The organism is Gordonia alkanivorans (genome assembly GCF_004011905.1).
In the GTDB taxonomy this organism is placed as follows: domain Bacteria; phylum Actinomycetota; class Actinomycetes; order Mycobacteriales; family Mycobacteriaceae; genus Gordonia; species Gordonia alkanivorans.
Map to the genome: position 1 here is coordinate 1,552,513 of NZ_CP027114.1, position 56,002 is coordinate 1,608,514.

54 protein-coding genes and 2 pseudogenes (2 of these 56 running past the window's edge) are annotated in these 56,002 nt (G+C 67.5%); 28 read left to right on the top strand and 28 right to left on the bottom strand.

Annotated elements, in window-relative coordinates; translation table 11 throughout:
* Positions 1-1,269, top strand: partial view of a PEP-utilizing enzyme gene (locus C5O27_RS07080; RefSeq protein ID WP_127962291.1) — the 3' portion only. 465 nt of this gene lie to the left of the window's left edge; the window shows 1,269 of its 1,734 coding nt (coding positions 466-1,734); its start codon lies off the left edge, out of view; the stop codon is at positions 1,267-1,269.
* Between the two features lie 94 nt (positions 1,270-1,363).
* Here the strand turns inward: C5O27_RS07080 and C5O27_RS07085 are convergent, their stop codons facing one another.
* Positions 1,364-2,767, bottom strand: a complete 1,404-nt coding sequence (locus C5O27_RS07085) for an amino acid permease (RefSeq protein ID WP_127962292.1) — start codon at positions 2,765-2,767, stop codon at positions 1,364-1,366.
* Positions 2,768-2,967: 200 nt separating this feature from the next.
* On the opposite strand from C5O27_RS07085, the gene msrB reads away from it, so the two are divergent.
* The 3 genes from msrB (at position 2,968) to C5O27_RS23200 (ending at position 4,421) form a co-directional block, all read left to right on the top strand.
* Positions 2,968-3,441 (top strand): peptide-methionine (R)-S-oxide reductase MsrB, encoded by a 474-nt coding sequence (gene msrB, locus C5O27_RS07090; RefSeq protein WP_127962293.1) that lies wholly within the window; start codon positions 2,968-2,970, stop codon positions 3,439-3,441.
* Entirely contained in the window at positions 3,438-3,986 is a 549-nt protein-coding gene (msrA, locus tag C5O27_RS07095) for a peptide-methionine (S)-S-oxide reductase MsrA (protein WP_127962294.1), read from the top strand. The genes msrB and msrA overlap by 4 nt, the downstream gene beginning before the upstream one ends.
* A gap of 147 nt (positions 3,987-4,133) precedes the next feature.
* Positions 4,134-4,421, top strand: coding sequence for a hypothetical protein (locus tag C5O27_RS23200; RefSeq protein WP_425269599.1), 288 nt, complete (start codon positions 4,134-4,136; stop codon positions 4,419-4,421).
* Here C5O27_RS23200 and C5O27_RS07105 read toward each other — a convergent pair.
* Positions 4,418-5,050, bottom strand: a complete 633-nt coding sequence (locus C5O27_RS07105) for a flavin reductase family protein (RefSeq protein ID WP_127962295.1) — start codon at positions 5,048-5,050, stop codon at positions 4,418-4,420. The two genes, C5O27_RS23200 and C5O27_RS07105, sit on opposite strands and share 4 nt — an antisense overlap.
* A 67-nt stretch (positions 5,051-5,117) precedes the next feature.
* On the opposite strand from C5O27_RS07105, the gene C5O27_RS07110 reads away from it, so the two are divergent.
* Both C5O27_RS07110 and C5O27_RS07115 read left to right on the top strand, forming a co-directional pair.
* Entirely contained in the window at positions 5,118-5,849 is a 732-nt protein-coding gene (locus tag C5O27_RS07110; protein WP_127962296.1) for a tyrosine-protein phosphatase, read from the top strand.
* Between the two features lie 182 nt (positions 5,850-6,031).
* On the top strand, positions 6,032-6,343 hold the full coding sequence (locus C5O27_RS07115) for a DUF2470 domain-containing protein (RefSeq protein WP_127962297.1): 312 nt from the start codon (positions 6,032-6,034) through the stop codon (positions 6,341-6,343).
* A gap of 25 nt (positions 6,344-6,368) precedes the next feature.
* Here C5O27_RS07115 and C5O27_RS07120 read toward each other — a convergent pair whose 3' ends face one another.
* The 7 genes and pseudogenes from C5O27_RS07120 to C5O27_RS07145 all read right to left on the bottom strand — a co-directional run bounded on the left by C5O27_RS07120 (position 6,369) and on the right by C5O27_RS07145 (position 12,797).
* Complete coding sequence (locus tag C5O27_RS07120) at positions 6,369-7,607, bottom strand: acetyl-CoA C-acetyltransferase (protein WP_127962298.1); 1,239 nt, start codon at positions 7,605-7,607, stop codon at positions 6,369-6,371.
* Positions 7,604-9,301, bottom strand: coding sequence for an AMP-binding protein (locus tag C5O27_RS07125; protein WP_127962299.1), 1,698 nt, complete (start codon positions 9,299-9,301; stop codon positions 7,604-7,606). The genes C5O27_RS07120 and C5O27_RS07125 overlap by 4 nt, the downstream gene beginning before the upstream one ends.
* Positions 9,298-10,170, bottom strand: a complete 873-nt coding sequence (locus tag C5O27_RS07130) for an alpha/beta fold hydrolase (RefSeq protein WP_127962300.1) — start codon at positions 10,168-10,170, stop codon at positions 9,298-9,300. The genes C5O27_RS07125 and C5O27_RS07130 overlap by 4 nt, the downstream gene beginning before the upstream one ends.
* Positions 10,167-10,901: a hypothetical protein gene (locus tag C5O27_RS07135; RefSeq protein ID WP_127962301.1), complete on the bottom strand. Its 735-nt coding sequence runs from the start codon at positions 10,899-10,901 to the stop codon at positions 10,167-10,169. Before C5O27_RS07135 ends, C5O27_RS07130 begins: the two co-directional genes overlap by 4 nt.
* On the bottom strand, positions 10,898-11,779 hold the full coding sequence (locus C5O27_RS07140) for an acyl-CoA dehydrogenase family protein (RefSeq protein ID WP_425269607.1): 882 nt from the start codon (positions 11,777-11,779) through the stop codon (positions 10,898-10,900). Before C5O27_RS07140 ends, C5O27_RS07135 begins: the two co-directional genes overlap by 4 nt.
* A pseudogene (locus C5O27_RS23205) lies at positions 11,777-12,090 on the bottom strand (acyl-CoA dehydrogenase family protein); the annotation flags it as partial. The gene C5O27_RS07140 and the pseudogene C5O27_RS23205, both read right to left, overlap by 3 nt.
* Positions 12,091-12,173: 83 nt before the next feature.
* Entirely contained in the window at positions 12,174-12,797 is a 624-nt protein-coding gene (locus C5O27_RS07145; protein WP_035752851.1) for a TetR/AcrR family transcriptional regulator, read from the bottom strand.
* Positions 12,798-12,916: 119 nt separating this feature from the next.
* On the opposite strand from C5O27_RS07145, the gene C5O27_RS07150 reads away from it, so the two are divergent.
* A complete protein-coding gene (locus C5O27_RS07150; RefSeq protein WP_127962302.1) occupies positions 12,917-13,405 on the top strand; it encodes a nuclear transport factor 2 family protein in 489 nt (162 codons plus the stop codon).
* A 54-nt stretch (positions 13,406-13,459) separates the two neighbouring features.
* Complete coding sequence (locus tag C5O27_RS07155) at positions 13,460-14,272, top strand: mycofactocin-coupled SDR family oxidoreductase (RefSeq protein WP_127962303.1); 813 nt, start codon at positions 13,460-13,462, stop codon at positions 14,270-14,272.
* 15 nt (positions 14,273-14,287) lie between these two features.
* Here C5O27_RS07155 and C5O27_RS07160 read toward each other — a convergent pair whose 3' ends face one another.
* The gene (locus C5O27_RS07160) at positions 14,288-15,295 is read right to left on the bottom strand and encodes a LacI family DNA-binding transcriptional regulator (protein ID WP_127962304.1); all 1,008 of its coding nucleotides are present in this window, start codon (positions 15,293-15,295) and stop codon (positions 14,288-14,290) included.
* Positions 15,296-15,430: 135 nt separating this feature from the next.
* Here C5O27_RS07160 and C5O27_RS07165 point away from each other — a divergent pair, with 135 nt between their 5' ends.
* Positions 15,431-16,603: an acyl-CoA dehydrogenase family protein gene (locus C5O27_RS07165; RefSeq protein ID WP_127962305.1), complete on the top strand. Its 1,173-nt coding sequence runs from the start codon at positions 15,431-15,433 to the stop codon at positions 16,601-16,603.
* The gene (locus C5O27_RS07170; protein ID WP_127962306.1) at positions 16,600-17,736 is read left to right on the top strand and encodes a CaiB/BaiF CoA transferase family protein; all 1,137 of its coding nucleotides are present in this window, start codon (positions 16,600-16,602) and stop codon (positions 17,734-17,736) included. The genes C5O27_RS07165 and C5O27_RS07170 overlap by 4 nt, the downstream gene beginning before the upstream one ends.
* 89 nt (positions 17,737-17,825) lie before the next feature.
* On the opposite strand, the pseudogene C5O27_RS07175 reads toward C5O27_RS07170, so the two are convergent.
* Positions 17,826-18,358: pseudogene (locus tag C5O27_RS07175) on the bottom strand (hypothetical protein); the annotation flags it as partial.
* A 47-nt stretch (positions 18,359-18,405) separates the two neighbouring features.
* A complete protein-coding gene (locus C5O27_RS07180; protein ID WP_006358182.1) occupies positions 18,406-19,398 on the bottom strand; it encodes an isopenicillin N synthase family dioxygenase in 993 nt (330 codons plus the stop codon).
* Positions 19,399-19,566: 168 nt separating this feature from the next.
* On the opposite strand from C5O27_RS07180, the gene C5O27_RS07185 reads away from it, so the two are divergent.
* Positions 19,567-20,250, top strand: a complete 684-nt coding sequence (locus C5O27_RS07185; protein ID WP_006358181.1) for a GAF and ANTAR domain-containing protein — start codon at positions 19,567-19,569, stop codon at positions 20,248-20,250.
* 24 nt (positions 20,251-20,274) lie between these two features.
* Here C5O27_RS07185 and C5O27_RS07190 read toward each other — a convergent pair whose 3' ends face one another.
* Positions 20,275-20,721 (bottom strand): STAS domain-containing protein, encoded by a 447-nt coding sequence (locus C5O27_RS07190; RefSeq protein ID WP_006358180.1) that lies wholly within the window; start codon positions 20,719-20,721, stop codon positions 20,275-20,277.
* 420 nt (positions 20,722-21,141) lie between these two features.
* Between C5O27_RS07190 and C5O27_RS07195 the strand changes: the two genes are divergently transcribed.
* On the top strand, positions 21,142-21,948 hold the full coding sequence (locus C5O27_RS07195; protein WP_127962307.1) for a SigB/SigF/SigG family RNA polymerase sigma factor: 807 nt from the start codon (positions 21,142-21,144) through the stop codon (positions 21,946-21,948).
* A gap of 73 nt (positions 21,949-22,021) precedes the next feature.
* On the opposite strand, the gene C5O27_RS07200 is transcribed toward C5O27_RS07195, so the two are convergent.
* Together C5O27_RS07200 and C5O27_RS07205 are read right to left on the bottom strand one after the other, a co-directional pair.
* Positions 22,022-23,200 carry a zinc-dependent alcohol dehydrogenase gene (locus C5O27_RS07200; RefSeq protein ID WP_127962308.1) on the bottom strand — a complete coding sequence of 393 codons (1,179 nt, stop codon included), beginning with the start codon at positions 23,198-23,200 and terminating at the stop codon, positions 22,022-22,024.
* Between the two features lies 1 nt (position 23,201).
* A complete protein-coding gene (locus C5O27_RS07205; protein WP_127962309.1) occupies positions 23,202-23,636 on the bottom strand; it encodes a hypothetical protein in 435 nt (144 codons plus the stop codon).
* A gap of 298 nt (positions 23,637-23,934) precedes the next feature.
* Between C5O27_RS07205 and C5O27_RS07210 the strand changes: the two genes are divergently transcribed.
* On the top strand, positions 23,935-24,360 hold the full coding sequence (locus tag C5O27_RS07210; RefSeq protein WP_006358176.1) for an anti-sigma factor: 426 nt from the start codon (positions 23,935-23,937) through the stop codon (positions 24,358-24,360).
* 9 nt (positions 24,361-24,369) lie between these two features.
* Here C5O27_RS07210 and C5O27_RS07215 read toward each other — a convergent pair whose 3' ends face one another.
* The 5 genes from C5O27_RS07215 to C5O27_RS07235 form a co-directional block, all read right to left on the bottom strand.
* The gene (locus tag C5O27_RS07215) at positions 24,370-25,275 is read right to left on the bottom strand and encodes a glycosyltransferase family 2 protein (protein ID WP_127962310.1); all 906 of its coding nucleotides are present in this window, start codon (positions 25,273-25,275) and stop codon (positions 24,370-24,372) included.
* A complete protein-coding gene (locus tag C5O27_RS07220; RefSeq protein WP_127963781.1) occupies positions 25,272-26,249 on the bottom strand; it encodes a hypothetical protein in 978 nt (325 codons plus the stop codon). Before C5O27_RS07220 ends, C5O27_RS07215 begins: the two co-directional genes overlap by 4 nt.
* Complete coding sequence (locus C5O27_RS07225; protein ID WP_127962311.1) at positions 26,246-27,355, bottom strand: glycosyltransferase; 1,110 nt, start codon at positions 27,353-27,355, stop codon at positions 26,246-26,248. The genes C5O27_RS07220 and C5O27_RS07225 overlap by 4 nt, the downstream gene beginning before the upstream one ends.
* Positions 27,348-28,514, bottom strand: a complete 1,167-nt coding sequence (locus C5O27_RS07230) for a glycosyltransferase family protein (RefSeq protein ID WP_127962312.1) — start codon at positions 28,512-28,514, stop codon at positions 27,348-27,350. Before C5O27_RS07230 ends, C5O27_RS07225 begins: the two co-directional genes overlap by 8 nt.
* A gap of 153 nt (positions 28,515-28,667) precedes the next feature.
* Positions 28,668-29,315 (bottom strand): PAS and ANTAR domain-containing protein, encoded by a 648-nt coding sequence (locus C5O27_RS07235; protein WP_006358171.1) that lies wholly within the window; start codon positions 29,313-29,315, stop codon positions 28,668-28,670.
* A 294-nt stretch (positions 29,316-29,609) separates the two neighbouring features.
* On the opposite strand from C5O27_RS07235, the gene C5O27_RS07240 reads away from it, so the two are divergent.
* The 5 genes from C5O27_RS07240 (at position 29,610) to C5O27_RS07265 (ending at position 35,284) form a co-directional block, all read left to right on the top strand.
* The gene (locus C5O27_RS07240) at positions 29,610-30,473 is read left to right on the top strand and encodes an SDR family oxidoreductase (RefSeq protein WP_127962313.1); all 864 of its coding nucleotides are present in this window, start codon (positions 29,610-29,612) and stop codon (positions 30,471-30,473) included.
* A 266-nt stretch (positions 30,474-30,739) separates the two neighbouring features.
* Positions 30,740-31,885 (top strand): CynX/NimT family MFS transporter, encoded by a 1,146-nt coding sequence (locus C5O27_RS07250; protein ID WP_208651450.1) that lies wholly within the window; start codon positions 30,740-30,742, stop codon positions 31,883-31,885.
* A gap of 56 nt (positions 31,886-31,941) precedes the next feature.
* Entirely contained in the window at positions 31,942-33,294 is a 1,353-nt protein-coding gene (locus tag C5O27_RS07255; protein WP_127962315.1) for a hydroxysqualene dehydroxylase, read from the top strand.
* Between the two features lie 13 nt (positions 33,295-33,307).
* Entirely contained in the window at positions 33,308-34,096 is a 789-nt protein-coding gene (locus C5O27_RS07260; protein WP_127962316.1) for an acyl-CoA thioesterase domain-containing protein, read from the top strand.
* Positions 34,097-34,345: 249 nt separating this feature from the next.
* Positions 34,346-35,284 carry a phytanoyl-CoA dioxygenase family protein gene (locus C5O27_RS07265; protein WP_127962317.1) on the top strand — a complete coding sequence of 313 codons (939 nt, stop codon included), beginning with the start codon at positions 34,346-34,348 and terminating at the stop codon, positions 35,282-35,284.
* 66 nt (positions 35,285-35,350) lie between these two features.
* On the opposite strand, the gene C5O27_RS07270 is transcribed toward C5O27_RS07265, so the two are convergent.
* Genes C5O27_RS07270 through C5O27_RS07280 form a run of 3 tightly spaced genes read right to left on the bottom strand, consistent with a single transcriptional unit; the run spans position 35,351 to position 38,351 of the window.
* Entirely contained in the window at positions 35,351-36,490 is a 1,140-nt protein-coding gene (locus tag C5O27_RS07270; protein WP_035752822.1) for a CoA transferase, read from the bottom strand.
* A gap of 33 nt (positions 36,491-36,523) precedes the next feature.
* On the bottom strand, positions 36,524-37,543 hold the full coding sequence (locus C5O27_RS07275; protein WP_127962318.1) for a MaoC family dehydratase: 1,020 nt from the start codon (positions 37,541-37,543) through the stop codon (positions 36,524-36,526).
* A complete protein-coding gene (locus C5O27_RS07280; RefSeq protein ID WP_127962319.1) occupies positions 37,536-38,351 on the bottom strand; it encodes an HpcH/HpaI aldolase/citrate lyase family protein in 816 nt (271 codons plus the stop codon). The genes C5O27_RS07275 and C5O27_RS07280 overlap by 8 nt, the downstream gene beginning before the upstream one ends.
* A gap of 202 nt (positions 38,352-38,553) precedes the next feature.
* Here C5O27_RS07280 and C5O27_RS07285 point away from each other — a divergent pair, with 202 nt between their 5' ends.
* Positions 38,554-39,705, top strand: a complete 1,152-nt coding sequence (locus tag C5O27_RS07285) for an acyl-CoA dehydrogenase family protein (protein WP_042375229.1) — start codon at positions 38,554-38,556, stop codon at positions 39,703-39,705.
* 46 nt (positions 39,706-39,751) lie between these two features.
* Entirely contained in the window at positions 39,752-40,495 is a 744-nt protein-coding gene (locus C5O27_RS07290; protein ID WP_006358161.1) for a GntR family transcriptional regulator, read from the top strand.
* A gap of 72 nt (positions 40,496-40,567) precedes the next feature.
* On the opposite strand, the gene C5O27_RS07295 is transcribed toward C5O27_RS07290, so the two are convergent.
* Positions 40,568-42,046, bottom strand: a complete 1,479-nt coding sequence (locus tag C5O27_RS07295) for an MFS transporter (protein ID WP_127962320.1) — start codon at positions 42,044-42,046, stop codon at positions 40,568-40,570.
* Positions 42,047-42,141: 95 nt separating this feature from the next.
* On the opposite strand from C5O27_RS07295, the gene C5O27_RS07300 reads away from it, so the two are divergent.
* Positions 42,142-42,645 carry a MarR family winged helix-turn-helix transcriptional regulator gene (locus C5O27_RS07300; protein WP_006358159.1) on the top strand — a complete coding sequence of 168 codons (504 nt, stop codon included), beginning with the start codon at positions 42,142-42,144 and terminating at the stop codon, positions 42,643-42,645.
* Complete coding sequence (locus tag C5O27_RS07305) at positions 42,642-43,514, top strand: SDR family oxidoreductase (protein ID WP_006358158.1); 873 nt, start codon at positions 42,642-42,644, stop codon at positions 43,512-43,514. Before C5O27_RS07300 ends, C5O27_RS07305 begins: the two co-directional genes overlap by 4 nt.
* On the opposite strand, the gene C5O27_RS07310 is transcribed toward C5O27_RS07305, so the two are convergent.
* Complete coding sequence (locus C5O27_RS07310; protein ID WP_127962321.1) at positions 43,511-44,383, bottom strand: siderophore-interacting protein; 873 nt, start codon at positions 44,381-44,383, stop codon at positions 43,511-43,513. The two genes, C5O27_RS07305 and C5O27_RS07310, sit on opposite strands and share 4 nt — an antisense overlap.
* A gap of 106 nt (positions 44,384-44,489) precedes the next feature.
* On the opposite strand from C5O27_RS07310, the gene C5O27_RS07315 reads away from it, so the two are divergent.
* Together C5O27_RS07315 and C5O27_RS07320 are read left to right on the top strand one after the other, a co-directional pair.
* Positions 44,490-45,563 (top strand): enoyl-CoA hydratase/isomerase family protein, encoded by a 1,074-nt coding sequence (locus tag C5O27_RS07315; protein WP_127962322.1) that lies wholly within the window; start codon positions 44,490-44,492, stop codon positions 45,561-45,563.
* Between the two features lie 30 nt (positions 45,564-45,593).
* Positions 45,594-46,370, top strand: coding sequence for an enoyl-CoA hydratase (locus C5O27_RS07320; protein WP_006358146.1), 777 nt, complete (start codon positions 45,594-45,596; stop codon positions 46,368-46,370).
* 91 nt (positions 46,371-46,461) lie between these two features.
* Here C5O27_RS07320 and C5O27_RS07325 read toward each other — a convergent pair whose 3' ends face one another.
* Positions 46,462-47,352 (bottom strand): LysR substrate-binding domain-containing protein, encoded by an 891-nt coding sequence (locus C5O27_RS07325; RefSeq protein ID WP_127962323.1) that lies wholly within the window; start codon positions 47,350-47,352, stop codon positions 46,462-46,464.
* Positions 47,353-47,442: 90 nt separating this feature from the next.
* Between C5O27_RS07325 and C5O27_RS07330 the strand changes: the two genes are divergently transcribed.
* From C5O27_RS07330 to C5O27_RS07345, 4 genes are read left to right on the top strand one after another with little or no spacing between them, the layout of a single operon-like run.
* Positions 47,443-48,678: an acetyl-CoA C-acetyltransferase gene (locus C5O27_RS07330; RefSeq protein WP_127962324.1), complete on the top strand. Its 1,236-nt coding sequence runs from the start codon at positions 47,443-47,445 to the stop codon at positions 48,676-48,678.
* Positions 48,675-49,448, top strand: coding sequence for a 3-oxoadipate enol-lactonase (gene pcaD, locus C5O27_RS07335; protein WP_127962325.1), 774 nt, complete (start codon positions 48,675-48,677; stop codon positions 49,446-49,448). The genes C5O27_RS07330 and pcaD overlap by 4 nt, the downstream gene beginning before the upstream one ends.
* Positions 49,445-50,227 carry a CoA transferase subunit A gene (locus tag C5O27_RS07340; RefSeq protein WP_005198087.1) on the top strand — a complete coding sequence of 261 codons (783 nt, stop codon included), beginning with the start codon at positions 49,445-49,447 and terminating at the stop codon, positions 50,225-50,227. The genes pcaD and C5O27_RS07340 overlap by 4 nt, the downstream gene beginning before the upstream one ends.
* Positions 50,228-50,236: 9 nt before the next feature.
* Positions 50,237-50,917 (top strand): CoA transferase subunit B, encoded by a 681-nt coding sequence (locus C5O27_RS07345; protein WP_127962326.1) that lies wholly within the window; start codon positions 50,237-50,239, stop codon positions 50,915-50,917.
* On the opposite strand, the gene C5O27_RS07350 is transcribed toward C5O27_RS07345, so the two are convergent.
* Together C5O27_RS07350 and benC are read right to left on the bottom strand one after the other, a co-directional pair.
* A complete protein-coding gene (locus tag C5O27_RS07350) occupies positions 50,863-53,586 on the bottom strand; it encodes a helix-turn-helix transcriptional regulator (protein ID WP_244216604.1) in 2,724 nt (907 codons plus the stop codon). The two genes, C5O27_RS07345 and C5O27_RS07350, sit on opposite strands and share 55 nt — an antisense overlap.
* A gap of 22 nt (positions 53,587-53,608) precedes the next feature.
* Positions 53,609-56,002 carry the 3' portion of a benzoate 1,2-dioxygenase electron transfer component BenC gene (benC, locus tag C5O27_RS07355; RefSeq protein ID WP_127962327.1) on the bottom strand. The gene runs 402 nt beyond the window's last position, so the window shows 2,394 of its 2,796 coding nt (coding positions 403-2,796); the start codon falls outside the window, past its right edge; its stop codon occupies positions 53,609-53,611.

Sequence of the window (56,002 nt, forward strand, 5' to 3'; positions counted from 1 at the left end):
GACGAGATCCGTCGAAATCGGCCGGACATGACCACGCTGTCCGACGCCGAGCTGGTCGAGCGGATGAAGTCGTTCGAGACCCTCTTGCGTCGACTCTTCAAGCATCACATCGAGGCGAGCCTGAAGTCCGGTGTCGGGCTCGGTGCCATCGCACAGCTGGCCGAGGCGGTCGGTAAGCCGGAACAGTCCCTCACCCTCGTCGCGGGACTCGGCAACGTCGATTCCGCCGGCCCCTCGCTGCGTATGTGGGATCTCAGCCGTCGGGCTCAGCATCCGGACGTCGCGGCTCTTTTCGACGCAGGCACCAAGGGCCTCTACGCGAAGCTCAGGGCTTCCGAGTCGGCCGCGGTCGCGGAGTTCACCGCCGAGCTCGACACGTTCCTCGCCGACTGGGATTTCCGTGGCCCCGCCGAGTGGGAGATCCGAGCCATCACCTGGGGTGTCGACCCGGACCTGGCCCTTGCAACCATCGATCGAATGCGCGATGTCTCGGATGACGAAGCGCCGGAGGCGAAGTCCGCCGAGCGCGCCGCGCAACGCGATGCTGCAGCAGCGGCGATCCGCGAGACCCTGGCCGCCGACGCGGAAGCCTCCGCGCAGTTCGAGGCGGTTCTCAATGCGTCCGCGTTGTGGATGCGAGGCCGCGAACGAGGCCGAACCACCGCTGCCATGCTGATCCACGAGCTCCGTCTACCGGCTATCGAACTCGGTCGTCGCTTCGCGGACAAGGGCGCGATCGACTCGAGCCGCCAGATCTTCATGGTGTTCGCCGACGAACTGCCGGACTTCCTCGAGAACCCGGAGTCCTACCGGGAAACCCTGGTGGAGCGGGAGAAGGTCTACCTCGACCTCTTCGATCGCACACCGCCGTTCGTCGTGGACGGCACCCCGCCCCCGGTCAGCGAATGGCCACTGCGTTCGGAATCGACTGTCGCTGCCGCATCCAGCGGTGACACCATCACCGGCGTTCCCGCCTGTGGCGGCACTGCGCGCGGCCGCGCCAGGGTTCTCACGAATCCCGATGATCCCTCGGCCCTGGAGCCGGGTGACATCCTCGTCGCACCGATCACCGATCCGTCGTGGACTCCGCTGTTCGTCGCCGCCGCTGCGGTCGTCGTCGACGTGGGCGCCCCGTTCTCTCACGCCGCGATCGTCAGTCGCGAGTTGGGCATTCCCTGCGTCGTGTCGGCCACCGAAGCCACCCGGCGGATCACTGACGGAGCCATGGTCGAGGTCGACGGCACCTCCGGCACGGTCACTCTTCTCTGACCGGACTCGGCGCCCCCGAACCCGGGCGGCCCCGACGGACATCTCCGTCGGGGCCGCCCGTCCATCTGATCCGGGTTCGTTCGTCGGCTGATCGTCAGACCTCGCGGTCGGCCAACTCCCTGGCGTTGCGGGTCCATGCCAGATATCCGACGCCGACGCCGGTGAACCACACGGCGCCGACGAGGAGCGCGATCCGGCCGTCCTGGTCGAAGAACAGCAGCACGAAGACGAGTGCGAGGAACGCGAGCGCCAGCCACGTGGTGACCGGCGCGCCCGGAACGCGATAGTCGGAGGCGGGCAGTTCGCCGCGCGCGACCTTACGTCGGTAGGCCATCTGGCAGAGCAGGATCGTCGACCAGATCACGATGATCCCGACCGTGGACACCGCGGTGATGTAGGCGAAGGCGTGCTCGGGGTCGAGAACGTTCACCACCACACCGAGGACCATGACGGCTGCGCTCAGGGTGATGCCCGCGGCCGGGACCTTGCGGCTCGACAGCTTGGTCAACTGCTTCGGGGCGTCGCCGGTGTGCGCCAGCGACCGCAGCATGCGGCCGGTGGAGTAGATGCCCGAGTTGCACGACGACAGGGCGGCGGTCAGCAGGATGAAGTTGACGATGCCCGCGGCCCCAGGGATGCCGATGTAGGAGAACACCGAGACGAACGGGCTCTCGCCCTCCTGGTAGTCCTTCCAGCTGCGCACCGACAGGATCACGAACAGGGCGCCGACGTAGAAGATGCCGATGCGGAACGGCACCGAGTTGATCGCCTTGCGCAGCGTGACGCGCGGATTCTCGGCCTCGCCCGCGGTGACGCCGACGAGCTCGACACCGACGTAGGCGAACATGACGATCTGCAGGCTGAGCAGTGCGTTGCTGAAGCCGGTGGCGAAGAACCCGCCCTCGTTCCACAGGTTCGAGACGGACGGTCCGACCTCGGGACCGAAACCGGAGATGGGGAGCAGCACGCCGATGCCGACGACGATCATGCCGAGGATCGCGGTCACCTTGATCGCCGAGAACCAGAACTCGGCCTTGCCGAACAGCCCGACGGAGATGAGGTTGGCGGCGAACAGGATGACCAGGGCGACCAGCGCGGTCACCCAGACGGGGATCGACGGCCACCAGTAGTTGATGTACTTGCCGGCGACCGTGATCTCCGCCATGCACGTGGTGGTCCAGACGGCCCAGTACGTCCAGCCCTGGCTGAACCCGGCGAAGCGTCCGAGGAATTCGTCGGCGTATTCGCTGATGCCACCCGAGATCGGGCGGTAGATCAGCAACTCGCCCAGTGCGCGCATGACGATGAAGATCGCGAGTCCGGCGAGGGCGTAGGCCAGGATGAGCGCCGGTCCCGCCTTCTCGATGGCACCGCCCGACCCGTAGAAGAGGCCGGTGCCGATCGCGCCGCCGATGGCGATCATCTGGACCGTGCGCGCGGTGAGTCCGCGCTCGTATCCCTCGTCGACGCCCGGTTCGGCGCCTTGCTCGATCGTCACGTGGGGAACTCCTGACCGCCGGCGGTTCGTGGGCGGGATTCAGGGTAGACCCGCACCGGATTGCGGATTCACCAGCCTGAATTGTCCGAAAAGTGAAGGCGAGCAGAGCGCGGGACCAAATCGCGACCCCGCGTTGTTGTGCACGATGACGCCGAAAAGCCCGGTCAGATTGACGAGCGCCGGCGTCGACAGGAGGAATCGTGAGCAACGAATACCGCAAGACCCCCGAGGCCTTGAACCGCCTCACCGACGCGCAGTTCCGCGTCACCCAGCGCGACGGCACCGAGCGCGCCTTCGACAACGAGTACTGGGACAACCACGAGCCCGGCATCTACGTCGACGTCGTCTCCGGGCAGCCGCTGTTCTCGTCCACCGACAAGTACGACAGCGGCACCGGATGGCCTAGCTTCACCAGGCCCATCGACGCCGCCGCGGTGACCACCAAGTCCGACCGGACCCTGTGGATGCGACGCACCGAGGTGCGTTCGTCGGGTGCCGACAGCCACCTCGGCCACGTCTTCGACAACGGGCCGCGAGACGCCGGCGGGCAGCGCTTCTGCATGAACTCGGCTGCACTGCGGTTCATTCCGGTTCGTGACCTCGAGGCCGAGGGATACGGCGAGTACACCGAGCTGTTCCCCACCACAACCCACACCGAAGAGGAGACCGCATGACCATCGACACCGGTCAGATCACCGTCCGTCCCGGCACCGAGACCGCAGTCCTCGCCGGCGGATGTTTCTGGGGGATGGAGGACCTGATCCGCAAGCAGCCGGGAGTCCTCGACACCCGCGTCGGCTACACCGGCGGACAGAACGACCACGCCACCTACCGCAACCATCCCGGCCATGCCGAGGCCGTCGAGATCGTCTTCGACCCGAACGAGACGACCTACCGGGACATCCTGGCGTTCTTCTTCCAGATCCACGATCCGACGACCCGCGATCGTCAGGGCAACGACGTCGGGACGAGCTACCGCTCGGCGATCTTCCCGCTGAGTCCGGAGCAGGAGCAGGTGGCCCGGGACACGATCGCCGACGTGGATGCGTCGGGTCTGTGGCCGGGGCCGGCCGTCACGACCATCGAACCGGCGGGTCCGTTCTGGGAGGCCGAACCCGAGCACCAGGACTACCTGCTCAACTACCCGAACGGCTACACCTGCCATTTCCCGCGTGCGGGCTGGGTGCTGCCGAAGCGAGGTGCGTCGACCACGCCGTGATCCACCAGGGCCGGTCGAGGCCGGTGGATCGGTGGAGATGACATGGATTGACAGGTGACGCGATGAGATGCGGGATCGACAGCAGATAGGCGACGAGGCGAGGTGCCACAATCGGGCCAGACGATCGGGCTGACCGAAGGAGCCGACATGACCGATGCCGACGCGGCGAAGGTGCTCGTGATCGGGGCCGTGAACGTCGACCTGGTCGTCGCAGCCGAACGACTCCCGGGGCCCGGGGAGACCGTCGTCGGGCCGGACGTGAGCAGTCACGGAGGCGGCAAGGGTGCCAATGCCGCAGTGAAAGCTGCTGCAGAGCACGGCATCCCATGTGTGGTGAATCCGGCGCCGGTCCTCGACGAACTCGTCGGGGTGCTCTCGGTTCCGGACATCCTCACGCCGAACTCCTCGGAGCTGCGCGCCCCGTCGGGAAGCTAGCGCGACAGGGGTTTCGGACGTTCCATGTAGCGGTGGTGATCATTGCTCGGCAGGAAGTAGTCTCCCCGGCCGCCGGCGCGCAGCAGCGGCTGGGCGCGGGCGGTGTCGTAGGTCAGGTCGTCGCCCAGGAGTTCCGGCGAGATGTGCACCTTGACGACCTCACCGAGGACCATCCAGGTGTCGACGGAGTCTCCTGCGGCGGAACGTAGTTGAAAGACCTCGGTGACCAGGCACTCGAAGTTGACCGGGCTCTGGGCGACCCGGGGCGGTCGTACGACGTCGGAGTCGAGTGCCGTGAGGCCGGCGTGGTCGAACTCGTCGGCATCCGCCGGGATCGCAGCCGAGGTGGCGTTCATCTTCTCGCCGAGTGCGTCGGTCGCGAGATTCCACACGAACTCGCCGGTCGATTTCGCGTTGGCGACAGTGTCCTTCCAGCCGATGCTGGCGAAGCCGATGATCGGCGGGGAGTAGTTGAAGAGATTGAAGAAGCTGTAGGGCGCGAGGTTTCGCACCCCGGCGTCGGACACCGTGGAGATCCAGCCGATCGGACGCGGCGCGATGATCGCGTTGAGGGGATCGTGCGAGAGCCGGTGCCCCTCGGTCGGCGCGTAGGAGTGGTACTCGGTCATCGCTTCACCGTACGGGAGCGGGGTACGGTGAAGCGGACCTGAGCCGGGCGAGACGATAGGGGCCGGAGTGACCTTCTCCACTGCTGATGAGCGCGATACCGATCGGGTCTTGCGTTCGTTCGCGAACATCCGCGATCTCGGTGGGCTGCCGCTCGTCTCCGGTGGTACGACCTCGCCCGGGGTGCTGATCCGCAGCGACGCCCCGTACGCGGACGACGACGACCCCGTCGGGGTGCCGTGGCCGCCGTCGACCGTGGTGGATCTGCGCGACCCGTCCGAACGCGGTGCCTTGAGGCTGACCTGGCCGGCCGAGGTGCGGCTGGTCAACCGCCAGGTGTCGTCGGGCGCCCGGATCGACCGCCTCGCCGACACCGCGCTGTCGGACATCTACACCGCGATGTTGCAGACCGGCGGGGATCGACTGACGGCGGCTCTCAACGCATTCGACGCGGCCGGTTCGACCCTCGTGCACTGCGCGGCCGGGAAGGACCGCACCGGCGTGATCGTCGCGATCGCCGCACTGCTCGCGGGGGTCGACGAAGCCGCGGTCGTGGCCGATTATCGGCGGACCGAGGAGAACATCGCCGGCGTGCTGGCTCGCCTGAAGCAGCGCGATCGGGTTCCGAAGGGCATTTCGCTCGATGCGCCGATCCTGCGTACGCCGCGGGAAGCGATCGACCTCGTCATCGACGCCCTGACCGGTCACCGGGGCGGACCGTGGGGCTGGTTCGAGGCACATGGCGGCGACGTCGAGTATTTCGAGGGCTGGGTGGCGCGGTTCGCGCCCCGCGCTGGATGACACCGCACCGAATGAGACGATCCGCAGTCGGCCCGCCAGGCGTCGAGGGGGTTTGGCGCCCGGCGGGCCTCTCGGAGAAATGTCGGGGTGGTGCATTCCTCCGCGACGCGTATGCCCCACGACGCCCGGCGTCAAACACCCGGAACCAACTGAGTACACGCACGAACCGAACAGAGGTCTACATGCCTGGTCACGAGCCGAATTCACCGTTCGCCGACGAGGTGGTCGCCGGCGTGCTGGCGCACATGAACGGCGACCACGCCGACGATTCGCTGGTCATCTGCAGGGCGCTGGGAGATCGCCCGGACGCGACCGCGGCCGTGATGACCGGATTCGACGACCGGGTGGCGATCTTCGACGCCACGGTCCCGGAGGGCGTCGTCGAGATGCGATTCGACTGGGACCGCCCCATCAAGGACCGGACCGACGTGCGGATGGCGGTCGTGGCCATGTTCCGGGACGCCCAGGCCCGCCTCGGCATCACCCCGGCCTAGTCGCACCGGAGGACTCAGGCGGGGGTCACACCCGCTCGAAGATCGCGGTCAGTCCCTGGCCGCCACCGATACACATGGTCTCGAGTCCGAAACGAGCTTCGCGACGGTCCAGCTCACGCAGCAGCGTCGTCAGGATCCGCACGCCGGTCGCGCCGACCGGATGGCCCAGTGAGATGCCCGATCCGTTGACGTTGGTGCGTTCGAAGTCGGCGTCGGAGAACTTCCACTCCCGGGTGACCGCCAGGGCCTGAGCCGCGAATGCCTCGTTGAGTTCGATGAGGTCGATGTCGGAGAGGTCGAGGCCTGCGCGGATGAGTGCCTTGGCGGTGGACGGGACGGGGCCGATGCCCATCACCTCGGGTCCGACACCGGCGACCGCCCACGTGACCAGGCGCGCGAGGGGCTTGAGTCCGAGGCGTTCGGCGTTCGCACGCGTGGTCACCAGCGTGGCTGCGGCTCCGTCGTTCTGGCCGCTGGCGTTGCCTGCGGTGACGGTCGCGTCTGGATCGGACTTGCCCATGATCGGCCGGAGACGAGCCAGCGACTCCAGCGTGGTGTCGGCCCGGGGATGTTCGTCGCGGTCGACGATCTTGTCGTCGCCTTTGCGCTGCGGAACCGACACGGGGACGATCTCTTCCGCGAACTTGCCGCTGTCGATGGCGGCCACGGCGCGGCGATGCGATTCGGCGGCGAGCGCGTCCTGCTCCTGACGCGGGATCGAGTATTCGCGCCGAAGGTTCTCCGCGGTCTCGAGCATCCCGCCGGGAACCGGATGGTTCTTTCCGCCCGACGTGACGCGGCCACGCGCCAGGCGATCGTGCAGAGTTGCCGGCGCACCCTTGGCGCCCCACCGCATCGACTCGGTGTAATACTCTGCGCGACTCATGGATTCGACGCCACCGGCAATAACCAGGTCGGCGACCCCGGTCTGGATGCGCATCGCGGCGTCGAGAACCGCCTGCAGGCCCGAGCCGCAGCGGCGGTCGAGCTGCGATCCCGGCACGGTGATGGGGAGTCCCGCGTCGAGTGCGGCGACGCGCCCGATCGCCGGCGCCTCACCGTTCGGATAGCACTGACCGAAGATCACGTCGTCGATGCTCGACGGATCGATCTCGGTGCGTCGCAACAGCTCCGAGAGAACAGTCGCAGCCAGCTCGGTGGCGGGTACGTCGACGAACGATCCGCCGTACCGTCCCACGGGAGTGCGGAGCGGCTCACAGATGACGACGTCGTCGGCTGCGGGTGGTGGCGTGGTGACGGTCATGCGGGTGTTCCTTTGCGGTAGTCCACTTCCTGGCCGGACCATCGCTGCGCCCACTCGCGCAGTTCGACGGCCCGGATCTTGGTTCCGTTGCCGCCCACCGTGGTCGGCATCCGCTCGATGACGTGTACGGCCGCGGGCACTTTGAATGCGGCCAGGCGATCACGGCACCAGGTCTTCAACGACGAGGCGTCGAGGTCTGCGCCGTCATCGACCGGAACGACGAAGGCCACGGCCTCGGTGTAACCACCCGAACCGGTGATCCCCACGACCTTCGCGGTCTGTACGTTCTCGTGTTCGGCGAGGCGGTGCTCGATCTCGGCCGGGTCGACGAGGAAACCCCGCAGCCGCAGGACATCTCCCATGCGGCACACGTAGCGGAATCCGCCGGTGTCGAGTGCGCGTGCGAGATCGCCGCTGCGGAACCAGCCGTCCGCGGTGAACGCACGCGCGGCGGCATCCGGGTTGCCGAGATATGCGTCGACGACGTTGGGGCCGCGGAACTGCAGCTCACCCTCCTCGCCGGTGGCCAGGACACGGTCATCGAGCGGATCGACGACGCGTACCTCGATGGCGGACTCGACCGGACGGCCACCGCCGTTCCAACGCACCGACTCCGGGTCGTCGGACGACCAGAGCAGCGCGAGGGCGAAGACCTCCGACGAGCCGAAGACGCCGGTCGTCTCGGCTCCGGCCTCGTCGCGTACCCAACGCGCGATGTCGTGGGAGCGGCCGAGGAAGTCGGCGATGCCCAGCCACCGCAACGTGGTCAAATCCGCTCGCCGGCCCTCATGCCAGGTGTCGTACAGGCGCCCGAAAAGATCGTCACCGCCGACGATGTGGGTGACGCGCAGCGACTCCACCCTCTCCAGGGTGGCCGCGGCGTCGAAGACGGGCTCCATCAGGATGGCTGCGCCACCCGCGAGACCGGCCATGGCAGTGCTGAATCCGAAGACACCGGACACCGGAAGGACGCCGAGGATCACGTCGCCCTCGCGGACCCCCATGATCACGGAATCGGCATGCGCATGCCGGACCACGGCCGAATCCCGGTGTGCGGCGAGCTTCGGTGTCCCGGTCGAGCCGGAGGTCGTGAACGCGACCGCGAGCTCGCCGGTGTCTGCGGCACGGTCGCCCGCCGAAGTCCAAGCCGTCGTCGACGGGGTCGCAGGTGCGGAAACGCCGGTGGTGTCGCCGCTTCCGGCGATCCAGGCCCCGGCGCCGAGGTCGAAATCGGCCGCCGCTGCCCGTGGAGTCAGAGGCCCGGGAACGACCGCGATCGCCGGGACGGGGTCGGCCGTCGAGCTCGCCTCGCGCAGGGTACCGAAGACGTCGAGTCCGTGGAACTCCGCGGGGACGGCGACCACCGCTGGTCGCGCCGAGGTGAGGATGTGCATGACCTCGCCGACGTTGTACCGGGTGTTGACCCCGATGACATGCGCGCCGAGAGCTGATGCGGCGAACTGCCAGACCAGCGCGTCGGACCAGTTGGGCAGGTACACCGCCAGGCACTGGCCGCGGCGGACGCCGATGCGGGACAGCTCTTCCCGTAGCTGGTCGACACGGCGGCCGAGTTCGGCTCGGGTGAGGGTGATGACCTCGCCGCCGGCGATGTCCATCGCGACCGGACTGTCGGGGGACTCGTGGACGAGATCGGCGAGCATCCCGGCGAGCGTGGGATGGGTCGTGACGGTCATGACACGGCCTCCGGGGTGCGGGTGCCGGCCGGCAGGGATCGGAGCCAGGCGTCAGCGCGGGCACCGAAGTCGGGGAGCTCTTCCATCGGGTAGTGGCCGTACCCGGCCAGCTCGGTGAACTGCGCACGCGGACCGTCGAGTTCGTTGATCTCGTCGGCGGCGCGACGGACGGCGTCGACGCTGATCCACGGGTCGTCGGCGCCGCAGATCAGATGCAGCCCACAGGTGAGGTCGGTGAGCCGGTCGCGGACGTCGTGGCTGCCCCAGCCGATGAGGTCCGACGACGAGATCTCCGGGTCCTCGCGTTTGTGCATGAGGCCGATGAGATGTGCCTGTGCGGCGGGTACCGCCCGCCCGACGGACGCGAGACTGCCGAGGTACGTGCGCTCCGCACGCGCCGGTCCGGCCACATCCTCGAGTTCGCGTCGCAGGCCGGCGATCTTGACCCGGCCAGGCCCGGTCTCGGCGGCCATCGCGACGGCCCCGGCGAGCGGATAATCGGGCCGCGTCGCCAGTTCCAGCGTGAGTTTCCCGCCGATGGAGCAGCCGATCACAAAAGGACGCTCGATGCCCAGCTGCTGCAGGACGGCGGTCAACCAGTCCGCGTAGTCGACGAGGTTGGTGATCGGGCCCGTCGGGCAGGGTTCGGAACGGCCGTGGCCCGGCAGGTCCGGCACGACGACGCGGTACCCGCAGTCGGCGATGTCCTGTGCGGCACGGCGCCATTGGACGCCGCTCTGCCCCGCGGTGTGGATGCACAGCACGGTCGGGGTGTCGCCGTTGCATTCCCGGGGGGACGTGGAACCAGCGGTGACGATCTCGACGAACGCCAGGGCGCCTTGGATCTCGAGGTAGCGTGCCTCGATCATGAGTGCACCTCCCGTGCCAATGCGCGCGCGTTCTGGATGATCGCGTGCAACGGCTTGGTCAATCTCAGGTACTCGTAACCGTTTCCGGCGGAGGAGAACTCTCCTCGGAGAGCGCGGCGCATGAAGTCGTCCGAGTCGGACAGCAGGAGATCCACCCAGGTGGCGGGGGAGGTCTCGAAGGTGAAGGTGGCACCCAGCGGGGCGCGCCGTGTGACGTCGATGACCTGTCCCTGGTAGATGCGGAGGTGCACCTCGCGCTCGCCGCACCGCAGTCCGACGGTGCCGTCCCAGGTGGAGACCGACGAGGTGAACGCGGCGTCCCGGTGCAGGCGAGCGCGCAGTAGCTCACCCCACTCGACCGAGCAGAAGTCGAGGGAGGGCACCGACTCGGGACTGGCCTCGGTACGCCATGTCTCCGTGCCGGATTCGCGAACGCGTCCGGCGTCGTCGACCAGGCGGACCTCCCGGTCGATCCCGTCGGCACCGACTCTGGTCACCACGGTGGTCGCATGGACGTGGTCGGATTCCGCGATGGGGGCGGTTGCCGACCAGGTGATGGCGACACGTTCCGCGCACGGAACCGCGTCGGTCAGATACTCGGCGACGACCATCCCGAAAGACTGTGAACGAGAGGGGATGCGGAGTCCGTGACGGTCGAGGACATCGGCGACCAGACGGGTTCGGGTGGAGGTGCGGACTCCGACGCGGAGCGAGGCGATGGCGGTGGTCATGACCCGGCCCTGCCCAGCAGCTCGTCGGAGATGATCCGCATCTGGATCTCGCTGGTGCCCTCGAAGATCTTGGTGAGACGTGCGTCGCGCCAATGTCGTCCGACCTGGAAATCGGTGGTGTAGCCGGCGCCACCATGGATCTGGACGGCCTCACTCGTCACCCGTTCGGCCATCTCGGTGGCGACGAGCTTGCACATCGACGCCTCGAGCGAGCACCGCCGGCCGGTGTCGATGTCGGTGGCGACCGAGTACATGAGTTGCCGCGCCGCCTCGATGTCTGCGGCCATCGTGGCGATCTTGAAACGCAGGTGCTGGAAGTCCGCGAGTTCGTGGCCGAACTGCTTGCGGGTGTGCATGTAGGCGATGGAGTCCTCGAGTGCGGCGCGGGCCAGGCCGATGGCACGGGCGGCGGTGTGGGCACGCCCGACCTCCAGACCGCTGACCGCGAGGTAGAAGCCCTTGCCCTCCTCGCCGAGCATCCGGTCGGCCGGGATGCGGAAGTCGTCGAAGGACAATTCCCAGGTGCTCCAACCGAAGTAGCCGATCTTGCGGACCTTGGTGCCGGAGATGCCCTCGGGGAACTCGCCGCGTTCCTTCTCGACGAGGAAGGCGCTGATACCGCGGTGGGGCTTGGCCGGGTCCTTGTTCGGATCGGTGCGGGCGAACAGGACCAGGTAGTCGGCCTCGTCGGCGTAGGTGCACCACATCTTGGTGCCGTTGACGACCCACTCGTCGCCGTCGCGTGTCGCCCGGCACGAGATGTTGGCGACGTCCGACCCCGCCTCCGCCTCGGAAAGTGCATACGCGCCCAGGTATTCGCCGCGCGCCACGCGGGGCAGCATCGCGGCCTCCTGCTCAGGAGTGAAACCGCCGCCCATGCCGTTGCCGCGCGCCAGCAGGCCGGACACGCTCATCCACGCACGTGAGAGTTCCTCGGCGACAAGGCAGTACTTGAAGACTCCGAGGCCGAGGCCCCGTACTCCTCCGGGATCATGATGCCGAAGAACCCGACCTCGGCCATCGCCTTCTTGAGCGTGTCGGGAATGGTGCCCTGGACGGGGTCGAGTTCGTTGGCAACCGGCATGACCTGCTTCATCGCGAAGTCGCGGGCGAGGTCGCGGATCGCGATGCGCTCCTCGGTCAGGTAGCGCGGGCTGTCGGTCCGGGGCTGTGACGGCCGATGGGTCATGGCCTTCTCCTAGTGAATGCGGGCCGGAGTGATCGGGTCGGCCTGATCGCTCGTTAACGGTCGTTCACCATTAGAGCACCGGGTCAGGCCCGGGTCAATGGGTTGAGCGGGGTCCGGTATCCGACGAGGTTGAGTGCGTACTGCCCGTAGTCGTCGGCGACCTGGGTTGCGGTCCGGGGGCCGTCCGGTCGGAACCACACCGGGATGCCGGCGCACATCAGCAGTACGGCCGTAACCGCCTGATGGACTCTGTCGACGTGGAAAAGTCCCTGTTCGACCGCCCTTTCGGCGATGTCGACGAACTGCTGCTCCTGGGCGTCGCGGGACCCGACCACCCGCTTGCGATCGATCTCGCCCAGATAGCGCAGCTCCGTGTTCGCGACAAGGCACTCGCGCGGTCTCTGGGCGGTGTACAGCGCATGGGCGACGACCGCCGCGCGCCACTGTTCGGCGGGATCCTTGCCGGCCCGGCGGATCGCGTTGCGGGTCGCGGTGAACTGTTCGTCGCTCGCGGTTCGCAGGATCTCGACCAGCAGATCGGACTTGTTCTCGAAATGGTTGTAGACGTTGGCGGCGCTACAACCTGCACGATTGCCGATGGTTCGCATCGTCGCACCGTGAAAACCGGCCGTGTAGAACTCGTCGAGCGCGGCGTCGAGGATGCGGTCGCGGGATGCTGCGGTCGGCGAAGGCGATCGGGTGTTCATGTGCACAGACTAGGGCGATGCGGTTTCACCAGCAATGATGGAGGCAGGCCGCTCGGTTGACCTGCCTATGCCTCGCGCTTATGGTGTGGATCACGTGAACGAACGTTAATGGAGGAATCATGACCACCGAGTCCGAGCTGGCGTCGCGGCTCGCCCTTCTGGAAGACATCGAGGCCATCCGCACGCTCGACGCCCGGTACTGCCGCCACCTCGACGACGGCAACTGGGACGAATTGATGGCACTGTTCACCGAAGACGGGGAGTTCGACGGCTTCTCGAACCCGCGGGGCAAGGCCGAGATGCGGGCGTTCTTCGCCGGCCTGGCCGACGGTGGCCTCACCTCGTTCTGGCACTTCATCACGAACCTCGAGATCGACATCGACGGTGACATGGCGACGGCGCGATCGTTCCTCTGGCAGCCGTGCGTTCTCGACGGCGTCGCCTCGATCGCCGCGGGCCGATACACCGACACGCTGGTCAAGCAGGACGGGCACTGGTTGTACCGGGTCAAGAAGGTCCGCTTCCACTTCTTCGGACCCCTCGCCGATGGCTGGGACGAGAACCTTTTCGCCCTCGACTCCGCCCGCGCGGCCGCCGTCAATCCGTAGAGTCGCGCCGAGGGGGCCCGATCGGGTTCCGGCATCCGGCGGACAGGGAGTGGCATGGGACGGCTGGCAGACAAGGTCGCGTTCATCACCGGCGTTGCCCGGGGGCAGGGGCGGGCGCACGCGGTGCGAATGGCCTCGGAAGGGGCGCACATCGTCGGCGTCGACCTCGCCGGACCACTGCCGGGCGTGCCCTACGACTCGGCGACCGAGGACGATCTCGCCGAGACCCAGCGACTCGTCGAAGATCTGGGCGCCAAGGCGATTCTGACCCGGTGCGACACCCGCGATCTGGACGGACTCCGCGCGGCGGTCGGCGAGGGGGTGGAGGCACTCGGCGGACTCGACGTCGTGGTCGCCAACGCGGGGATCTGTATCCCCGAGACCTGGGACGAGGTGTCCCCGGAGAGCTTTCGCGACACCATGGACATCAACGTGACCGGCGTGTGGAACACGGTTACCGCGGCGGCTCCCCACCTCATCGACCGCGGCGGGGGATCGGTCATCCTGATCAGCTCCCTGGCGGGAAAGAAGCTGCAGCCGTTCATGGTCCACTACACGACAAGCAAACACGCCCTGGTCGGGATGTCGCGCGCCTTCGCTGCGGAGTTGGGGCAGTACGACATCCGCGTCAACACCGTGCATCCGGGCGCGGTCATCACGCCGATGGGCTCGGGCCGCATGGTCGAGCGGATCGAGGAGACCAACAAGGCCAACCCGCGCCTCGCCGGTATGGGGATGACCTTCCTGAACCAGTTCGCCGCAGAGGCGGGCGAGGTCGCGAACGCGGTGGCCTTCCTCGCGTCGGACGAGTCGAAATTCATCACCGCAGAGGAGATCTCGATCGACGGCGGCGCACAGCACTTCTAGCTGCTCCCGCGACTTCTAGGTGGTGCCGCGGACCACCAGCTCGACCGGCAGACGTCGCGACTCCACGTCACGTCCCGCCGTCAGATCCAAGAGTCCACGGACCGCGGTCTGGCCGATCTCCAGGGCGGGGGAGTGGATCGTCGTGAGCGGTACGGGAAGCTGCGCGGCGATCGGGATGTCGTTGTAGCCCACGAGTGCCAAGTCCTCGGGGATTCGCAGCCCGAGGTCGCGAGCGACGCCGAGGACGCCGACGGCGATGGTGTCGGACACCGCGAAGATCGCTCTCGGCCGGTCCGGTGCGTCGAGCAGAATCCGCCCCGCCTCGGTGCCCCCGCGCACCTCGAAACTGGACGGAACGATCCGATGGTCGGGGAGCTCGATCCCCGCCGCGGCGGTCTCGGACCGGAAGCCGGCCAGCCGATCCGTCGCCGTCGTGGCGTGGGCGGGGCCGGCGATCACCGCGAGGTCGGTGTACCCGCGATCGATCAGATGGCGTGCGGCAAGCGCGCCGCCGCGCACGTCGTCGCCGCCGACGAACGGGAGCCCGGCATCGGCGTGCCGGGTCAGCGTCATCATCGGCACGTCCCCGACGCGCAGGGACGCGATGAATTCCTTGCCCGGTCGGTGCAGCCCGCTGAGCAGGAGGCCGTCGACCTGACGTCCCACGAGCAGTTCGATGGCCGCGCGCTGGGCTTCCGGGTCGTCGGGCGGGCTGGACAGCAGCACCGAGTAGCCGGCCCGCGTCGCTTCCTCCTCGATGCCCTGATAGGTGGTGGCGACCACGCCGTCGGTCAGGCGGGTCATCACGACGCCGAGCGTGGTGGTCTTGCGGGTCCGCAGACTCGCCGCCCAGAGATTGCGCTGGTAGCCCAGCTCATCGGCGACCTCGCGAACCCGCAGTGCCGACTCCGACCAGCCGTCGGCGGGTTCGGACTGTCGCAGCACCCGAGACGCCGTCGACACGTGGACACCCGCAGCTTTCGCGATCTCCTTGAGGGTCGGCGGTCGCTGACCTCCGGCCACGCTGGTCCCCCATCCTGTCGGTAGCACTGTTGACGCTGCGCGTTCGAGCACCTACGGTAGCTCATGCAAACGTTCTCGCAAACGTTCTCGCTGAACTTGTACCATCAGTTACAGGCCCGACCCCCGGAGGTTCCGATGTCCCGACCCAGCACCCTGGCGCAGCTCTTCGCCCTGGACTCGTTGCTCGACGCCGACGAGATCGCGATCCGCGATACCGTCCGTGACTTCGCCAATGCGCGTCTGCGGCCGCATATCGGCGACTGGTTCGAGAACGCCGAGCTGCCGGCGCGGGAGATCGCCAGGGAACTGGGCCAGATCGGTGCGCTCGGCATGCACCTGGAGGGCTACGGTTGCCCGGGCATGAGCGCGACCGCCTACGGCCTGGCCTGCCTCGAACTCGAGGCCGTGGACTCCGGTATCCGCAGCCTCGTGTCGGTGCAGGGCTCGCTCGCGATGTTCTCCATCCACCATTGGGGCTCGGAGGAGCAGAAGAACGAGTGGCTGCCGCGGATGGCTGCCGGTGAGGCGATCGGTTGCTTCGGCCTGACCGAACCCGATTTCGGCTCCAACCCGTCCGGCATGCGCACCAACGCCAAGCGTGACGGCGACGACTGGCTGCTCAACGGCACCAAGATGTGGATCACCAACGGCTCGATCGCCGACGTCGCGGTCGTCTGGGCCCAGACCGACGAGGGTATCCGCGGCTTCGTCGTCCCCACCGACACACCTGGCTTCTCCGCGCCGGAGATCCACAAGAAGATGTCGCTGCGCGCGTCGGTGACCTCCGAGCTCGTGTTCGACAACGTCCGCTTGCCCGGTTCGGCGATGCTCCCGAAGGCCCAGGGCCTGAGCGGGCCGCTGACCAGCCTCGGTGAGGCCCGCTTCGGCATCATCTTCGGTGCGATCGGCGCTGCCCGCGATTGCCTCGAGACCGCCATCGACTACTCGCAGTCGCGCGAGGTCTTCGACAAGCCGCTCGCCGGTTACCAGATCACCCAGACCAAGATCGCCGACATGGCACTCGAGGTCGGCAAGGGGCACCTGCTGGCCTACCATCTGGGTCGTCTGAAGGACCGCGGTGAGATCCGCCCGGAGCAGATCAGCACCGGCAAGCTCAACAACACCCGCGAGGCCATCAAGATCGCCCGTGAATGCCGAACCATCTTGGGCGCCAACGGCATCACGCTCGAATACCCGGTCATCCGGCATGCCAACAACCTCGAGTCCGTCCTCACCTACGAGGGCACCTCCGAGGTCCACCAGCTCACCATCGGCCGCGCCCTCACCGGCCAAGCCGCCTTCCGGTGAGTGAACGCGCAGCTCTCGACGGACTCGTCATCGCCGACTTCGGCCGGGTCCTCGCCGGGCCATACGCGACGATGCTGCTGGCAGACCTGGGTGCCGAGGTCATCAAGATCGAACGACCTGGGATCGGCGACGACACCCGGTCGTGGGGTCCGCCCTGGGTGGGCGAGGCGTCGTCGTACTTCCTGTCGGTCAATCGCAACAAGCGGTCCGTGGCGATCGACCTCTCCGATCCCGCGGGACTCGAGGAGGCACGACGCCTCGTCGATCGGGCCGACGTCGTCGTCGAGAACTTCATGCCGGGCACGATGGATCGCCTCGGATTCGGTTACGACGCCGTCGCCGATCGCCGGCCGGACATCGTCTACTGCTCGGTGACAGGATTCGGCGGGAACAACCAGCTGCCCGGTTACGACCTGCTGATCCAGGCGGTCGGCGGACTGATGAGCATCACCGGTCCCGACCCGCAGACGCCGACCAAGGTGGGCGTCGCGGTCGTCGACGTCATCACGGGATTGCATGCGGCCGTGGGCATCCTGTCCGCGTTGCGGCACCGCGACCGGACCGGGCAAGGACAGCGCATCGAGGTGAACCTGTTGTCGTCGCTGATCTCGGCGCTGGCCAACCAGTCGTCGGGCTACGTGGCGGCAGGCGTGGTTCCGACAGCGATGGGCAACCGGCATCCCAGCATCGCGCCCTACGAGGTGTTCCAGACCGCGGATCGTCCGTTCGTGCTGGCCGTCGGCAACGACCGTCAGTTCGCCGGGCTGTGCGAGGTCCTCGGACGCCCGGACCTACCCGCCGACGAGCGGTATGCGACAAACAGTGCTCGGGTGGCGAATCGCGAAGAGCTGGTGGCGATCCTGAACGAGGCGCTGTCAACGGCGAGCGCGGACCACTGGTTCGACGCACTCACCGCGCGGCGGGTGCCGTGTGGCCCGCTCAACGACATCGCCGACGCCATCGCGCTGGCCGAACGTCTCGGTCTCGACCCGGTCGTCGAGATCGACGATCCGTGCCGGGACTCACCGTTCCGGTCGGTGGCCAATCCGATCCGGATGAGCGCGACTCCGCCGAAGTATCGGTCGGCGCCGCCATTGCTCGACGAGCACGCGCCGGTGGCGGACCTGGTCTGACTCACAGCAAACCCACCCTTTTTCGGCGAACCCACCACCCCGCAGGGTGGAGAATCTGCCGAAAAAGGCTGGGTTTGCAGGGTTTACGGCTAGGCGGTGGCCAGCTCGCGGCTCTCGGCGAGTTCGCGGTACGCGCTCACGACGGCGTCGAGCTGGGCCTGCGAATGCCTGCCGAGCCCGCATTCGGTGGAGATCCCGAAGTCGGGCAGGAACTCCGAGACGATCGCGGCACGCTTCCGCGCGACGGTCGCGGCGTGGATGGCGTCGATCGGACGGGTCACGTGTCGCGACAGCCCATTCGCGACGGTGACGATGGCCGACGCGTCGCGCGGCAGGATGTGGCGTCCTCCGCGCGCGGCGGCCTCGGCATCCGGCGGATCACCCATGAACGGCGACGCCCCGAACTTCGAGTCGCCGTAGCAGAGATGGAAGGTGAGTTCGGCGCCGTCGGGAACCAGGACGCCAGGCGTGCGGTTGCCGCGAAGATCGCCTCATGCCCTGCATACGGATTGGGAAACCAGCCCTCGACGGTGGCCAGCTTGGTCGGCAGATCCCACTGGACGGCGAGGTCGGTCGCCGGGATGAGGGAGAAGAGCTTCTCGACGCTCGCGTGTAGCGCACGGGTGCACGGCGTCGAGCAGACAGTTCTGCTCAGCCCGACCGAAAGGCTCAGTACGCCGAAACAGGCTGGGACGGGATGATTCCGTGATGCAACTCGGCAACATCGGGATGGGCGCGGGTGCGCGACTTCCAGGCGTTCTCACCGTAGGTGCTGAAGATCGGGTTGTCCGGATCGGTTTCGACGCCGCGCGACGCTGTCGCCAGTTCGGGCGGGAGGTCGATGATCGGGATGACCTCATCGAGCGCGGGATTGAGGAAGAACGGGATCGAGACCCGGTCGGTCCCGGGGCGGGGTGCGCGGACCCGATGCCGGGTCGCACGGAGGTAGCCCCCGGTCGCGACCTCGAGCAGTTCGCCGATGTTGACTATGAACGCGCCCTCGACGGGCGGGACCTCCACCCAGCTGCCTGCAGCTGTCTCGACCTCCAGGCCCTCGGAGCCGGGTTCGACCAGCAGCAGGGTCAGTACTCCCGAGTCCTTGTGGGCGCCGACGCCCTGGGCGCTGTCGGCGGTCCCCGGGTAGCGAACGACCTTGATCAGGGTCGCCGGCAGTTCGGCGAACGCCGCGTCGAAGAAGGATTCCGGGGCGCCGAGCGACACCGACCAGTGCCGCAGCAACCGCAACCCGACTTCCGACAGCGCAGCACCCCAATCCTCGAAGGCGGTGCGGAAGCCGGCAGGCGACGAAGGCCAGAGATTCGGTCCCTGCAGCCTCCAGTAGCCCTCTGCGCCGGGGATGACCGCGCGTTCGGGGCCAATGTCGATCTGCTCGCGCCAATCCACCTTGCCGTTGGTCAGTTCACCACCGAGCCGCGAGTACCCGCGGAACTGTGGGCTCTGGAGCTGACTGATCTCGTTCTTGGCCTCGTCGGGCAGTGCGAAGAACTCGCGTGCCAGCCGCATGACCTCGGTGAGCGACTCGCCCGGCACCCCGTGGCCGGTCAGGTAGAAGAACCCGTGGTCGTGAGCGGCTTCCCGAAGCGCAGCACGGAAGGTCGCGGGGGCGGTGTCCGCGTCGCCGAGGTCGAGGATGGGGAGCATGGTGCAAAGCCTGCCAGAGCGTCGTACGCGGGAGGAACGTCGTTCAGGGACCGTGAAACCCCGTTCATGAGGTTTGCAGGCGCTACGTTGGTATTCGGGTCCGTAAGCAGTGCGGCGGTGTCGACCCGGGCTCGCTACGTGGTCGGCCGCCTCGAGAGGAGTTCGATCGTGACCGAAGCGACCGACAATGTTCATCTCCGCATCGCGGAGCTGGCACGAGGGCTGCACGGCGACGAAGCCGACGACGAACAGGTGGCCAAGACGATCGTGGCCGGTGCGGTGGCCGAGATCCCCGGAGCCCAGTACGCCGGACTCACGGTCGCCACCGACCGGCGCTCCATCGAATCGTTCGGGGCAACCCACGAGATCGCGGAGATCCACGACCGGATCCAGGCCGATGTCGGAGAGGGGCCCTGCCTGTCGGCAGCCCTGCACGACCGGGTGGTCCGCGTCGACGATCTCCAGAACGACGAGCGGTGGCCGAAATACCGGAGCCGGGCGATGGGCGAGGTGCCGATCCGATCCGTGTTGTCGTTCCAGCTCTTCGCCAATCGCAACAAGATCGGGGCGCTCAACCTCTTCGCGGACGAACCGAATGTCTTCGACCTGCACGCCGAGGACATCGGCGTCGTGTACGCGACCCATGCCGCGCTGGCCTGGAACACCATCAAGAAGGACCAGCAGTTCAACAGCGCTCTGGCCAATCGTGACGTGATCGGGCAGGCGAAGGGCATCCTGATGGAGCGTTTCGACATCGATGCGCTGGCAGCGTTCGATCTCCTGAAGAAGCTGTCCCAGGAGTCGAACACCAAACTGGTGGAGATAGCACGGCAGATCACCCTCAAGAGGTGACCTGCCGGCGCGCTGCGTCGAGTTCTACTCGGAGACCGCGAACTCTGTTGTGCTGGGGCCGATCTCGCCTTCGGTGAGCGTGCGGCCGGCCTCGTCGACGGTCTCGAAGACGCGAACCCGGCCGGCCATCCCGCAGAGTTCGAGGGGGCGGCTGACAGTTCGTTCGCCGACCAGGACGACTGGAGTAGAGCGCTTCGCGGCATCGTCGACGAAGGTCTGCAGCAGTACGAGTCCGACCGTGCCGAAGAAGTTGACCGCGGAGAAGTCCAGGACGACGCCGTGGATACGATCGCGCGCGACGCGATCGAGCGCAGCAGCGAAGTCCGCCGCCGTCTCGCGGTCGACGCTGCCGGAAAAGCGCTGTACACAATACGATTTCGCGCAATCGAAACGTCGCGGTGACGTGCGCTCAGGGGAGCCGGTGCCGACGTCGAACGCCGAACGGAAAACGGTGGATGTGGTGAGCGGCATGAGGTGGTCTCATCTCAGTGGAAGCGTTTGCAGGGGCGATCTGTTGTGGACCGAACCCGGCGAGTGCCCGCTGGTGTTCGAGCGGGACCCAAGTTCACGATCGTCCTGAACGGAGATAAGCCGTGATGTCGCGTGAGTCGAGGGACCTTGGGTGCCCACTCGCTCTTTAGTGCGCGGCTCCGACCTGAACCGCACCCCTACCCTACGGGTCCTTCGGATGCCGAACAAGACCGACTCGGGTCACGGTAGAAAGTCGTCAAGAAATCCCGCATTGTGAGACGCCGAAAGTGGACGTGTGGCGAAGAACATGATTGTCTAGTACCTGATGCGCGTCGAGTCGCGTGCGCGGCATCAATCCATGCTAGATGGGGCAGCAGTCAGCCCATCGGTCGCAAGATCTGAACGTCTGGGTGGTGACAAATGGCGACACAACGCGCCGAGCACGACGATTACAGCGACGTCCTCCCGATACTGCGAGAGATTCGCAGTGAACGCGACGACGACCTACGTGCCAAGAAACGCGACGAAGTGATCGAGCGGTGCCTACCGCTCGCGGATCACGTCGCACGCCGGTTCTCCGATCGTGGTGAACCGGTTGATGATCTGCGCCAGGTTGCGCGGATCGGTCTCATGCATGCGGTCGACAGATTCGATGTCGATCGTGGCAATAGTTTCCTCGCTTTTGCCGTCCCGACGGTCATGGGCGAGGTCAAGAGGTATTTCCGTGACAGCACGTGGTCGATCAGAGTGCCACGTCGTGCGCAGGAGGCCTCGCTCAACATCGCGAAGGCCAGCGAGGAACTCCTGCAGTCCCTCGGACGGTCGCCGCGGCCGAGCGAGATCGCCGAGCACCTCGGACTACCGGTCGGCGAGGTCATCGAAGGGATGGTCGCGCGGTCCGCATACACCGCGAGTTCCATTGACGCCGAAGCTGGTTCGTCCACGGACGGCTGGACTCTCGCGGACACGCTGGGCGACGAAGACGAGCGCCTGGACATGGTCGAGGAGTTCGTCACGCTACAGCCGGCGCTTGCTCGACTCACCGAACGCGAACGAACGATCCTCACCCTGCGGTTCTTCCGTTCGATGTCCCAGAGTGAGATCGCTCGCCAGATCGGGATCTCCCAGATGCACGTGTCGCGGCTCCTCACCCGGATCCTCGAAACTCTGCGTGAAGAGGTCGCCGACGACGAGGAGTACGAGGAGCCGCTGCTCAAGCACGCGTGAGACGCTGCCGGGCCACGTATGCGGTTACCGAGGGCCCATGCCGGGAGCACCTGGCATGGGCCCTCGATCCCGCTCAGGGCTTCAGGATGACCTTCACCATGCCGTCGGCCTTGCGCTGGAACTTGTCGTACGCCTCCGGCGCCTGATCGAGCGGTAGTTCGTGAGTGGCAAAGGTGTCCACTCCGAGCGGGTCGGCGTCGGTGAGCAGCGGGAGGATGTCGTCGGCCCACCGCTTCACGTTGGCCTGTCCCATGTGCAGCCGGATCTGCTTGTCGAACATGGTCAGCAGCGGCAGCGGGTCGGCCATACCGCCGTACACGCCCGACAGTGAGATCGTCCCGCCGCGTTTGACGATGTCGATTGCGGAGTAGAGGGCGCCGAGCCGGTCGACTCCCGCCTCCGACATGGCCTTGCGGGCAATCGGATCGGGGAGCAGCCCGACGACGGTCTGCATCGCCTTGTTCAGGGGTGACCCGTGGGCCTCCATGCCGACGGCGTCGATGACGGAGTCGGTGCCGAGGCCGCCGGTGAGGTCGCGGATCGCCTCTCCGACGTCGTCGACCTCGTCGAAGTTCACCGTCTCGATGCCGCGACCCTGTGCGCGCCGGATGCGTTCTGGCACACGGTCGACGCCGATGACCCGAGCTCCCTTGTGGGAGGCGATGCGCGCGGCCATGTCGCCGATCGGGCCGAGTCCGAGAAGGGTGACCGTTCCGCCGCTGGGGATCTCGGCGTACTCGACCGCCTGCCAGGCCGTCGGTAGGACGTCGGACAGATACACGTATCGTGAGTCCGGATTCTCGGGCGGGACCTTGATGTGGGTGAATTGTGCCTGCGGCACACGGAGATACTCTGCCTGGCCCCCCGGCACCGAACCGTAGAGCTGCGAGTAGCCGAAGAGCGCCGCGCCCATGCCCTGTTCTTTCACGCGGGTCGTCGAACACTGGGTCATGAGTCCGTCGTTGCAGAATTGACATGCGCCGCACGAGATCTGGAACGGGATGACGACGCGGTCCCCGACCCGGAGGTCGCCGGTGTCCGAACCGACCTCCTCGACGATACCCATCGGCTCATGGCCGAGGATGTCGCCGGCGTTCATGAACGGGCCGAGTACTTCGTAGAGGTGTAGATCGGAACCGCAGATGTTGGTCGAAGTGACCTTGATGATGGCGTCCGTGGGTTCGATGATCTTGGGGTCGGGCACGGTCTCCACCGAGACATTGCGTTTTCCCTGCCAGGTCACTGCGCGCATTTCAGGCCTTTCCGTCGTGGTGTCGGTCTGCGGAGCGTTCGTCACGCGCTCGTTCGTGCTTGCCGGTGTGGTCGACCGGGAAGCCGTGGTAGCGCTCCTCGTACCGCTCGGCTTCCTCTGCGGTCGTCTCCGGCTGGATCGGATCCTGATGTGCGCGTTCGCCGTCGCGACCCGCACGTCGCCGTAGCAGCACTCGGCTGCCGATGAGGAGGCCGATGGCGAAAAGGCCGGCGATGATTGCGCCGAGGGCGAGCCACACGGTCGCGTCCCGGTCGCTCGCCCCGGCCGCGATCGCGGTGCCGCCGAGCACCAACATGAGTCCGAGGCAGGCGAACCCGAGAAGGCCGATGGCTTTCAGGCCGCGTGACTTCCGTGCCGGTCGGCGTGCGATTGCTTCACGCGAGGCGACCTCGCGTTCCGGTGTGAGATCTGGCATAGCCGTCCCTTCGCCAGGTGGTGTGAACTCGGTTGGGATGCCGATCGGGTACCGCAGAGGCGTCCGCCTGAAACGTCAGACCCGTCCGCACCCGGCGTCGTTGCAGCTGAGAGCGCTGCAACGTAGCTGTTGGCGGTGTCGATTCGGAAGGTGCTCTGCTAACGTTGCGAGTCGTGCTGTTGGCGCATGGGGGAGTCGTGCAAATGGAAATACGCAGTTTGGACGACGTCAGCGTGGGGCATTCATGAGCGGTCCGATAAGAATCCACTCAAGACGACGTGCGAAGAAGACTCATTTGATGACCGACTCTGACGCCACATCCCAGCTGTCGATCGATGGCAGTCTGCCGACGGTCCTGCGGGTCCCGGCAGCCACCGACCGCCTTGCGTTGGTGCGTGCTCTGGTGGAGACGGCTCTGTACATCGACGACTGGTCGCTCGACGACGTGATCGACGCAAAGGTCGCGGTGGACGAGATCTGCTCGCAGATGATCTCCGCGGCCGCCGAGGAATCTTCCCTGGAGATAGTCCTGCACCTCGCCTCCAACGGGGTGGTCGGGGAGGTCCGGGGTGAACTCGTGAACGACGTCGAACTGGACGAGTCGACCTTTGGATGGCGCATCGTCCAGACCGTCACCGACACGCATTCCATCAGGTACGCCGACGCTGCGCCCGGAGAGGACGCCCGGAGGGTGACCATCGGATTCTCGAAGTTCCGGGAGTAGCCGCGATCGTCAGCCGGGTAGCGCCTCCGTAGCTGTCCGGCGCCAGTCGTCGGCGGTCTCGTCGTAGCGGATGAGGCCCATCTGCGCGAAGCCGTCCAGCCATCCCTCCATTGGCCATGAGCCCCACCGCCGGTGGAACGTCCGCGCATTGCGGAGGATGTCCTCGAGATGCTCGACGGGCGGATTCGACACCGGGTGATACTGGTGATACGCATCGGCGGCGCCGACCCAGGCGATCCGAAACCCGTTGCGCGCGGCGCACATCGCGAAGTCGGTGTCCTCGCCGCCGTAGCCGCGGTAACCGGTGTGGAATCCCCCGATCTCGAGCCAGTCGGAGACGTGAACCGCGAAGGACAGAGACCAGAACAGCGCCATCGCCGACGACAGTTGCGTCTGGCACGGACCCGGAGCGGGTCGTGCCGGATGGGGATCGAGAAAGCGGTGGAGTTCGCGCGGATCGAAGGTCGGCTGGTCATGCGGCAGGTAGGTCACGGGCCCGCAGTAGAGGAGTCGCAGTTCCGGTGTCGCGGCACAGGAACGGAGATAGCGTTCGATCATGACCGGTCCGGGGATGCAGTCGACGTCCAGGAACACCAGCAGTGTCGCGCCGGCCTCGATCGCGGTGCGGGCACCGGTGTTTCGGGCGTGGGCGAGCGGCAGCGTGCTGGGCTCGTCGCCGATGTGGACCACCCGCATCGGATGCCCCGGTGGCGCCGATTCCGTGACGACGGTGTCGACGCCGGGGTCGTTCATGGCGACGATGACGTGGACGGCGGGACGCACCGTCGAGTACTCGAATGCCTCGAGCTGACGGCGCAGATGCCGGTGGCGTCCCGACACGATGGTGATCACCGCGACGGTTTCGGAGCCGGGGCCGTCGGAGATGCCGTGATCGGAGGCCGGTCCGGTCGTCATCGGGCCACCGCTGCGACAACGCGGGCCGCGCGCTCGGCGGCGCCGGCGGTCTGCCATCGCGACCACATCGGTGCCGAGTCATCGACCGACTCCACGATGGCCCGCCAACGGTCGACGTCGGGCCACGTCGAGGCGACGAGCGCGAGCTCGGACCTCGCGAGGGTGTTCGCGGTGGCTCGCTGTTCGGCGAACGGACGATCCTCCGGCATCACGACCGCGGGGCGTCCGGCCGCGGCGGCATCCGCCACACTTCCCTGGCCTGCACCGATGACGGCGAGGCGGGCGCTGCACAGGAACGGCCACGGGTCGTCGACCCAGGTTCCGAAGGCCGGCCCGAGACCGACCACCTTCAGGTCGGGGAGTGCCTCGGCCAGGCCGGTTGCGGGATGCGATGTTCCCGGATCGCCGCCTGCGCCGGTGAGGACCAGGACGTCGGCGGCGAAGGTCGGATGGCAGACCTGCGGGCGTCCGTCGAATCGGGAGATCCCACCGGTGAAGACGGTCTTGGGGAGGTGCTCGGTCAGCCAGTCCGGCCGATACAGGTCGCCGGGCCAGGGCGCGATGATCGCGTCGGCGGCGCGGTAGGCGAGCTGGTGGGGTGGATCGTCACGCGCACCGGGCATCGCCATGACCACGACGGGCACACCCAGTAGCCGGAGGAACAGGGTGACCTCGACCGACACGTCGACGACCATCGCATCCGGCCGACGGGTCGCGACGAAGTCCGCAATCCGGGCCATCCGGTTGCGCAGCCCCGCGTCACGGCTGGGTGCCCAGTGCAGCAGTCCGCCCGCGTCGACGTCGGTGGGGGCGGGATCGGCGTCGTCCCGGTCGAGGGTGATCACCTCGCTGAAGGCGGGGTCGGTCAGTTCGGCGCTGGTCAGCGCGACGACGTCGGTCTGCAGGTGAGCGGCGATCGCGGCGGACCGGGAACAGTGTCCGCGGCCTTGGTGGTGGACGTAGTAGCCGATCATGCCGGGCACGCCTCCGCAGTCGCCGGGGTGTTCCGGCGTTCCCGGTCGTCCACCATCTCGGTGTAGATGCCGGTGTACCGGTCGATCATCGCGGTGTCGGAGCAGTGCTCCTCGGCGCGTCGGCGTACCTCGCGCCGGTCGAGGGTGAACGCCTTCTCGGCGGCCTCGGCGAGTGCGTCGACGTCGTCGCCCGGAACGAGCACGCCGGCGGTGTCGCCGACGATCTCGGGGATGCCGCCGCGGGCGAATCCGGCCACCGGTGTTCCGCAGGCGAGGGATTCGGCGACGACGAGCCCGTACGGTTCGTTCCACACCGGCGTCACGAGGGCGGCGCCGGCGGAACCGACCAGCCGGGCGAGTTCATTCTGGTGAAGATGACCCTCGTAGCGGACGCGGTCACCGAGGAACGGGGCGACGCGGTCGCGGAAGTAATGTTCGTCGCTGATCGGTCCGGCGAGCCGCAATCGGCGGCCGGTGATGTGGGCGGCCTCGATCGCGAGATGGGCGCCCTTCTCGGGGACGAACCGGCCGAACCACACCAGGTCGTCTCCGCCGGTGCCGATCGGCCAGTGGTCCAGCTGGACACCGTTGTGCACCACCGGTATCGAGCCGAGAACATGCGACCACGCCTGCGCGGTGTGCCGGCTGACCGCGACGCACCGGGTCTCCGGTGCCAGTGCCAGCGCCGACTCGAGCCAGGGCGTGGGTGGGGTATGCAGCGTGGTGACCATCGGCGTCTCCACCGATGGGCCCATCGCGACCGGCAGATGATGCAGGCTGTGATTGTGGATGACGTCGAAGTCGCCGGGGTTCCGGGTGAACGAGAGCATCAGCGACAGGTAGGCGTGGTGGTCCTGCAGCACCTCGATCGGCGGCATCGACACATCCGAACGAGCGGCGGCCGACGGCTCGAACAGCTCGGCGCGCAGGCGATCCGAGTCAACCGGCAGGTCGCTTCCGGCGCCGGCGAACAACGTGACCTCGTGGCCGGCCACGGTCAGCGCCCGGGTCAGGTGCCAGACATGGGCCTCGAGGCCGCCGGCGAACGGCTGCGCTATCGGGAATCTGCTGGACGCGACGACTGCGATTCGCAGCGGCTCACGCATCCAGCACTCGCGTGTAGAGGCCGGCGTGCGCCTGGGCGATCGTCGACCGTTGCGTGCGGCGGTCGCGCCACATCGCCGGTGCCGGTCGAGCGGAATATGCCTGGGAGAGTGCGGCAACCAGTGACTCCGGATCGAATCGGTCTTCGGCGAAGTCATAGGTGAAGCACTCCTGCTGCTGGTCATAGAACCCGCAGCTCGGCGCAATCACCGAGGTGCCGAGGTCGTGGCAGGCCTCCAGCCAGCCCGAGTGGGTTCCGAACCGGTAGGGCAGGACCGATGTCGAAATGTTGGCGAGGTAGTCCCACAGCTGATCGTCGGTGTAGTACTCGTGTACCAGAACCCGGGCGTACGGGTGGCGCGACAACGCGAGAGCTGTGGTGCCGAAGTCCGGGTTGTACCAGTGATTCCCGGGGACGAAGACCTCGTCGTGGAGGTTGATCTGGATCGTCATGTCCGGGTAGTCGGATGCTGCCTCCAGCAGCGTCATGATGACGGGGAGCGGGTCCATGTTGGCGCGCAAGCTCTTGGCGTGCACACCCACGATGAACTCGTCGGTCTGTGTCTCCCGCGGGACGAACCGGGCAGGCGGAACGACATGCGGATGCGGGAGCACGGTGGCGGACCGGGTCCAGCGCTGCGCGATCTGTTCGGCCGCACCCGGGGTCAGGGTGATGACCTCGTCGGCGGCCGGGACGAGAAGGTCGAGGACCTCTTCGTGGGCGCCGGGTTCCGGATGGTGCGGGTTGCGGAGGTCGTGCAGCGTGTAGACCAGCGGCTTGTTGTGCCGGTCGAGCTCGGTGAGTATGTCGGCCATCACCGACGGTTCGACGGCGTCGAAGCCGAAGTGGATGTGGAACACGTCGAATTCGTTGTGGTGCTCGGCAATCCACCGCGGATCCAGCATCAGCGGCGGCCACCAGCGACCGGGGACCTCGGCGCCGCCCGCGGGCACCGGATCGGGAAGTCGGGTCACCGACACGGAACCGGTGTCGAGAACGCTGACCGATCCGTTCACCGGTGAGAGGTGCCTCACGTAGACGTGCGACTGAGGGACGGAAGCCACCCGGATGTGTGCGGTACTCGTTCGCGTCGTCCGTGAGCTGTCCACCATCTCGAGGGTTGCCGCACCGCCGAGTTCCCCGCCAAGCCGTCCGTTCACTGTTCCATCCGTTCACTTTGTGACATGAACGGCTGTGTGCTCAACCGGGTCTGATGGATGCGGCGTACACGCCGCAGAACTGCCGCAAATGGGCACGTCGTGTGCAGATACCCCGGTTGGTGGGTCGTGAAACCACGACGCGCCGCGCGGAACTCAGTTCTCGTTCTGGTGAGCGTTCAGGAGCAGGTGGTCGAAGGATTGGCGCACGGGATCGGGTAGCACCACGTACCTGTGCACGCCCGACACGATGTTCTTGGCCAGCTCGTTGACCTTGACGTTGGCAGTCTGGGACCGCCAGCGCATCACCTCGAAGGCGCGTTCAGGACTGACTCCGTAGGCCATCGAGATCATGCCCTTGGCCTGCTCGATCACACCTTGGTTCTCGCGGAACCGCGCGACGTGCTCGTCGACCTGGAATTTGACCGTCTCTTCGTCGTAACCGGTCAGATCGAGGTAGAAGCCCTCGGCGCCGATCGGTTGGCCGTTGTCGTCGATGATCTGCTGTGAGACCACGGCGACATGATGGACCGTGCCGGAGAGGTCGATGATGCGGTGGCGGCTGGAGAACGGCGTGCGTCGGCTCAGCATCGTCGCGACCATCTCGTCGAACGCATGGCGGTCGTCGGGGTGTTTGTGCCCGGCCAGCAGTTCGGTCGTCGGGGTGACCTCGCCCGGCTCGTAACCGTGCATCTCCGCAACCTCGTCGGACCACCACCATTCCTCGGTGTCGAAGAGGAACCGGAAGCTGCCGACATGCCGTATGCGGGAATCATCGGCAGAAATGTTGTCGATCTTTGGCACGGTCACCCCTAGGACTTCAATAGAAGGCACGCGAAAACAGCACGCCGACGGTCTCGGGCGAAATATGAGCTTACCTGGGATCCGCTGGACGCGAGAAGCGACCCGCGTCGTGCTGCGGCCAGGTGGCCCTGCTTCGAGAAATGGCAGTTCAGAGGCGTGGTTTCGGCGATCTGATCGGCTGGTAGCCAGTCAGCTCGAGCAGGAGACCCCCGACGGGAATCCCTGAACCCGATTCACGTGTGCGATGTGGAGGAGCCAGGGTTTCGACTCCGTCGCAGCGGGCAACCGACGACCATGACCGATCAGGAGAACTCCCCGCACAAAGCGAAGACCATTCCCTACCCGGGTGAGACCGGCGATATGCCCGATCGTCCGCGCGACGAGATGACCGAGTACCGCGGCCGTGATCTGCTCGCGGGTAAGACTGCGCTGATCACCGGTGGCGACTCGGGTATCGGCCGAGCGACCGCCATCGCGTTCGCCAAGGAGGGCGCCGACGTCGCGATCGCCTATCTCGAAGAGGACGAGGATGCGCGGCACACTGTCGAACTCATCGAGGCCGAAGGACGCAAGGCGCGGGCGTACCGCGGGGATCTGGGTGACCCGGGACATTGTGCCGAGGTCGTCGAGCGAACCGTTTCCGAACTCGGCGGCCTGAACGTCCTGGTGAACAACGTCGCCTACCAGCAGGTGGTCGACGACTTCCTGGAGGTCGACCCCGAACAGTGGTATCGCACGTTCGACGTGAACATCCACAGCTTCTTCCACACCACCCGCGCCGCCGTGCCTCATCTGACCGGTGGCGGCGTCATCATCAACACCTCGTCGATCAACGGCTTGCGCGGCAACGACAGCCTCATCGACTACTCGGCGACCAAGGGTGCGGTCCTGGCGTTGACGTATTCCCTCGCACAGTCGCTGATGGAGAGGAAGATTCGCGTCAACTGCGTCGCGCCCGGACCGGTGTGGACCCCGCTGATCCCGGCGACGATGCCGGCTGACGCCGTCAAGGACTTCGGGACCCAGGCGCCGATGGGTCGCGCCGCACAGCCCGACGAGATAGCCCCGTCGTATGTCTTCTTCGCGGCCGATCAGCTGTCGTCGTATTACACGGGTGAGGTGCTGGCTCCGATCGGTGGCGAAACGCTCCCCGGCTGAGGAGGTTCGTCGTCAGCGAGCGGTTCGAACGGGAGGAAGGCCCGTTGTAGTTGGCCTACCGCGAGGAACATCGTCGTTCGCGGTGTCCCCTGACTGCCCATGATGTTGTCGTTGAGTGCACGCACCACCGCCGGGACGGGTCGAATGTTAGGTTGCGTAACGATGTCGGTTCCGTCTGTTCCCCGTTCCGCCGCGATCGCGCGGTCCAGGTGATTTCGTCGCGCACGACGCGCCCCCACGAGACGAACGAACGGACCACCGCCGGCGTGATCATCACCGCCGTCGGCGTGATGCTGGTGGCGGCGAACCTCCGTCCCGCCGTGGTGTCGGTGGGGCCGCTGATCGGGACCATCTCCGCCGACGCCGGATTCAGCAGCGCGGTGGCGGGTCTGCTCACCGCGCTGCCTGTCCTGTTCTTCGGCATCTCGGCCCCCGTCGCGCCGCGGCTGGCGAACCGGTTCGGCATCGAACGGGTCATCTTCGGCGCCCTGCTCGTGCTGATCCTCGGCATCGTCGTGCGCCTTGTGCCGTCGTCGATCGCCCTGTTCCTCGGGTCTGCGGTCATCGGCGCTGCCATCGGCACATGCAACGTCGTCCTGCCGGCACTCATCAAGAGGGACTTCGCGCATCGGTCGGGGTTGATGACCGGCTTCTACTCGATGACGCTCTCCGGCGGTGCAGCGGTCGCCTCGGGGGTGAGCGTCCCGATCAACGATGCGCTGGGCGGGGATTGGCGTCTCGCGCTCGCTTCCTGGGGACTTCTCACGCTGGTCGCGGTGGTCGTGTGGGTCCCGCAGCTGTCGTACGTGCACCGGGTGACCGCGGCGACCCCGACGTCGTCGTTGTTGCGGAATCCGATCGCGTGGGCGGTGACCGTCTTCATGGGGACCCAGTCGCTGATCTTCTACACCTTCGTGGCGTGGCTGCCGCAGTACCTGGTCGACGAGAACGGGATGACGCCGGTGGGCGCGGGTGCCGTCGTCGCGTCCGCACAGGTGGTCGCCCTGGTCATGTCGCTGGTCGCGCCGATCGTCGCCGGCCGGTTCGACGACCAGCGTGTGGTGACCTTCGTGGTGCTCACCGTCTGCGCGATCGGCTTCGCCGGACTGATCGCCACCGACGTGTGGGCCGGGTTCTGGGCCGCATGCGTGATGGTCGGCCCCGGTGCGTCGATCAGCTTGTCCCTGCTCTTCATGGTCCTCCGCAGCTCGGGGTCGGAGCAGACCGGTCAGGCGTCCGGGATGGCGCAGTCGGTGGGCTACCTTGCGGCCGCGGGCGGGCCGATCCTGATCGGCCTGATCCATGACATGACCGGTTCGTGGACGGTGGCGATGGCCGTGCTCTCACTTGCCCTGGTGCCGCAGGCCGTCGCAGCCCTCGGCGCGGCCAGGAACGTCAAGATGACGTCCTGAGACGAAGAAGGATAATCATCTCACGCCGGTGAACGCCGGCGGCTACGCTGTGGCGCATGCATTGCGTGGTCGTTGGTGGGGGACTCGCCGGTCTGGCGTCGGCGGTATGGCTCGCGGAGGCGGGGCAACGGGTGACGCTGCTCGAGCGGCGCGGTTCACTCGGTGGTCGGACCATCTCGATGCCGCTCGCCGCGGTGGACGACGTGCCCGACAACGGCCAGCACGTCTTTGCCAGCGGATACGAGCACCTCATGCGGTACCTCGAGAGTGTCGGTACACGCGAACATGTCGAATTCCCCGGCCACATGACCATGCGGATGCGGGGCGGCGCCACCCGGAGGTCGGCTTTCGGCGGACTGACCGGCCTGCGAGCGGCGATCGGCGACCTCCCCGGCGTCACCGGGCTCGACCGACTTCGTACCGCCCTCGCCCAGGCCCGGCTGATCCGGCACGCGTTCCGGCAACCCGAATGGCTCGACGAGGTGACCGCCGACGAGTGGTTCCGTCGCATCGGCATGCCGCAGTCGGCTCGCGACGCGCTCTGGGACGGCATCGTCATCGGCCTCACCGGCGACAAGACCGAGATCTCGTCGGCCAAGGTCCCGGCCGACCTGCTCGTCACCGGCGCCCGGCGCGCCATCGCGACCCGAACCCCGGTCTCCATCGGCTTCCCCACCGTCGACCTCGACACCCTGTTCATCGCGGGCGCGGAGAAGCGGTTCGCCGACGCCGGCGTCGACGTCCGGCATCGGGCGGTGGTCTCCTCCATCGACGTCACCGACGGCACGGTCACCGGGGTGACGCTCGCAGACGGCGAGAAGGTCGCGGCCGACGCGGTCATCTGTGCGGTACCCGTGTGGAGTGTGAAGGGACTTCTCGACCAGGTCCCGGGCCATGAACGGATCTATGAGGCCGTCGACACCCTCACCCCGGTCCCGATCGTGAGCGTCAACCTCTACCTCGACCGGTCGATCGGCATGACCGACTGGGGCGAGATCCTCCACGGCGGTGAGGGAGTGCTGGAGCAGGTCTGGGACCGCCAGCGCATGCACGGACGGGAACCGAAGGACAACTGGTTCTACTCGACGACGGTGTCGGCGTCCTACGACCTGATCGGCAAGACCAACGCCGAGATCACCGACATCCAGATGGACATGCTGCGCAGGTACTACCCGCAGGCCGCGGACGCGCAGGTGATCCACAGTCACGTCGTACGAATGCCGAAGTCGACGTTCGCGCAGCGGCCCGGAACCGCGGGAATCCGCCCCGACCAGCGCACCGCCGTCGACGGCCTCGCCCTCGCCGGAGACTGGACCAGGACCGACTGGACCACCACGATGGAGGGCGCCTGCCAGAGTGCCGCGCGGGCCGTCGACGTGATCCTGGAGTACGCGAATTCCCGGCGCTGAGTAAATTCGTCCCATGCCGACGACATCCTCTGTCTTCTACATCGGTGGACCCGAGGTCATGCTGCGGATCAGCGGCCACTCCGTGTCCGCCGAACGCGGTGAGGCCCGCGTCGAGACCGGGCTGTGGCTCGCCGACCCCGCCGCCGGCGTCAACCGCGCATCGCTCGCCGTCGCCCTCGACGACGTGACCGGATACGTCGTCGACGCCGGCAGCCCCGACGGCCTCTGGCCGGTCTCCCTCGGCATCCGGATGGACTTCGTCGCGGACCCGCCGCTCGACGGGACACCGCTGAACGTCACCGGCGAACTCGTCGCCCGCGACGAGCGTGGCGCGATGACCACGGGCCGGGTGTCCGATCCGTCCGGCCGCCCGATCGCGACGATCATCCAGCGCTCCCATCTGGTGGACGCGCCGACCACTCCGGGTGCGCATGCGACCACCGAGGTTCTCGACGCGCCGGTGAGCCCGGTTCGCGATCAACTGGGACTCGTGCCCACGGCTCCCGGCGTGCTGACGATGGCCCCGACGATCCTCTCCGCCAACGGCATGGGCAGCGTGCACGGCGGAATCCTCATCTGCGCTTCCGAACTCGCCGCGATGTCGTCGGTCGAGGCGAACGGGCAGTTGCGTACCACCAGTATCGACATCACATACGTACGTCCGTGCAACGCCGCCGATGTCACCACGTTCACCTCCGAGACGATGCACCGCGGACGAAGCCTGTCCGTGGTGCGGGTCGTGTCGGCCAACTCGTCGGGAAAACCCTCCTCGATCGCGACCGTGGTGCTTCAACACATCTGAGATCCACGCCACGTCCACGGCTTTCGCGACCGGCATACCAGCATGGTTGCGGGGGACCGCATTTCCCTGGCAAGGTGCACTCATACGGCCTGATCAGGCGCGTGCAGCTGATCGCGCGCCCCGTGCGGCCGTACCGTCTCGCGGTCCGCCGTCCTGTGATGCGGACTCGCGCACAACACAATCACCTTGCCTGCTCCCGGATGTCTTTCCCGGGCGGCCTGCCGGATGAGGGAAAGGATCGACTCGATCGTGGCAACTCAAACAGCAAACCAGAACACTCAGATCACCAAGACCGGGATCCCGAAGAGTGACAACCCGGCCCGCGGTGTCGACGTGTACCGAACCCGTCTCGTCCACCGCAGCCAGATCGAACCCCGCCCCCACAACACCGTGTGGGGCAGCATGGGGAACCCGGGACCGTTGTCGGCGCCTGAACTGCGTCACTACGCCGACCGCGGGTACCACACCGAGAACAAGGTCCTGTCGGCCGCGGACATCGACGCGTGTCTCCGCGAGGTCTCCGACATCACCGATCGTCTCGGGGAGGATGACCGGGTGATCCGCGAATCCTCCAGCGGCGACGTACGTTCGCTGTTCGCGGTGCACAAGTTCAGCGACCTGATCGCCGAGATCTGTGACCGCGATGCGATCCGTGGTGTCGCAGAACAGATCCTGGACGACGAGGTGACGATCCACCAGAGCCGGATCAACCTGAAGCCGGGCTTCGCCGGCGGGCCCTTCTACTGGCACTCCGACTTCGAGACCTGGCACGCCGAGGACGGGATGCCTGCGCCACGAGCGCTCAGCGTCTCGCTGGCTCTCACCCCGAACCTCTCCACCAATGGTTCGCTGATGATCATCCCCGGATCGCATCGCCGATTCGTGAGCTGCGTAGGAGCGACACCCGATGGCTACCACCGGGAATCGCTGACCTCGTACCGCCCGCCGTTCGGCACACCCGAAGAGGAGGATGTCGCGGCGCTCGCCGACGAGCTCGGGATCGACACGATCACCGGACCGGCGGGTTCGGCGCTCTACTTCGACTCCAACTGCCTGCACGCCTCGGCCGGCAACATCACGCCGTACCCGCGGAGCAACCTCTTCGTCGTGTTCAACGCGAAGTCGAATGCCCTGCAGGAACCGTTCGGCGGCACCGCACCACGGCCGGACCACCTCGCGCACAGGTGACCTGAACACAGTGCGGGATCAGTGCCGGAAAACGGCACTGATCCCGCACTCTGTCTGTTGGGGGCGTCAGAATCCCGCCGACGATCCCAGCTCCGGGGCGGGTCCGGCGAAGTAGTGCTCACCGTCGAACCGGGCCGGGAGGCCGGCAGCGAGGTACGTGCCGATCCCCGGTTGATCCAGCTCGGTGAACAGCGGATTCTGCTGTAGCACTCCGGATTCGACGACATCGTCGAAGGTGCGGTAGCGCTCCGACAGCACCGCGCTCGTCGCCAGGGCCTCCTCGACCTCGGCGGTGGTGTGGCGTTCGAACCACGCGGCGAACAGCGGCGTGAGGATCCCGCGATGGGTGTAGCGGTCGGCTTCGCTGGTGAAGTCAGCGCCGAGTGCCTTCTCGATCGCGGCCACCGCGTCGCCGGTCTCGGTCATGGCGACCAGATCCCGGAAGTGGCGCGGCGTGAGGGCGACGAGCATGAAGCGACCGCCGTCGGCGGCGACGAAATCCGTTCCGTACGTGCCGTAGACGTCGTTCCCGGTCGCCGGCCGGCTGCCGACGCCGAGTTGCGGTTCGGTGAGGTAGCCGAGCGTTCCCGCGATCGCCAGGGCGGTGTCCTCCAGCGGCAGCGTGATCTGGGCGCCGACACCGGTCTGGTCGCGGCGTCGGACCGCGGCCGTGATCGCAAGTGCTGCATACAAGCCGCAGGCCACATCCCATGCGGGCAGCGCATGATTGACGACGCCCGCGTAGTCGGTGGGGCCGGTGATCGCCGGGAAGCCCAGTGCCGCATTGACGGTGTAGTCGACGCCGGGGGTGCCATCGGTGCGTCCGAGGAGTTCGAGGGAGATGACGTCGGATCGTTTGGCGGACAGGGTCTCGTGACTCATCCACGCACGGCCGCCGGCGTTCGTGACGAGGATTCCGCCACCGGGACCGCTCTCGGTGACGAGATCCTGGATCAGCTTCTGTCCCTCGGGCTCCCGGAAGTTCGCGGTCACCGACCTCTTGCCGCGGTTGAGGCCGGTCCAGTAGATGGAGTTGCCGTCGGCGGTGACCGGCCAGCGGTTGGTGTCGGCGGCGCCGCCGATGGGGTCGACGCGGATCACCTCGGCGCCGAGCTGGGACAGCGTCAGACCACACAGCGGTGACGCCACGAAGCTCGACACCTCCACGATGCGAAGTCCCTCGAGCGGGCGGGGAGTGGTGCTCATGAGCGAAAGATCCTCCGGGATCGGGTGTTCAGGTCAGGCCATCAGGACGTGGTAGCGCCAGTCGAGGACCTCGCGGTCCGCCCCTGCCGGGTCGTCACGGTCGCCGTGGGCGACGACCTTCGACCGGAGCCGCAGGAGTCCGCCGCCCCCGGCGAGCGGGGTCGCCTCCTCGACGTGGATCTCCGAGCTGAGGGTGTCGCCCTCACGAACGGGTCCCGTGTGATCGCACGAGTCCCACGCCACCACGGTGACGAGGTTCGGCAGGGCCCGATTGACCTGCGACAGAGCGAGACCGATGGTGTGACCGCCGTAGACGAGCCGTCCGCCGGCCGCCTTGCCCGCGACGCGCTCATCATGGTGGGTGGCCGCGATGTTCAGCGACAGACGCGCGAGTTCCGGTGCGCTGGAAACCACATCGGCGCTCGAGCGGTAGACGCGTCCGGTCAGATCGGGGGAGAAGTGCTGCCCGCCCACCGAGGACCGGAAGGTGGCGAGATCCCAACCGGGCAGTGCCGGTTCGGCATCGTCGCCGGGCCCGACGGTGCTCAGATCGTCGGCGTGTACGGTGCGGCCGGGGTCGGCGTCCGGGGACAGCGGCAGCATCGCGCAGCGGTAGAAGTCGAGGACCGTCGCGCTGTTCTGATCGGTGGTGACCATGTGCAGCGCTGCCAGCCCGGTCGGGGCACGGCCGGGCTTGGATTTGTTCTCCCGCAGCCCGACGACCTCGGTGACGGTGGTGAGCGTGTCGCCGATCTTCGGGTAACTGAGAAAACGCAGCCCGCGGTAGAACAGGTTGGCCTTGACATGGTGGGTGGCCAGCGTCGACTGCCCGATCGCGACGTCGGTGACGAGTCCGGGATGTGCGAGTGTGCCCTCGCCCAGGACGCGGCCCGCCAGATGTGCGTCCAGCGAGAGCCTCAGTCGGTCACCGAGAATCGCCTGATGGGAGGCGGCGAGACCGGAGGTGAGCGTCAGCGACGGTGCGTCATCGAAGACCTGTCCGTGGGTCAGTTCGTCGAAGTAGGGTCCGCCGACCGCGATCGGCTCATTCATCGACCGCTCCCTTCGCGAGGACGCGACGAGCGGAGACCGCGAGGGCCTCGTCGAGCATCCGGCCGTCGAGTTCGGCGGCGCCGGCACCCGCGGCCGCAGCCTTCTCCAGCGCCTCGAGCACGCGTCGCGCATCCTCGATGGCGTCCGCGTCCGGGGTGAAGATCTCGATGGCACTTGCCAACTGGGCCGGGTGGATCACCCAGGTGCCGTCGAAGCCGAGGTCGCGAACCCAACGCTTGGCGTCGCGGAAGGTGTCGTCGTCGGCGATGGTCAGGTGGGGGCCGTCGACCACGTCGACGCCGGCCGCGCGGGCGGCGAGCAAGACCGAGTCCTGCACGATGTGCCAGGTCTTCATCGGCAGGCCCGAGGCGCGGCCGAGCGCTGCGCCGAGATCGGCGTAACCGATCAGGACGGCGTCGAGGCGGTCGGTTGCGGCGCAGATCGCTCCCGCATCGCGAATCCCGCGCGGGGTCTCGAGCAGGGCCTGGAGGCGGACAGCCGAATCGCCGAGCTGCTTGTCGGCCTCCATCAGATCGTTCGGGGTGTCGGCCTTGGGGAGCACCACCGAGGTCAGGTTCGGCATCTGCGCGCACGCGGACAGGTCCTCCGCGGCCCACGGGGTGTCGATGGCGTTGATGCGCAGCGAGACCGCCCGATCGCCACCGAACTCGGCAACGAGTTCAGCAGCGGCCGCACGGGCCGAGTCCTTGTTGGCCGGGGTGACCGCGTCCTCGAGGTCGAGGACCACCTCGTCGGCGATGGAGGCCAGCGCCTTGCGTGCCTTGCGGTCGTCGGAGGCCGGAGCCACCAGAACGCCTCGTCTTCTCTGCACCATTGCTCCCAAATGATCGTGACAACCCGGCTGTCGGGTATCAAATGTGCGGCCAAAGTGTGCCGTCACGGTTGTAGCAGACCTGGATGTCTGTTGGAAAGGTTGACATAGGTACGGCCGATAGACAAAATGGCCGTACAAATCAACCGGACCACGAAGATCACAGGTGAGCCCCGCCATGAGCACGCTGTCAGCCGAAGAATCCTTCCTCGTCGAGACCGTTCGGTCCTTCGTCGACCGCGAGGTCAAGCCGACCGTGCAGGACGTCGAGCACGCCAATGAGTACCCCGAGAAGTGGATCGAGCAGATGAAGCAGATCGGGATCTACGGCCTGGCCGTGCCCGAGGAGTACGGCGGCTCGCCGGTGTCGATGCCCTGCTATGCGCGGGTGACCCAGGAACTCGCCCGGGGCTGGATGAGCCTCGCGGGTGCGATGGGCGGTCACACCGTTGTCGCCAAGCTGCTGACGCTGTTCGGCACCGAGGAGCAGAAGCAGAACTACCTGCCGCGGATGGCCACGGGCGAGATGCGGGCGACGATGGCGCTGACCGAGCCCGGCGGTGGTTCCGACCTGCAGGCGATGTCGACCGTGGCCAAGGAGGACGGCGACGAGCTGGTCATCAGTGGCGCGAAGACCTGGATCAGCAACGCGCGACGCTCCGGGCTCATCGCCCTGCTGTGCAAGACCGATCCGGCGGCACAGCCGCGGCATAAGGGCATCTCGATCGTCCTCGTCGAACACGGTCCCGGACTGACGGTCTCACGCGACCTGCCCAAGCTGGGCTACAAGGGCGTGGAGAGTTGTGAACTCTCCTTCGACGGGTACCGCGCACCCAAGTCGGCGATCCTCGGCACCGTGCCCGGCAAGGGTTTCGGACAGATGATGAAGGGGTTGGAGACCGGCCGCATCCAGGTCGCCTGTCGCGCACTGGGTGTGGCGACGGCCGCTCTCGAGGACTCGCTGGCCTACGCACAGCAGCGCGAATCCTTCGGCCAGCCGATCTGGAAACACCAGTCGATCGGCAACTACCTCGCCGACATGGCGACCAAGCTGACCGCGGCCCGCCAGCTCACCTGGCACGCGGCCGACCAGTACGACAAGGGCGAACGCTGCGACATGGAGGCCGGTATGGCCAAGCTGTACGCCTCCGAGGTCGCGATGGAGATCGCCCTCAACGCCGTTCGCATCCACGGCGGCTACGGTTACTCCACCGAGTTCGACGTCGAACGGTACTTCCGCGACGCACCGCTGATGATCGTCGGCGAGGGCACCAACGAGATCCAGCGCAACGTGATCGCCGCGCAGCTCGTGGCACGGGGCGGTATCTGACGGCGTCGTCTCGTCAGCGGAAGCGGTACTCGAACAGGGGAGTGGGATGAGCGAGGTCGGGCAGTCCGAGCCGGCGTACAAGGTGCTGGCCGCCGAACTGCGCTCGCACATCGCGCAGGGGCGCTACAAGGGCGGCGTCCGGCTGCCCACCGAGTCCGAGCTGTCGCAGGAGTACGGGCTGAGCAGGCAGACGGTGCGCCGGGCCTTCCTCGAACTGGTCACCGAGGGTTCGGTCTACCGCGTGCCCGGTCGAGGGACCTTCGCGACCGAGAACGCCGGTCAGTATCTACGGCAGCTCGGTTCGATCGACGATCTGATGAACCTCTCGACCGACACCGAGATGCAGGTCCTCGAATCACCCTCGCGTCGAGTCGATCTCGAAGCGGCCGGGCGCCTGCGACTCGATACCGATGTTGTCTACCGGATCGTGTTCCAGCGATTCCACGACGGTGTGCCGTTCGTGGTCACCACCGTGTCGTGGCCCGAGTCGGTGGCCCGGCTGGTGATCGACGCGCCCGAGGTGAAGTCCGGGGCGACAAGCGATCACACGATGATCGGCCTGCTCGAACCCCACCTGCAGTATCCGATCGAGGAGTGCGCGCAGTCGATCACGGCCACCACCGCAGACGCTGACACCGCTCGGCGTCTCGGTTGTCCGGAGGGGCACGCCGTGCTGCGCGTCGACCGGCTCTACACCGACTCGCGGGGGCGGGCCGTCGAACTCGCGGTGAGCTACTTCCTCCCCGAGCACTACACGTATCGGGTGACGCTGCGCCGTAGCGGACTCTGAGGAAATGTCCGAAACACGAAGCGGCCCGGCAGTTCTCGTCGACTGCCGGGCCACTTCGCGCGGTGGGGAGGGTCAGTGCCCGGCACGCAACGGCTGCTCCTCGACGAGGCCCGAGGCCTTGCCCCTGGTGGGGATCAGCAGGGTGATCGCCACGCCGATGAAGGCTGCGGCGGCCGCGATCAGGAAGCACCAGGTGAATGTCGACTCGTCGGGAACCTCGGTGCCACCCAGCGAGATGGTTGCGCTGGCGAGGATGAGGGCCATGACGGCGGAGGCGACGGTGGTGCCCAGCGAGCGCATCAAGCCGTTCAGCCCGACGGCCGCGCCGGCCTCGGTGGGCGGCACCGAACCCATGATCAGGGTCGGCATGGCCGCGTAGCCGATGCCCACGCCGATGGCGCAGATGATCGAGGCCAGCATCAGCTTCCACGCCGCGTCCATGAGGAAGAAGGCGAAGATGTAGCCGATGCCGAGGATGCTCGCGCCGATGGCGAGGGTGAACTTGGCGCCGATCCGGTTGATCAGCAGACCCGACAGCGGGGCGAAGAACATCATCATCAGACCGCCGGGGGCCATCCACAGACCTGCGGCCAGGATCGACTGTCCCAGGCCGTATCCGGTCGCCTCGGGCAGACGGAAGAGCATCGGCAGGATGATCGACTGCGCCATCATGCCGAAGCCGATGGCGGCCGCCGCGATGTTCGTCAGCAGCACGGCGGGGCGGGCCGAGGTGCGGAGATCGACCAGCGGTTCCTTCTGGCGGAGTTCGAAGAATCCCCAGGCGACGAGAACGGCGATACCGCCGATGCCCAGGCCGAGGGTGCTGCCCGAGGTCCAGCCCCAGTCGTTGGCCTTCGACACCGCGATGAGGAAGGCGGAAAGACCTATGGCCAGGCCGATGGCGCCGGGGATGTCGAGACGTCCGCCGGCGGAGTTGTTCACGCGGGGGACCAGGACGAGGACGGCGATCACGATGAGCACGCCGAGCCCGGTGGCGACGAAGAAGAGGGCGTGCCAGTCCCAGGTCTCGACGATCCAGGCCGACAGCGGCAGGCCGATGGCGCCGCCGACGCCGAGGGTCGCCGACATCGCGGCCACGGCCATGGACGTGATGCGCGGCGGGGTGATCTCACGGATCAGGCTCATGCCGACCGGGATGAAGCCCATGGCCAGACCCTGGACGCCGCGACCGATGATCAGCGGGATCAGGGAGTCGCCGAGTGCGCAGAGCAGCGAACCCAGCGTGAGCAGTACGGCGCTGGCGAGCAGCACGCGCTGCTTGCCGAACATGTCGCCGAGGCGGCCGGCGATGGGCATCGCGACGGCTGCCGCGAGCAGGGTGGCCGTGATGACCCAGGAAGCGTTGCCGATCGAGGTCCCGAGGAGACGTGGCAGATCCGGCTGGATCGGGATGATCAGTGTCTGCATCAGCGAGGCGACGAGGCCGCCGAAGCAGAGCACCACGACGCTGCCGATGGCGCCCGCGGGTGCTTTGTCGGCCGCGACTGCGACCTGGTCGTCGGCAGGCGCCTGACCTTGTACGTGGCTCATTTTTGAGACCTCCTTCGAGGTATGCAGCATACATATGTAACGTACATAGGCAAACCGGACAGTAGATTGTCCTGGTCGAATGTGATGGAGGAGTCATGCCCGAGGACCACACGCCGTGGCAATCGCCGGTACATCGTGACCTGGCGGCTGAATTGCTGCGCATGTCCCGGCGCCGAAGTCTCGTCCATCCGTCGGTGGGACTGGAGAAGTCGGCCTTCGCCATCCTGTGGGTTCTGTCCGACGGCCGGCCGCGCACGCTTCGTGAACTGACCGAGGAACTCGAACTCGAACAATCAACGGTCAACCGTCAGGTGAATGCCGCGATCAAGCACGGCTACCTCGAGCGCTTCGAGGTCGCGGACTCGGTCTCGAAGCTGATCCGCCCGACCGAGGAGGGCCGCGAGGCCTTCAAACGTGACGGATTGCTGCGGGCGCAGCGACTCGAGCAGGTCTTCGCCGACCTCGGGCCGGGCAGTCCGGAGGGGCTCCTCCACGAATTGCGGGCATTCAACGACGCCTATGAACGGACGCAGGACCGGCACGGTGCCGGCCGGCGTGACAAGAAGAGCGAACAGAGATTCAGGAGAGGGCTGATATGACCAGTGGGGGCGGCACGTACGCGGTGACCGGATCGGCGTCGGGGATGGGTGCGGCGGTTGCCGAATCCCTCCGGGCGGAGGGGCACACGGTGATCGGCGTCGATCTGCGGGATGCAGATGTCGTCGCCGACCTGTCGACCGCGGCCGGTCGGCGCGCGGCTGCCGACGAGGTCCTCGCCAAGGCGGGCGGCAAGCTCGACGGTGCGGTCCTCGCCGCCGGTATGGGGCCGAGTAAGGGGCGCGAGCGGATGATCACCGAGGTCAACGTCCTCGGCGTCACCGACCTGCTGACCGCCTGGCGTCCCGCTCTCGCCGCGGCCGACAAGGCGAAAGTCGTTGTTTTCGGCTCTAATTCGACGACCGTGACCCCGCTGGTGCCGCGCGGTGCGGTCCGGCGCCTCATCAACGGCGACACCGCGGGCGCGACCCGGCAGATCCTCCGGCGCCGCGGTGTCACCGCGCCGGTCGCGTACGCGGCGTCGAAGGTCGCGGTCACCCAGTGGGTCCGTTGGCAGGGCACCAAGCCGGAGTGGGCGGGCGAGGGCATCCGGGTCAACGTGATCGCACCCGGCCCGGTGATGACACCCCTGCTCCAGTCGCAGCTCGACAGCCCGCAGGCCAAGAGCGTGAAGTCGTTCCCGGTGCCCGTGCGCGAATACGGGACCCCGGAGCAACTCGCCGCGTGGGTGATGATCATGCTGTCCCCGGCCGCAGACTTCATGGCCGGCACTGTCATCACCGTCGACGGTGGGACCGAGGCCCTGATGCGTACCCGGGACTGGCCCAAGCCGCTGCCGGTGCGCGGGATGCCCAAGCTGCTGTGGAAGATGTACCGCGCACCGAAGGACGGGCAGGTCGCGCAGTACTAGAGACCCACGCGCTCGAGCGCCTCGTCGAAATCCTCGGACGCCTCCTTCTCGGTCTTGCCGTCGGCGAGTGCCTGCCGGTACACCGCGAACAGTTCGGTGCTGCGTTCGGAATAGCGTCGGGTCCAGCGTTCGCTGTCCTGTCGCCAGTAGCCGATCACGTCGTAGGACTCCCGACCCCACCGCAGCTCGCTGCGCAGGTGCTTGCGGACCGCTCGTGACTCCGAGGCCTCCCCGGCGAACCAGCAGTATCCGGCGGTGTCCGGGAGGTCCAGGGTTGCGACTGCCTCGGCCAACCGGCTCGGCGTCCGTCCGTTGCCGCCGATCAGCGTGACCATCTCGACCTCGCGGTCGGGTAGGTAGGCGAGGTCGGTCGGCGACGGCACCTCGGCCACCACGGTCAGGCCGTCGGTCGACGGGAGTTCTTCGACGATCCGCGCGAGCGCGGGGAGTCCGGCGAGGTCGGCGGCCAGCACGAGTCGGCTGGTCTGGACCGGCGGAGTGAACCAGCTGCGGGCGTGCGTCATGACGACGTCGTGGCCGGGTTCGGTGCGCTGGGCCCAGGTGGTCGCCGGCCCTGCGGCGTGGATGACGAAATCGACGACGACGGTTCCCGCCACCGGGTCAGCGGCGCGGATCGAGTAGTTGCGCCCATCCGGCGCGGGAACGGTCTCGTAGTAGGCCCAGACTCCGTCCCGGCACTCCATGTCCGGCGTCGAGCGCTGCGACTCGAAAGGGAAGTAGATACCCACCGCCTCGTCGGCGACGCCGGGCAGTCCCAGGCCGGCCAGGTCATCGACGTCGAACGTCAGACGTCGCAGGTTGGGCGTCAGGTCGTCGACCCCGCGGACGCGTGCTCTCGAGTAGCCCATGAGGCCACCCTAACCTCACTACCGCCGAACACCCGGGGTCTGGCCTCTGTTACTAGGATATGCAACCATCTGTGGAGGCCTGTCGGTGTGGAGAGGAGTTTCGATCGTGTCGGAACAATCAGTGCTGGTCCCGTCTGTCCTGACGGAGGAGAACGGGTCGGCGCGGTCGCTGATCCTCAACCGTCCGAAGTCGATCAACGCGATCGACCACGAGATGGCCACCGAGATCGCGGAGCGGCTCGACGGGTGGGCCGGTGACGACTCGGTCGCGGCCGTCGTCCTCTACGGCGCCGGCGAGCGCGGACTGTGCGCGGGCGGCGACATCGTCGCGATCCACCGCGACGCCTCGGCGCTCAGCGGCAATCCCGACTCAACCGACATCGACGCCGAGAACTCGCCGTCGGCGAGGTTCTGGTTCGACGAGTACCGCTTGAACGCGGCGATCTCGAGCTACCCCAAGAGTTACGTCGCGATCATGGACGGCATCGTGATGGGCGGCGGTGTCGGCGTCTCCGCACACGGCAACGTGCGCATTGTGACCGACCGGACCCGTCTGGCCATGCCCGAGGTCGGCATCGGCTTCGTCCCCGATGTCGGTGGTACGCACCTGCTCTCGCGTGTTCCGGACGGACTCGGCCTGTATGCCGGCCTCACCGCGGCCCACCTCCGTGGTGCCGACGCGATCGCGATGGGGCTCGCCGACCACTTCGTCCCCTCCGAGTCGCTGCCCGCGTTCATCGAGGCCATCGGGGCCTCCGGCGTCGACGCCGCGATCGCTGAGTACGCCACCGAGGCTCCCGAGTCCGAGCTCGCCGCCCAGCGTGAGTGGATCTCCGAAGCCTTTGCCGCCGAGACCATCTCGGGGATCATCGAGCGTTGCCACGCGGTCGGTACCGAGGCGGCGACCAAGACTGCCGACACCATCGCGGCCAAGAGCCCCACTGCGCTCGCGGTCACGCTGCGGTCGCTGCGCGAGGCCGCGAACGACGCGACCCTCGAGGACGCCCTGGTCCGCGAATACCGCGTCTCCCTCCGGTGCCTCCTGCATCCCGACATGGCCGAGGGCATCCGCGCACAGGTCATCGACAAGGACCGCAACCCGAGTTGGGCAGAATTCTCGGAGGCGGACGTCGACGCGTTCTTCGCGCCGCTGCCGCACGACCTGACGTTCTCTGCCTGACCGACCACCTCAACCGGAAGAAGGAAACACGTGACCGAATACCAGACCATCCTCGTCGAACGCCGCGGCCGGGTCGGCATCATCACCCTCAACCGCCCGAAGGCGCTCAACGCCCTCAACTCCGAGCTCATGAACGAAGTGGTCGGCGTCGTCAAGGAATTCGACGTCGACGAGGCCATCGGTGCCATCGTCATCACCGGTTCCGAGAAGGCGTTCGCCGCCGGCGCGGACATCAAGGAGATGTCCACCAAGACCTACGCCGAGGTCGCGAACCAGCAGTTCTTCGGCGCCTGGGACGAGCTGGCACGCACCCGCACCCCGATCGTCGCCGCGGTCACCGGCTACGCCCTCGGCGGCGGCTGCGAACTCGCCATGCTCTGTGACTTCATCATCGCCGGCGACAACGCCGTCTTCGGTCAGCCGGAGATCAACCTCGGCGTCATCCCAGGCATCGGTGGCTCGCAGCGCCTCACCCGCGCCGTCGGCAAGGCCAAGGCGATGGACATGATCCTCACCGGCCGCAACATGAAGGTCGACGAGGCCGAGCGTGCGGGCCTCGTGTCGCGCGTCTTCCCCAAGGAAGAAGCCCTCGCCAAGGCCATCGAGATCGCCGAGGTCATCGCCTCCAAGTCGCTCATCGCGTCGGCCCTCGCCAAGGAAGCCGTCAACCGCGCCTTCGAGTCGGGCCTGACCGAGGGCGTCCGCGCCGAGCGGGGCCTCTTCTACTCGACCTTCGCCACCGACGACCAGACCGAGGGCATGGCCGCCTTCGTCGAGAAGCGGGACCCGAACTTCACGCACCGCTGATCCCTGAAACACCAGCAATCCCACCCTTTTTCGGTATTCCCACCCGCGTCGCGCACGGCGGGAATACGGAAAAAGGGTGGGTTTGCCGCGTTCAGGAGAGCGTGCGCAACACCGCCACCGCCCGGTCGACGAGCGGGGTCCGACGCGCCGCCGCGTAGGCGGCCGCCAGGTCGACGTGATCGATGGGTGCGGACAGAGGCCGGTAGACCACGCCCGCCACGCCGAGTGCGGACGTCGGCTCGGGCACGATCGCCACGCCGAGCCCGGCGGCGACCAGCGTCACGAGCGTCGACGTCTCCTCGACCTCGTGCCGGATACGCGGCACGAAACCCGCGCGCTCCGACGCGGCGGCCAGGACCCCGGCGATCACCGACCGCCCGCCGCCCACATGGGAGATGAAGTCCTCGCCGCGGAGCTGCGCGATCTCCACGGCCTGGTCCTCGGGGGTCGCGGTGAGCGGATGGTCCGCGGGTAGCGCGACGATCAGCCGGTCCTTCCGGATCGACTCGACGTGGAGGCCACGTGTCTCGACGGGCATGCGCAGCAGCGCCAGGTCGATGTCGCCCGACTCCAGTGCCGCTAGCTGTTCGGGGGCCAGCATCTCACCGCGGACGCTGACATCCACGTCGGGCAACTCGTCGCGCAGGGCGCGCACGAAGCGGGGGAGCAGCGAGTAGGTCGCCGACCCGACGCAGCCGATCGCGAGGTTGCCCTGACGGCCGTCGGCGATGCGCTGCGCTCGACGACCTGCGGCGTCCACGGAGTCGAGGATGGCCTCGACCTGCCGGAGGTAGTCCTCACCGGCGGCGGTCAGCTCGACCCGCCGTGTGGAACGGACGAGCAGGGCGATGCCGAGTTCGTCCTCGAGCTGTTTGACCTGCTGGGACAGCGGCGGCTGGGCGATGTGCAGGCGTTGGGCCGCGCGGCCGAAGTGCAACTCCTCGGCGACCGCGCGGAAGTACCGCAGGTGGCGCAGCTCCATGCAGTCATCCTACCGATTGATACTTCACAAATATCAAAGGTGGCCAAATGGATACTTCTCCATATAGCTGCAGGTCCCTAGGCTGGGTGCATGGCTTCTTCGACTACCGCGGACACCGACATCGTTCTCTGTTCGCCCCTGCGCACCCCCGTCGGGCGCATGGGCGGGGCACTCGCTTCCGTGCCGGTCACCCGTCTGGCCACCGACCTGCTGAAGGAACTGGCATCGCGCACCGGACTCGGTGAGGGCGACATCGACGACGTCATCCTCGGACAGGGATACGCGAGCGGTGAGTCGCCGGCCCTCGGCCGGATCGCCGCACTCGACGCCGGTCTGGGCGTCGGTGTCCCCGGCATGCAGATCGACCGTCGATGCGGCTCGGGCCTGCAGGCCATCCTGACCGCTGCGTCGTCGGTGGCGACCGGCGGTGCGCGTCTCGTGGTCGCCGGTGGTGCCGAGTCGATGTCGAATGTCGAGCACTACGCGCTCGGTCTGCGCTCGGGGATCAAACAGGGCGGCGTCGAGCTGATGGACCGCCTCGATCGTGGACGTCTCACCGCCGGCGGCGAGTCGCATCCGGTGCCCGGCGGCATGATCGAGACCGCCGAGAATCTACGCGCGAAGTACGGCATCTCCCGCGCCGACCAGGACGAGTACGCCGCGCGGTCGCACCACCGGGCCGTCACCGCACACGAGGAGGGCCGCTTCTCAGACGAACTCGTCCCGGTCACGATCCCCGGACGTCGCGGCGAGCCCGACACCGTCGTCGACCGTGACGAGCACCCGCGTGCCGACGCCACCGCGGAATCCCTCGGCAAACTGCGCCCCATCCGGCTCAAGCTCGATGCGGAGTCCACGGTCACCGCGGGCAACGCCTCGGGACAGAACGACGGCGCGGCCATGTGCGTGGTGACCACCCTCGCCGAAGCACGGCGTCGTGGACTGGAACCGCTTCTCGCCCTGCGTTCCTGGGCCGTGACCGGCTGCGAGCCCGAGACGATGGGCATCGGCCCGGTCGGCGCCACTGCGGCCGCACTGAACCGCGCCGACCTCACCCTCGACGAGATCGACCTGATCGAACTCAACGAGGCATTCGCCGCGCAGGTCCTCGCCTGCCTCGACGAATGGAAGATCGATGCCGGCGACGAACGTCTGAACCCCAACGGTTCCGGGATCTCCCTGGGCCATCCGATAGGCGCGACCGGCGGCCGCATCCTCGCCACCGCCGCCTACGAGGCCCGCCGTCGAGAGGCGCGCTACGTCCTCGAGACCATGTGCATCGGTGGCGGACAGGGCCTCGCCGCAATCTTCGAGGCGACCCGATGAGCGCCCCGGTGCAGGTGCACGCCGTCGTCTCCGGACGCACCGACGGTCCCGCGGTGGTCTTGTCGAACTCGCTCGGGTCCACGCATCGCATGTGGGATGCGCAGCTGGCCGCCCTCAAGGCACGGTTCCGCGTCGTCCGCTACGACACCCGCGGTCACGGTGAGTCCCCGGTTCCGCAGGGGCCGTACACGATCGACGATCTAGCCGACGACGTCATCGCCCTGCTCGACCGTCTCGACATCGAGCGCGCGCATCTCGTGGGTCTCTCCCTCGGCGGCATGACCATGATGCGGGTCGCCGCGCGCAATCCCGAACGGGTCGACCGGGTGTCGTTGTTCTGCACCGGGGCTCAGCTCCCGCCGCGGGAGGCCTGGCTCGACCGGGCCGCCATGGTGCGTGACCAGGGAACCGGTGCCGTCGCCGAATCCGTTGTGCAGCGGTGGTTCACACCCGAGTACCTGAGTACCTACGGCAGTTCACGAAAGTTCCACGAGGACATGGTGGCCGCGACCCCGGCCGAGGGGTATGCCTCGTGCTGCGAGGTCATCGCCGAGATGGATCTCCGCGGCGACCTGCCGTCGATCACCGCGCCGGTGCTCGCGATCGCAGGTGCCGACGACCCCGCGACGCCGCCGGCCAAACTCGAGGAGATCGCGGACAACGTGCAGAACGGCCGCCTCCTCGTCGTGCCCGACGCCGCCCACCTGGCGAACGCCCAGCAGCCCGACATCATCAACCCCGCCCTGATCGAACACCTGGAGCAGCAATGAGTTACGACAAAGTGGTCGCCTCGGCAGCCGATGCCGTCGCCGACATTCCCGACGGTGCAAGCCTCGCGGTGGGCGGTTTCGGCCTCGCCGGCATCCCCGGCTTTCTCATCGACGCCCTCCTCGCGCAGGGCGCGAAGAATCTGACCATCGTCTCCAACAACTGCGGTGTCGACGGCGCGGGTCTCGGTCTGCTTCTCGAGAACCGCCGTATCGACAAGGTGATCGCCTCCTACATCGGCGAGAACAAGGAGTTCGGGCGCCAGTTCCTCTCCGGTGAGGTCACCGTCGAACTCACCCCGCAGGGCACCCTCGCCGAGCGGATGCGCGCCGGCGGCAGCGGAATCGGCGCCTTCTTCACCCCCACCGGTGTCGGCACCCTCGTCGAAGAGGGCGGACTGCCGTGGCGCTACAACGCCGACGGCACCGTCGCCGAGGCCTCCCCGCCCAAGGAGGTCCGCACCTTCAACGGCAAGCCGATGGTGCTCGAGGAAGCGATCGTCACCGACTATGCACTGGTGCGCGCCGCCGTCGTGGACAGGGCCGGAAACTGCAGATTCCACGCCGCGGCACGCAATTTCAATCCGCCGGCCGCGATGTCGGGCCGCACGACGATCGTCGAGGCGGAAAAGGTCGTGGAGGTCGGCGAACTCGGGCCCGACGAGATCCATCTCCCCGGCATCTTCGTCCAGCGCGTTCTCGAACTGACCCCGGAACAGGCCTTGCGCAAGGGAATCGAGAAGCGCACCATCCGCGAGCGCCCGACCGCCGCAACCGTATAGGAGACCGCCATGACCTGGAACCGGAACGAGATGGCCGCCCGTGCGGCAAAGGAACTCACCCGCGGCGACTACGTCAACCTGGGGATCGGCCTGCCGACCCTGATCCCCGACCACATGCCCGATGATTCGGGAATCTTCCTGCACGCCGAGAACGGCATCCTCGGCGTCGGTCCTTTCCCCTACGACGACGAGGTCGACCCCGACCTGATCAACGCCGGCAAGCAGACCGTGTCGGTCCTGCCCGGTGCGTCCTACTTCGACTCGGCCACCAGCTTCGCGATGATCCGCGGCGGGCACGTCGACGTGGCCGTCCTCGGCGGGATGCAGGTCGCGATGAACGGTGACCTCGCCAACTGGATGGTGCCCGGCGCACTCGTGAAGGGCATCGGCGGCGCCATGGACCTGGTCAACGGCGCCGGCAAGGTGATCGTCCTGATGGAACACGTCACCAAGAAGGGCGAGGCGAAGCTCCTCGAGCACTGCGCCCTGCCCCTGACCGGTCGCAGCGTGGTCAGTCGCGTCATCACCGATCTGGGCGTGTTCGATGTCGCCGGAACGGGTTTCGAGGTCGTCGAACTGGCGCCCGGCGTCGACTTCGAGGAGGTCGTCGAGAAGACCGGCGCCCCGCTGGTCGATCAGCGTCGTGACGCCGCCAGCTCGGAGCGGGACCGCAGCCCGAGCTTCGCGTAGATCCGGGTCAGGTGGTACTGCACCGTCTTCGGTGAGATGAACAGTTCGGCGGCCACCTCGCGGTTCGAGAGTCCTCGTGCCACGAGCGTGGTCACCGCCTCTTCCTGTGGGGTGAGTTCGACGGCGTCCTTCGGTGTGCCGTCCCGATCGGGGCGCGACGTGGTCAGGCCGCCGGCCTTCAGCTCACGGTCGCACCGTTCGACATACGCCGTCGCGCCGAGGGACAGGTAGAGCTCACGCGCGGTCCCGATGATCGTGTCGGCTGCGCGCCGCTTCCCGGCCCGCCGAAGCGTCTGACCGTAGGCGAAGTTGACCCGCGCCTGGTCGTAGCGGAGTCCGAGGCCGTCGAGGAGTTCGAGACCCTCCTCGAAAGCGCGTCGTGCGGCGTGGATGTCGCCGGTCGCGCCGAGGTGCCGACCGCGTGCGTACTTCAGACGTGCCGCCGCCGAACGGTGGCCACGTTCGGCGGCGCGCGTCTCGTACCGATGGAGCAGACGATCCGCGTCGTCGAGACGTCCCTCGATGACCTGGGCGTTCGCGAGCACGTCCACCCACGGCCAGAGGCCCGGCTCCGACAGTGCGGGAACGTTTTCGGCCATCGTGACGAGAGGGGTGAGCGTCCGGACCACTTTGGCGTACTCGGCGGCCGCCTCGGCGCGGTGGGCGCGGGCGAGGATCTCGGGAATGCGCATGATCTCGTAGTCGCCGATCGAGGTGGAGCTGTGCGCGATGTGTCGGTCGGCGGAGTCCCAGTCCCCGCGCGAGGAGTGGATCTGGCACGCGGTCCAGTCGAGGAGCGGGGTGACGAGCTCGATGCCGCTGCTCCGCGCGAGAGCGAGACCGGCGTCGACCCCGCGCATCGCCTCGTCCCAGTCCCCGGTGAGGAACTGGACCCGGGCCAGCCAGGCCAACGCCCACAATGAGATCCGCGTGGAGCCGCCGAGCTGGGCCATCGACACCGCGGCCTCGAGATTGGTACGTGCGGCGTCGATCTCGTCGAGACTGAGCTGCATCCAGCCCCTGCCCATCGTGGCGCGCTGTGCCTGAGCGCCGAAGCGGATTCGCTCGGCGATCGAATCATATTCCGCGCGTGCCGCTTCCGGTTTTCCTGACCAGGCGAGGCCCAGCCCGCGGATGACGGCTGCCTCGATGCGGGCGGCCGACCCCTGTCCGGCCATCTCCATGGCGCGATCGGCCCAGGTCACCAGCTCCGAGCCCTGGCAGCGCACGAGGTTGTGCAGGACGTACCGCTGTGCGATGAGCGCCGCGGTGTCGGGTTCGCGTTCGGCGTTGACGATGCCCCAGGCACGGTCGAGCCGGAGTTGCGCTTCCGACGAACGCCCGCGCAGGATGGCGAGGTAGGCGAGGGTCGCATTGCGCAGCGGGGTCTCCCGGAGACTCTCGACGGTCGGGACCAGCGCCCCGGCCCCGACACAGTCACCGGCGGCGAGAAGTGAATCGACCGCGAGCGTGATGCGGGTGTCGCGCTCGAGTGTGTCCGGGGTGAGACGTCCGGCCTGGCGGTAGAGGCGTGCGGCCTCCGCCCAGGCGCCCTCGGCCCCGCGCGTCCGGGCGAGTTCGGCGAGGTCGTCGGCGAGGTTCGCGTCCGGGGTCGGCGTCGCGGCGACCCGATGGTGGAGGCGGCGTGCGGGGTCGGAGACGATCTCCGCGGCTCGACGATGGGCTTCGCCGACGGCGCGCATGCCCATGATCTCCAGAACCGCGGCGCGAACGAGAGGCGTGGTCAGCCGCGGCTGCGCCTCCGCTGGCGTCAGGGCGCCGTCGGAGGTGACGAGGGTCGATTCGCGGGCATCGTCGATCGCTCGTAACGGGTCGTCGATGGCGGCGAGTTCGATTGCGGTGGAGAGCGGTTCGCTCGCATCGAGGACGGCGAGTGCTTCGATGAGGTCGCGAGCGGGTGTGCCCGGGTCGGGGAGAGCAGCACGGACCTCGTCGACGACTCGGCGGGGCGCGGGGAGCCGACTCCCACTACGCGTCCATGTTCCGGTGGGCACCTCGTCGAGAAGTGCGACGATGTCACGCGGATTGCCGGCGGTGTGGGCGGTCAGTGCGTCGCGCATCACCGGATGCAGCACGATGCCGCGCTGGGCGGCGATCTCCGACGTCGCGTCCGGGCCGACCCCGTCGAGCCTGAGTTCGTCGAATGTCGTTCCCGCCAGCCGGGTGCCCGGCCGGCCGGTCGTGACGACGACCAGGATGCGCCGGGACCGGTGCTCACGGGTGAGCGCGACCAACGCCTGCACCGACTCCTCGTCCGCGGAGTCGGCGTCGTCGACGGCGATGAGCGTCGTGTCTCCGTCGGAATCCGGGATCGCCGCGAGAAGAAGATCTGTGAGTTCGCCGGGTGATTCAGGCGTGGTGCGGGCCGTGGCCTGGACGAGCTGTCGGATCAGCGATCCCGGCGACTGCGACTGCCACGGGGACACCTGCGCGACAAGTGTGTGCGCGTCACCCGCGGTTCGGCGGTGGAGGTCGACGATCCGACCGAGGAGCGTCGACCTGCCGATACCCGGATCGCCGGTCACTGCAAGGAAATCCGCGCCCGTTGACGCGGCGAGTCGTGCGCTCAGGACGTCGATCTCACGGTCACGGCCGGCACACACGGTGGAGATGACCATGTGCGTGGTGTCCCGGCCGGTGACCGTCATCGTTCCATCCTAGGACCGGGCGCTACCCGGTATCGCCACCCGCGACGGGGAGCACCGTTCCGGTGATGTACGAGGCCTCGTCGGAGGCCAGGAAACAGATCGCCGCCGCTTGTTCGTCGAGGGTGCCGTACCGATGCATCAGCGACGAGGAGAGCGTCTGGTCGATGTGGGCCTGGAACCACTGGGCCTCCGCCTCGTTGCGCGGCTGGGGTGTGCCCCGCGAGATGCGCCGCGGCGGCGCCTCGGTACCGCCCGGAGCGGCGGCGACCACCCGGATGCCGTCGTCGGCGTACTCCATGGCCAGTGAGGCCGTCATCGCGTTGACCGCGCCCTTGGCGGCCGAGTACGGGATGCGGTGGATGCCTCGGGTCGCCGCCGAGGAGACGTTGACGATGACGCCGCCATCTCGGGAGATCATCGAGGGCAGCGCGGCACGGCAGGCGTAGAGCGTCGTCATGAGTGATCGGTCGATCTCGGCGCGGATCTCGGCGTCGGTGAACTCGGTGAACGGCTTGAAGTTGATGGCGCCGCCCACATTGTTGACGAGAACGTCGACCCGACCGTACGACGCGATCGCGCCGCGGATCACCGATTCCGCCCCGTCGTAGCTCTCGAGATCGGCGATCGCCGACACCGCGCCGGGGCCGGTGCGATCGAGATCGCGGGCGACGTCGTCGACCAGGTCGGAACGGTCGGCCAGGACGACCTTTCCGCCCTCGGCACTGATTCGACGGGCGACCTGCTCGCCGATACCCTGTGCCGCGCCGGTGATCACGACGACCTTGCCGGCGAAGCGGCCCGGGGTGACGAAACGCGGCCGTCGAGCTGCAGTTTCGTCGGCCATCGCCCGCCGCATCGTCTGCTTGGACCGGTCGGCGTGGGCCGAGATCAGAGCGCGGGCACCGTCGTGGTCGCCGGACTCGAAGGCGGCGACGATGTCGAGATGATCCTGGGCGCAAAGGGGATGACACCAGGTCGCGTTGCGCAGGACCTCACTCATCCGGCCCTTCACGCCGAGTGCCTTGTAGGCCTCGAGTAGATGGTCGTTGCCGGTCAGTGTGAACAGATAGTCGTGGAACGCGGCGTTGGTCTCGGTGTATTCGGCGGCGTCGAGAAAACGCTCACCGTCGACGTACGGCACGGTGGCGTCGGCCAATAGGCGATAGCCGGCGAGCTGCTGCGTGGTGAGGCGTCCGAAAGTCAGTTCCAGCGCGCCGAGTTCGAGGGCGGCGCGTGCCTCGAAGAGGGCGTCGGACTCGAAGATCGCCGGATGCTCCTCACCGATCTGGTAGCCCTGCGATCCGACCACGGTGGATGCGGACGGCTCGGGTGCGGTGGGTTCGGGTGAGGGTTCCGGCGTCGGGGTTGCCGGCGTGGCCGGCTGCGGGGTCGGTTCGTGCAGGGGGGCCATGGCGGCGGGGCCGAAGATCACCTGCCCGGCAACGGCTCGCGAGGTCCCGGCAGCGTGAAGCGTTCCCGCGTCTGCGTCGAGGACCGCGTCACCGATGTCGTTCGGCCACAACCGCTGACCGGCGATCCGAACGAGCGAATCGTCCTCGGACGGTGCGCTGGAACCACCCGACCAGGCGGGGAGATCGGCCGGCGGCAGGGTCACCTGTCCGGCGATCGCGCGGGCGTCGGGGGTGACGATGATGCCCTCGTCCGCCGGTGCAGTCCGTGCCGCGGCGTCGACCGTCGCGGCAACCGGGGGATTCCCGCCCGGGACGGCGGATGTCGCTGCGAGGGCGAACTTCTCGTAGTAGAAACCGGTCGGTTCGATCCCGGCCTCCGCAACGTGCTTACGGACCGCCTCGACCATGGGTGGCGGACCGCAGAGGTAGATGGCGACGTCACCGTCGAAGAGATGTCCGGGCTCGATGAGACCCATCACGTAACCCTTGTTGACCGCCGTGCTCGCCGGGTCGGACACGCAGTGATCCCAGGTGAATCCGGGCAACCGGCCGGCGAAGTACTCGATCTCGTCGAGGGCGACCAGGTCGGTGTCGGTGGACACCCCGTAGATGAGGTGGACCTTCCGGCTGCTGTTGTCCGCGTGCAGCTTTCGCAACATCGACAGAATCGGTGCCAGGCCGGTGCCGCCGGCCAGCAACAGTACGGGTCGGGTGGCCTCGCGGAGGAAGAACGATCCGTGGGGGCCGGTGAAGGAGATCTGCTCGCCCCGTGTCGCACGTTCGGTCAGGTACGTCGACATCGCCCCACCGGGGGTCAGTTTGATCAGGAAGATCAGCCGATCCTCGTGCGGGCCGTTGGCGAACGAGTAGGAGCGGCTGACCGGTTCGCCAGAGGAGTCCTCGGTGCCGGGGATCTCGATGTTCACGTACTGGCCCGGGAGGAACGCCAGTTCGCCGCGGTTCTCGATGCGGAGGCCCAGGCGCATCGTCGACTCGGAGAGCCG

Excerpts from the sequence above, each read along its gene's own strand:
- msrA (WP_127962294.1), top strand. The coding sequence starts at position 3,438 with ATGACCATCGACACCGGTCAGATCACCGTCCGTCCCGGCACCGAGACC.
- C5O27_RS23200 (WP_425269599.1), top strand. The coding sequence starts at position 4,134 with ATGACCGATGCCGACGCGGCGAAGGTGCTCGTGATCGGGGCCGTGAAC.
- C5O27_RS07105 (WP_127962295.1), bottom strand. The coding sequence starts at position 5,050 with ATGACCGAGTACCACTCCTACGCGCCGACCGAGGGGCACCGGCTCTCG.
- C5O27_RS07115 (WP_127962297.1), top strand. The coding sequence starts at position 6,032 with ATGCCTGGTCACGAGCCGAATTCACCGTTCGCCGACGAGGTGGTCGCC.
- C5O27_RS07120 (WP_127962298.1), bottom strand. The coding sequence starts at position 7,607 with ATGACCGTCACCACGCCACCACCCGCAGCCGACGACGTCGTCATCTGT.
- C5O27_RS07125 (WP_127962299.1), bottom strand. The coding sequence starts at position 9,301 with ATGACCGTCACGACCCATCCCACGCTCGCCGGGATGCTCGCCGATCTC.
- C5O27_RS07130 (WP_127962300.1), bottom strand. The coding sequence starts at position 10,170 with ATGATCGAGGCACGCTACCTCGAGATCCAAGGCGCCCTGGCGTTCGTC.
- C5O27_RS07135 (WP_127962301.1), bottom strand. The coding sequence starts at position 10,901 with ATGACCACCGCCATCGCCTCGCTCCGCGTCGGAGTCCGCACCTCCACC.
- C5O27_RS07140 (WP_425269607.1), bottom strand. The coding sequence starts at position 11,779 with ATGGGCGGCGGTTTCACTCCTGAGCAGGAGGCCGCGATGCTGCCCCGC.
- C5O27_RS07145 (WP_035752851.1), bottom strand. The coding sequence starts at position 12,797 with ATGAACACCCGATCGCCTTCGCCGACCGCAGCATCCCGCGACCGCATC.
- C5O27_RS07150 (WP_127962302.1), top strand. The coding sequence starts at position 12,917 with ATGACCACCGAGTCCGAGCTGGCGTCGCGGCTCGCCCTTCTGGAAGAC.
- C5O27_RS07155 (WP_127962303.1), top strand. The coding sequence starts at position 13,460 with ATGGGACGGCTGGCAGACAAGGTCGCGTTCATCACCGGCGTTGCCCGG.
- C5O27_RS07165 (WP_127962305.1), top strand. The coding sequence starts at position 15,431 with ATGTCCCGACCCAGCACCCTGGCGCAGCTCTTCGCCCTGGACTCGTTG.
- C5O27_RS07180 (WP_006358182.1), bottom strand. The coding sequence starts at position 19,398 with ATGCTCCCCATCCTCGACCTCGGCGACGCGGACACCGCCCCCGCGACC.
- C5O27_RS07190 (WP_006358180.1), bottom strand. The coding sequence starts at position 20,721 with ATGCCGCTCACCACATCCACCGTTTTCCGTTCGGCGTTCGACGTCGGC.
- C5O27_RS07195 (WP_127962307.1), top strand. The coding sequence starts at position 21,142 with ATGGCGACACAACGCGCCGAGCACGACGATTACAGCGACGTCCTCCCG.
- C5O27_RS07200 (WP_127962308.1), bottom strand. The coding sequence starts at position 23,200 with ATGCGCGCAGTGACCTGGCAGGGAAAACGCAATGTCTCGGTGGAGACC.
- C5O27_RS07205 (WP_127962309.1), bottom strand. The coding sequence starts at position 23,636 with ATGCCAGATCTCACACCGGAACGCGAGGTCGCCTCGCGTGAAGCAATC.
- C5O27_RS07210 (WP_006358176.1), top strand. The coding sequence starts at position 23,935 with ATGACCGACTCTGACGCCACATCCCAGCTGTCGATCGATGGCAGTCTG.
- C5O27_RS07215 (WP_127962310.1), bottom strand. The coding sequence starts at position 25,275 with ATGACGACCGGACCGGCCTCCGATCACGGCATCTCCGACGGCCCCGGC.
- C5O27_RS07220 (WP_127963781.1), bottom strand. The coding sequence starts at position 26,249 with ATGATCGGCTACTACGTCCACCACCAAGGCCGCGGACACTGTTCCCGG.
- C5O27_RS07225 (WP_127962311.1), bottom strand. The coding sequence starts at position 27,355 with ATGCGTGAGCCGCTGCGAATCGCAGTCGTCGCGTCCAGCAGATTCCCG.
- C5O27_RS07240 (WP_127962313.1), top strand. The coding sequence starts at position 29,610 with ATGACCGATCAGGAGAACTCCCCGCACAAAGCGAAGACCATTCCCTAC.
- C5O27_RS07255 (WP_127962315.1), top strand. The coding sequence starts at position 31,942 with ATGCATTGCGTGGTCGTTGGTGGGGGACTCGCCGGTCTGGCGTCGGCG.
- C5O27_RS07260 (WP_127962316.1), top strand. The coding sequence starts at position 33,308 with ATGCCGACGACATCCTCTGTCTTCTACATCGGTGGACCCGAGGTCATG.
- C5O27_RS07270 (WP_035752822.1), bottom strand. The coding sequence starts at position 36,490 with ATGAGCACCACTCCCCGCCCGCTCGAGGGACTTCGCATCGTGGAGGTG.
- C5O27_RS07275 (WP_127962318.1), bottom strand. The coding sequence starts at position 37,543 with ATGAATGAGCCGATCGCGGTCGGCGGACCCTACTTCGACGAACTGACC.
- C5O27_RS07285 (WP_042375229.1), top strand. The coding sequence starts at position 38,554 with ATGAGCACGCTGTCAGCCGAAGAATCCTTCCTCGTCGAGACCGTTCGG.
- C5O27_RS07290 (WP_006358161.1), top strand. The coding sequence starts at position 39,752 with ATGAGCGAGGTCGGGCAGTCCGAGCCGGCGTACAAGGTGCTGGCCGCC.
- C5O27_RS07295 (WP_127962320.1), bottom strand. The coding sequence starts at position 42,046 with ATGAGCCACGTACAAGGTCAGGCGCCTGCCGACGACCAGGTCGCAGTC.
- C5O27_RS07300 (WP_006358159.1), top strand. The coding sequence starts at position 42,142 with ATGCCCGAGGACCACACGCCGTGGCAATCGCCGGTACATCGTGACCTG.
- C5O27_RS07305 (WP_006358158.1), top strand. The coding sequence starts at position 42,642 with ATGACCAGTGGGGGCGGCACGTACGCGGTGACCGGATCGGCGTCGGGG.
- C5O27_RS07310 (WP_127962321.1), bottom strand. The coding sequence starts at position 44,383 with ATGGGCTACTCGAGAGCACGCGTCCGCGGGGTCGACGACCTGACGCCC.
- C5O27_RS07325 (WP_127962323.1), bottom strand. The coding sequence starts at position 47,352 with ATGGAGCTGCGCCACCTGCGGTACTTCCGCGCGGTCGCCGAGGAGTTG.
- C5O27_RS07330 (WP_127962324.1), top strand. The coding sequence starts at position 47,443 with ATGGCTTCTTCGACTACCGCGGACACCGACATCGTTCTCTGTTCGCCC.
- pcaD (WP_127962325.1), top strand. The coding sequence starts at position 48,675 with ATGAGCGCCCCGGTGCAGGTGCACGCCGTCGTCTCCGGACGCACCGAC.
- C5O27_RS07340 (WP_005198087.1), top strand. The coding sequence starts at position 49,445 with ATGAGTTACGACAAAGTGGTCGCCTCGGCAGCCGATGCCGTCGCCGAC.
- C5O27_RS07345 (WP_127962326.1), top strand. The coding sequence starts at position 50,237 with ATGACCTGGAACCGGAACGAGATGGCCGCCCGTGCGGCAAAGGAACTC.
- C5O27_RS07350 (WP_244216604.1), bottom strand. The coding sequence starts at position 53,586 with ATGACGGTCACCGGCCGGGACACCACGCACATGGTCATCTCCACCGTG.